The organism is Amycolatopsis anabasis (assembly GCF_009765355.1).
GTDB lineage: Bacteria > Actinomycetota > Actinomycetes > Mycobacteriales > Pseudonocardiaceae > Amycolatopsis > Amycolatopsis anabasis.
Genome location: NZ_VTHK01000022.1, coordinates 56,291 through 112,522, shown reverse-complemented (window position 1 = coordinate 112,522; position 56,232 = coordinate 56,291). Strand labels below are relative to the sequence as shown.

The window sequence follows — 56,232 nt, the reverse complement described above, 5'->3', positions numbered from 1 at the left end:
GCGCTGGTGCTGTCCCACCTGCATCCCGATCACTGCGCGGACGTCAGCGCGCTGACCGTCCTGCGGCGGTACCACCCGTCGCCGCCTTATCCGGAACGTCCCCGGCTCCTGCCGCTGTACGGGCCCGCCGACGTGGCGATCCGGCTGGCGAACGCGTATGCGCCCAATGAGGCTGAACGCGCCGAAACCGATCTTTCGGATGTGTACACATTTCACACGCTGAATGACGGTAACTTCGTCATCGGGCCGTTCGAGGTTGCCGCGTTTCACGTCGACCACCCGACCGAGGCGTTCGGCCTGCGGATCTCCTGCGGTGGCCGGACGCTCGCCTACACCGGCGACACCGGACCGTGCGAGGTCCTCGACGAGCTGGCGGCCGGTGCCGACGTCCTGCTAGCCGAGGCCTCGTGGACCGACGCACCGGAGCGCCCGATCGGGGTGCACCTCTCTGGCAAGAAGGCCGGTGCGCTGGCCGACCGGGCGGGCGCCCGGCGCCTGCTGCTCACCCACATCGCGCCTTGGACCGACCGGACGGAGATCCTGGCCGAGGCCCGCGCCGAGTTCTCCGGGACCGCCGACCTGGTCGAGCAGGGCGCGGTCTACGACGTGTGAACCCCGGTGCAGGAGCAGCCAGGCGAGCAGCCCGACCGGGATGATCAGCCAGCAGGACAGCAGCCGGTAGGCCAGCACCGCCGCCGCGGCCGGTGATTCGCCTGCCCCGGCGGACACCAGGCCGGTGAGCAGGCTGAGTTCGATCACCCCGATGCCGCCCGGGGTCAACGGGATCTGCCGCACGATCTGGACCGTGAGGTAGACCGTCGCGAGTTCCAGCACGCCGATCCCGATCCCGAACGCGCGGGCGGCGGCGAGCAGGCAGATCAGGTCGGTGAGCCAGTTCGCCACGGCGGCGCCGAGCGCGAGCAGCCAGTGCCTCGGCCGGACCGATCGGGACGTGACGACCGCGTCGGCGAGCGGCCGCAGCAGCGCGGCGAACCGGGGGAACCGCGCGGAAAGCCGGTCCAGCCGCACCAGCCGCACCGGGTGCCCGGGATGCCGACCGGCGAGCAGCGAGCGGACCAGGGCGGCCAGGGAGACGATCAGGGCCACCACCGCGAGCCCGGTCGCGGCCGCGTGCGTGTGCCAGGCCGCGGACAGTTCGAGGACGCCCGAGGTGAGTGCGCCGGTCGCGTAGAGCAGGGCGAGCCCGATCATCGAGAGCACACCGGAGAGCACCATGACGGCGGTGGCGGCCGCACGATCGGCGCCCCCGGCGCGGAACTGGCGGAAGGCGTATCCGGCCGACACCGCGGAACCCGCCGGCAGGCTGATCGAGATCGCGGACCTGCTGTAGGAAAGCGCGAGCGCGCGGTGCCGCGGCATGGTGACGCCGAAGGCGAGGAGCAGCCGCCGCTGCTGGCGGGCGAACATCGCCATCGAGACGAATTCGGCGAGCCCGGCGGCGAGCAGCCAGCGGGGGTCGGCGGCGTGCAGCGCGTCCAGGATCGCGGCGGGCGCGGGCACCCGGTCGCGCAGCGTCAGCACCATGATCGCGAGCACGGCGACCGTCCCGAGAACCTTGGCGAGCCGTCGGCCCCATCGCCTGCTGTCCATGGCGCGCTCCTATTTCATCCTACGATGAATTATGCGCCGGGCAGGGGTCGTGTCAACGTGTGTTGAAATACATCGGGCGGCTCAGCGAACCGTGGTTTCGGCTCGGTAGTCGTCGGCGAGTTCGGTGAGGTACGCGGACAGCAGGGCGGCCCCGCTCAGGAAACCTCCCGCCGGATCGAACTCGGCCATGTCGTAGGCGAGTTCGGCGCCGCGGCGGCTCGGGGTCGGGTTGCTGACGTCGGTGAACCAGTCCAGCAGGGTGAGCTGGCGCTGCTGCTCGCCCGGCCGCGGGCCGGGGGAGACGGGGTCGAGCAGGGCGGGCCGGTTGCGCAGGGTCCAGCGGTACAGCTCGGAGAAGCCGAAGAAGCGCTGCTCCACTCCGGACGCCGGGACGCCGTGCTCCCGCTCGGCCAGCGCGACCCCGTGTTCGGTGGAGGCTTGTTCGGCCTCGCTCCACGTCCGGTCGTGCACCGAGCGGTCGGCCAGCCGTCCCCGGCCGAGTTCGGTCAGGTAGGTCGCCCAGCGCAGGGAGCCGGGATTGCCGAACGTGTCCGCGGGCCGCCCGAGCGCGATCGCGATCCCGCGTTCGATCCCTTCCAGGATCCCGGCGTCCACATAGGACACCCAGCTCCCGGGTGCGCCGAGCCCGTGGTCGTGGAAGAAGGTGATGATCCCCTCGATGTTGCGCCAGCGCGGCCGGTGGCCGGGGGCGATCGTTGACGCATGGCCAGCGGACATCGCGCGCAGGAACACGAGGCGCTCCGGCATGGTCATCAGGTTGAGCTCCTCGGCGCCGCAGGTCAGCTCGGCCGCGCACTGCTCGGGGCTGCGGTGCTGGTCGGCGGCCGCGAGGCCGGGAGCGGCGCCGCACAGCAGCACCGAGATCAGCAGGACGGCGAGGACGGAACACCGGTGGGTCATCGTTGGCTCCCCGTGGCGTGAGTGATCTGGATCGCACCCTAGCGCGTTGACCGAATGTCAACAAGCCCTGTGCGCACCGGCACTCGGCCCTCGGCGCGGAGGTTCTAGAGTGCAGCCGTGGTGAGAAAAGACGGCAGGAACGATGACCAGCTCCGCGAAGTGAAAATCACCCGCGGTTTCCAGCGGTGGCCTGCGGGTTCCGTGCTCATCGAGTTCGGCGAGACCAGGGTGCTGTGCGCGGCGAGCGTCAGCGAGGGCGTGCCGCGCTGGCGTGCCGGTTCCGGGCTCGGCTGGGTCACGGCGGAGTACGCGATGCTGCCTTCGGCCACCAACACGCGCGGCGACCGCGAATCGGTCAAGGGGCGGATCGGCGGTCGCACGCACGAGATCTCGCGGTTGATCGGCCGCTCGCTGCGGGCGTGCATCGACCTCGCGGCGCTCGGCGAGAACACCATCGTCATCGACTGCGACGTGATCCAGGCCGACGGCGGCACCCGGACCGCGGCGATCACCGGCGGTTACGTGGCGCTGGCCGACGCGGTCACCTGGCTCGCCGCCGCGAACCGGCTCAGCGATCCGCAGCCGCTGTCCGCCGCGGTGTCCGCGATCAGCGTGGGCGTGGTCGACGGCCGGGTGCGGCTGGACCTGCCGTACGAAGAGGATTCGCGCGCCGAGGTGGACATGAACGTGGTTGCCACCGACGCGGGCACGCTCATCGAGGTGCAGGGCACCGGTGAGGGCGCCACGTTCACAAGGTCCACATTGGACAAGATGCTGGACCTGGCGCAGGCCGGTTGCGCCGAGCTGACCCGCAAGCAGACCGAGGCGCTGGCCCTGCCCTACCCCGGCGAGCTGCCCGAACCCAAGCCGGACAAGAAGTCGAAGGGCGCCAAGTGAACCAGGTTCTGCTCGCCACCCGGAACGCCAAGAAACTCGGCGAACTGCGCCGAATCCTGGCCGCGGAGGGAATCGAGGGCCTCGAGGTGCTCGGGCTCGCCGATGTCGAGGAGTTCGAGGAGGCCCCGGAGACCGGCGCCACCTTCGAGGAGAACGCCCTGATCAAGGCGCGCGAGGCGGCCGCGGCCACCGGCCTGCCGTCGATCGCGGACGATTCGGGCATCGTGGTCGACGCCCTGAACGGCATGCCGGGGGTGCTTTCGGCCCGCTGGTCCGGGCGGCACGGGGACGATCAGGCGAACCTGGACCTGGTGCTGGCGCAACTCGCCGACGTCCCGGACGAGCGCCGGGGCGCGGGCTTCGTGTGCGCGGCGGCCCTGGTCATCCCGGACGGCGGCGAGGTCGTGGTGCACGGCGACTGGGGCGGCACCCTGACCCGGAAACCCCGCGGCGCCAACGGTTTCGGCTACGACCCGATCTTCGTGCCGGAAGGCGGGACCCGGACCTCGGCCGAACTGGACCCGGCGGAGAAGGACGCCGCCTCCCACCGCGGCCAAGCCCTCCGCGAGTTGCTGCCCTACCTCCGCGAACTCACCGCCTGAACCTCCCCAAAGCCACATCGGGGTTTTCTCGGTGCTCGTCCGGTATCGCGTTGGCCGGTGTTCCGAAACGGGGAACTCGGGCTACCGAAACGGGGAACACACGCGACCAGAACGGGGGACTCGCGCGCTGGCGGGGACCCGCTGGCGCGTGTTCCCCGTTTCGGACGTGCGAGTCCCCCATTTCGGCACACCGAGTTCCCCATCTCGGTAGGCGAGCTCCATATCCGGGCACCCCGCCGCGAGTTGCACACTGAGGCACGCGAGTTACACGTTCGAGCACGCGAGTTGCACACTCGGGCAGGCGGGTTGTCCGTGTGGAGCCCCGCGGGCGCTGCGGGTTCCCGATCGCGGTGGGCGCCGGGAAGCCGATCGGTGTCGCGGGGTGGTCCCGAGTGTGTATTTCGGTTGCTTGAGTGTGGAGTTCGGCGACCGGAACGGGGGACTCGCGGCAGGCAGGTCCCCGCTGGCGCGAGTTCCCCGTTTCGGTAGGCGAGAAAACCGAATTGGGGGAGTCGGCTATTCGGCGAGGCCGAGGTCCCGGATCAGCTTGGCGACGTGGCCGGTGGCGCGCACGTTGTACAGCGCCTTGGCGATGGTGCCGTCGGGGTCGATGACGAACGTCGACCGGATGACACCCTGCACCACGCGGCCGTAGTTCTTCTTCTCGCCGAACGCGCCCCACGCGGTGAGCACGGTCTTCTCCGGATCCGACAGCAGCGGGAAGGTGAGCCGCTCGGCCTCGGCGAACTTCGCCAGCTTCTCCGGCTTGTCCGGCGAGATGCCGAGCACCTGGTAACCGGAGCCGTTCAGCTCGGCGAGGTTGTCCCGGAAGTCGCAGGCCTGTTTCGTGCAGCCCGGGGTGCCGGCCGCCGGGTAGAAGTACACGATGACGTGCTTTCCCCGGAAATCGGAGAGCGAGACGTGCTGCCCCGCGCTGTCCGGGAGGGTGAAGCCGGGGGCCTTTTCACCGGCCGAAAGTCGCTGCTGCTCGGTCATGGGCCGAGCGTAGCGGGCGGGTCCGACGGAAACCGATTCAGGCGGAACCGCAGTACATCGCGACATCCGGGCTCGACGCGCTCGGCCGCAGCGACAGCTGGAGCTCGGCCGGTTCGGGCGGTACGGCGAAGGCCAGCGTCACCCGGGTGTTGCGCGCCGGGAGCACGTCCTTGCCCGCGTCCACGATGCCGTTGAATCCCTGGGTCGCGTCGACCACCTGCTTGGCCGGGACCCCGGCGATGCTGGCCGCCACGCTCAGCCCGGACAGCCGGTAGGGCTCGGTGCCGTCGTTGCGGATGCCGATTTCGAAGGCGACCGCGCGGTCGCTCTGCGGGTAGGCGGTCGTGCTCGGCCGGAAGGACTTCGGAATCGACACCGAGATGGTCACTCCTGCCGCGAACCGGTACTCACCGCCGAAGTCCATGTCCACGCGGGCCGGTGCGGCCGAGCCGGGTTCGACGGCACGCTGCGCGATCGGGTTACCGCCGGTGCTCATCGAGCTGCCGCGTTCCTGCGTCGGGGTGCCGCAGGCGGCGACCGTGAGCAGCGCGCACACGGCCAGGATGCGCGTCGGGGTGCGCACTGGCGCCACTCCTTTACTCCAGTCGGCGCGAAGCTTGGACCATTCGGGGTAGGTACTTCTGCCCAAGCCCGACCCACTCTGGCCAAAATGGGACGCTCGTGCGAGTCGTGAACCGGGGTTGAGGCGGAGCTGGTGTACGGCTGTGGCCGATCCGTGATCGGAGCGGCACGTCGAGTGACAGTTGTCACCTCGATGCCACTCAGGTGGCGAGCGCGAAGAACACGATGAAGGCGCTCACGCCGGCCAGCCAGGCGACGATGAGCCAACCGAAGTCACGCCATGGGTCGACCTGCCGGTTGTCCTCGCCGGGCACGTAGACGCCGCGCATTTCGAACCAGTCCGCCCAGTGCAGGAGCCATCGGGCGGGATTGCGCCCCGGCATGACAGCACCTCCCTGCGCACTTCGCGGATGTCGTAGCCACAGTACGGCCACCGGTGCGCTGGTCAAGGTGATTCCGCCGAACGGTGTCGTCGCTGGTCCGCCGGTGACCCGGACCTGCCGCCGGGTGAGAATGATCGGATGACGACGCCGCACTACCAGCCGCCGCAACCCTTCCCTGGCGGCGGCCCCCAGTGGCAGCCGCCGAAACCGGGCGGCGACAAGAAGCTGGTGGGCCTGCTGATCGGTCTTTCGATCGTGCTCGTCCTGGTGCTCGGGGCGCTGGTCTGGGCGGTCATCCCCGGCGACGACCCGGCGCCGCGGGCCGGGCAGCCCGGGCCGGGCAAGAGCGTTCTCGACCAGGACGGTCCGCTGACCGAAGCCGATCTGGCCCAGCTCGACCCGGGCAAACTGCTCGACGAGACCCTGCGCGCGATGATGATCCAGCCCGCCCAGCACACGCGCCAGGAGCGGATCTGGTTCGGGCAGGTCGCGGCGTACCTGACCGGCGCGCAGTACCGCGCCGACATCGTCGAGGGCGCGTTCGACTACCCCGCGAGGAAGTACGCGTACCACGCGGACGACGCGCTGTGCACGGACGGGAAGAAGTTCCGGCTCAGCGGCGGCGCGTGGCAGGACGACGGCTCCTGCGGGAGCCCGCGGCCGCTCGACCTGATCAAGAACGTCGGCAACGGGCTGGTGCCGAGCGGCCTCACCGAGCAGCAGGCGGACGCCTTCCTGGGAAAGATGCGCGGCGACTACGCCGGTTTCCTCAACGCGGGCAAACCGGCGCTCGCCGACCACGACGGCAAGCAGTACGTCCGCCTGCCCGTGGTGTTCCGCTCGCTGGAGATCGGCGGCTCCCGGTACGGCGCGCAGATCTTCATCTTCGGGTTCCGGGCGACCGGGCTGGGCTGGGAGCAGCACCCGTTCACCGTGATCGGCTCGACCGAGGACCAGGTCGAAGGCGTGCTCTACGTCGACCCGAAAACCCGCCTGCCCGCGTATTCCGAACTGCTCTGCTACGACCCGAAGGACGATCCGGCCGGTGGCGACGGGCAGATCCGGCGGGTCGAGTACTTCTGGGACCGCGAACCGCCGCGGTTCGACCAGGCGTCGGTCGAGCCGCCACCGCTGCCCTCCTGGCCCGCCGAGAAGCTCAAACCGGAAGGCAAGTAGGGGGCCTTCACCGCACGAGTTCCGCCCGGACCTCGGCGAGCAACTCGGCGGATTCGCGCCAGCCGGTGGGGCCGCCCAGGTGGAAGGCGAGCTTCTCGGCCCCGGCGGACAGGAACTCCGCGGCGCGTTCGGCGACCTGCTCCGGAGTGCCGGTGACCGTGCGGCGGCGGGCGTCCTCGGGCGACATCCCGTAGGACGCGGCCAGTGCGTCCGAATAGGACTCGTGCAGGTCAGGAGCAGGAGCCGACCGGGAGACCAGAGCACAGTGCAGCACGGTGGCCATCCGGGGCGCCGGGCGTCCCCAGGTCGCCGCGAGTTCGGCGAGCCGGGCGCCGGTCGCGCGGAACTCGTCCGGGGTCTGCAGGGCGCCGAACCAGCCGTCGGCGTGGCGGATCGTGCGGCTCAGCGCGGCGGGTGCGAAACCGCCGATCCAGATCGGCGGCGCCTTGACGGCCGGGCGGAGCGCGATCTCGGGTTCGCCGGGCAGGCCGGGGATCGCGGTCGGCTCGCCGGCCAGCAGCGCGGGCAGGACGCGCAGGAACTCGTCGGTGCGGCGCCCGCGTTCGGCGACCGGGACGCCGGCCGCGAGCCATTCGGCGTCGTAGCCGCCGCCGACCCCGATCCCGAGGTGGAACCGGTCGCCGCCGGTGAGGTGCTGGAGCGTGGCGATCTGTTTCGCGGCCCAGGCGTGCGGGCGCAGCGCGGGGAGGAACACGGAGAAGCCGACCTGGACGCGTTCGGTCACCGCGGCGGCCGTGGCGAGGGCGAGGGTGGCGTCCAGGCTGGGGCGGTCGTGGTTGGCGAGATGGTCGCCGGACCAGAGGGAGTCCAGTCCGACGGCCTCGGCGTGGCGGGCGGAGTCGCGGATGTCCGGCAGCTCGTTTCCGTTGTTGGGCAGGAAGATTCCGATGTCTACGGCCATGCGACCAGCCTTCAACCTCTACTTAGGTCGAAGTCAAGAAGGTTGACTTCTACCTAACTGGAGGTTTTAACGTTGCCGGAGTTCGGTTTGACGAAGAAGGAGTTCGGCCATGTCGGCACAGGGGAAGATTCTGGTCACCGGGGCGACGGGAAAGGTCGGCCGGCAGGTCGTGGCGCAGTTGCTGGAATCCGGCGCCGCGGTGCGCGCGCTGGTCCGGAATCCGGAGACCGCGGGGCTCCCGGCGGGGGTGGAAGTCGTGCGCGGTGATCTCCTCGATCCGTCTACAGTGGACGCGGCATTGCCGGGGGTGGGCGCGGTGTTCCTGGTGTGGCCGGGACTTTCCGCCGAAGTCGCGCGCCCGGTGGTGGACACGATCGCCCGGCGGGCGCGCCGGATCGTCTACCTGTCCTCGATGGGCGTGCGCGAGGAACTCGAACGGCAGGCCGATCCGATCAACCAGTTCCACGCCGATCTCGAGCGCGTGATCGAGCGGTCCGGTCTGGAGTGGACGTTCCTGCGGGCGGGCGGGTTCGCGGGGAACACCCTCGGCTGGGCGCCCCAGGTCCGGGCCGGGGACGTGGTGCGCGATCCCTTCGGCGCCGCGACCCGGTCGCTCATCCACGAGGCGGACATCGCCGCGGTCGGGGTCCGCGCGCTGACCGGGGACGGGCATGCCGGCGCGAAGTACGTCCTGACCGGTCCCGAGGCGGTGAGCACGGCCGACCAGGTGCGGCTCATCGGCGAGGCGATCGGCCGCCCGCTGCGCTTCGAGGCGCTCACGGCCGAGGCCGGGCGGCGGCAACTGCTCGACCAGGGCTGGGATCCCGTACTCGTGGACGCCATCTTCGCCGGTCGGGCCGCGGGCGCCGCGCTGGAGCCGGTCACCTCGGTCGTCGAGGAGATCACCGGCTCCCCGGCGCGTACCTTCCGCCAGTGGGCACTCGATCACGCGGGCGACTTCCGCTGACCGATCCTCCCCCGTGCGGGGGGGCCGAGTTGCGAGATCATTCGAACGTATGTTCCCCTCTGTGGGCCGGTCCCGGCACGGGAGACCGGGGCCGGCACGGACCGAGAGGGGCGAGATGGGCTGGAAGATCACGCAAGGAGAACGACCAGGAACTGCCGTTCCCCACGCGTGCCGCGGCCGAGGGGTATGCCGCCGAGCACGGTGGGCTCGATCGGTGGAACCTGCTGCCCACCCGGGTGGATCCGTCCCTGGTGCGCGGTTTCGTCCCGGTGCCGGTGATCCGCTCCGGCGAACGGGGCACCCGCGGGTAGCGGCCCGCGGTCGCTTCAGGTGGCCGGGTGCTCGTCGGCCAGGGGCGGGCGGCGGGAGAGGCGGGCTCGGAGCGGCTGGATGAGGGACGGGCCACCCGCGAAGCACCATATGGCGATCACCGGGTCGCAGATCGCGCAGCCCAGCGAGGAGTGTTCGGCGAACGGGACGATGGGGTTGCCGTACAAGTGGTGGGCGACATCCCAGGCGGTGTGCAGGAGCCAGCCGATGCCGATGAACGTCCAGGATTTCAGGCCCCGGTAGGCGCAGTAGGTCAGGACGATCCCGAAGGCGAACTCCCAGATGCCGAAGCCGCCACCGCTGAGGTAGGCGGCCCCGGCGCCGCCGACCATGATGGCGTTGAACGGGCGGCGGTGCGGTTCGGGGATGAGGGAATTGAGGAGTGCGTACAGGACGCCGATCAGAATTGGCGCGACGACGGTCATGGTTGGACGCTAACCACCGCCGACCGCCGCCAGAACGGGTTGGCTTGCCACCTTGCGACGGATTCTCGCCAACGAGGTGACCAGTCGAGGCGGACCTGATGGAGCAATCTCGCTCAGATCTCTGCTCCGACCGCGTGGCTTTGCCCACCGGCCCCGCCATTTCCCCGCCGATGGGGGAAAGCTGACCGCGAACGTCGCCGGTGCCTTGCCGCGTCAAGGAGTTCCACGATGCCCGCCCCCACACCGCCCCAGGACCTGCTGTTCGAGACGACCGACTACGACCACGCCGGGGAGTACCTGACCGGCGCCTACGGCACCGACATCCAGCTGAGCGGCAGCAGGGACGGCTGCTTCTTGCGCCACACCCGGATGGTCACCGACACCTTCGCCGTCGACACCAGCTCGCACACCTACGACCTCGTGCTCAGCGTGGAGGCACTCCCGACACTGCTGATCGCCCGTCCCCGCGACACGACTCTGGAGTACCGGCCCCGGGGCGCCGAGCACCAGGTGCGGCCGGGCGAGGTGTACCTCCCCTCCCAGCTCGAGGACGAATTCCGGGTGCGGTGGCACGAGGGCACCATGCAGGTCGTCTCCCTCCCCTTCGCGACCCTGGACCAGGTGGCCGCGACCGCGGAGACCCGCCGGGACACGCCGATCCGGTTCACCGACCCGCGCCCGGTCCGTCCGCAGGCCGCGCGTCACCTGGCCACCACCATCGACTACCTCACCACCGGTCTGCGCGAGCGGCCCCAGGCCATGCGCGAACCGCTCATCACCGGCGCGGCCGGGCGCATGCTGGCCGCGGTGGTGCTGGCCGCCTTCCCCAACACGGCGTTGCTCGAGCCCACCATCGAGGACCGCCACGATGCCCATCCGCGCACCGTCCGGCGCGCGATCGCGTTCATCGACGACCACGCCCGGGAGAACATCGGCGTCGCCGAGATCGCCGCGGCCGCCCACGTCACCGTCCGCGCGCTGCAATACGCGTTCCGGCGCCACCGCGGTACCACCCCGACCGGTTACCTCCGCCAGGTCCGCCTCCAGCAAGTGCACCAGGAATTGCTGGACGCCGACCCCGGTAGCGGTGTCACCGTCACCGAAACCGCCGCCCGCTGGGGCTTCTTCCACCCCGGCCGCTTCGCCCAGTACTACCGCACCGCCTACGGCCACTCGCCCTACCGGACCCTGCGCCGCGATGCCCCCTGACCCGCCTCGGCCCGGACGACTGGAATGATCCGAGCCGTGCCGGAGATCTCGTTCTTCATCGTCCGCGGTGACGAGGAAACGCTACTGTCCGTCCGGGAAGCGTTGCGCGAATCCGGCGGACTCCGCGATGAAGTCGACGTCACGCTGCAGCGCGGGCTCGACGAAGGGCTCGACGACGACTGGGCGCTCGACGAGACGGAACTCGTTCTCAAGGTGGTAGCCGGTTCGCAGCGCGTCGCGGGGAAGTTCGCCAGCTGGTTGATCGCCCGCCTGAAACTGCGGGAACCCGATCCACTGCGGCGGCCCATCGTGTACACGCGCAGCGGCGAGGCGGTTGACCGCTATTCGCTCAGAATCGCCCGAGAACAGGAGCGGCTGCTCGCCGATCTCGGCGAGACGGACCAGTTCTCGCACGTTCCGGCGAGCGCTCTCCCCGCGGTCACCGCCCCTTCCCGCACGGTCTTCGACGAAGAGGAACTCGATGTCCCCGACTTCCTCAAAGTCGATGCCACCAGGCTTTCGCGGAACGTCGGCCGGTCCACGCGGCCGGAGGTGCCGGTCACGATCTACCTGGCCGACGGCGCCGCGCATGACCAGGTCGAGGCGGCGGTCCAGGACGTGTTGGCGGCAGCGGGGCTGGCGATCATTTCGCGCGGCGATCCGGTGCTCGGATCCTGGTTCCGGCGGTTGAAGGCCGGCACACGTGAGGCCGCCCGGTCCCCGCTCGGCAGGGAGGCGCTGGCCGTCGGGACACACGCCGTGGAGTCCCGGCTCGTGCTGGAAAAGGACGCCGAGATCACCGCGACGCTGTTGAGCAACATCGCCCCGGTGATCAATGCCCTGCAAGCGGAACAGAACGCGGTGATCAGGCTCGGCGCGGTACTGGTCGTGAAGGTGGACGGCAACCTGATGGTCCACCAGCTCACACCGGCGCAGCAGCTCACGCTCAACCACACACCCCAACTGCTCAAGTCCCCGCGCGAGATCCTCGCCGCACTGGAACCAGGACCGGCCGACGCACCGCGGCTCGACCCCGAAGGCGAGTGACCCCGAGTGTGACGACGATCGACAGGGCGAGTGCGTTCCGCGAGCACAGCCCGCCCGATCGATCGTGGGCCCGGTGGGACTCGAACCCACACTGGCACGGACCTAAACCGTGTGCCTCTGCCAATTGGGCTACGGGCCCGTCGCTGGAAGCCTAGCGTTCGGCGTGGAGGGTCCTCGGCGTGGCCGGTGGACCGCGGTGCGGGGCGGTGATCTACGGTTGGGGACCTGAGGCGGCATGCTGGTGAGGAGGACCCGTGGCTCGCGACCCGGACACCATCGAGCGTGAGATCGAGAAGGCCCGTGACGCGCTCGCGTCGACGCTGGATCAGCTCAGCGAGCGGGCGAATCCGAAGCGGCTCGCCGATACGGCGAAGACCAGCGTGCTCGCCACGCTCAACGAGCCCAAGGTCAAGTTCCCGCTCATCGGCGCGGGTGCGCTGATCGGGTTGCTCCTGCTGCGCAAGCTCTTCCGCTAGGCCTTGGCCACCGGCGGTTTCGCCGGTTTGGTCACGGTCACCGGTTCGCCCTTGGACTTCGGGTTGCTCAGCGCACCGGCGATGTCGGCCAGCTTGCCCTTCGGGACGTCCTCGAGCCGGGTCGAGCCCTTGATCGCCGGGGGCGCCTCGGTTTCGGCTTTGGGCTCCTCGAACTTGGGCGGGGTCTCGGTGCCGGTCGGCGCGGCCGGTTCGTCCGCGGGCGCGGGTTCGGGCCTGGTCAGCCGGGCCGTCATGTACGCCGAGGTGAACGCCAGGGCGCTCCCGTTGAGCAGGTGCACCACCGTGGTCCCCTTGCCGTCCGGCACCAGCTTCTCGACGAGCTGGTCGGTGCGGTCGCGCGCCGCGATGATCCCGGGCGCTCTGGCGGTCAGCTTCTTGCCGAGCCCGGCGACCGTGATCGTCCAGTCATCGTCTTCCTGCACGTAGCTGGCCGTGATCGGTTCCACCATGAGACTCACCCCTCTCCTGCCTGAACAGTTCGCTCTCCCGTGAGAGCGGGTTGCCGTCGCCTCATGACGCCGATCACGCGTTAACCCGATCGGATGTGCCCGAGCCGCCGTTCACCGAACTTTCCTTCAGAACTATCGATACAGCAAGACGACTCTGTGTCACAAGTGACCGAGCGAAATGTGCTGTGCGTGACGACCGGATGGGCTAATGCACGCGCATTTTCACGGGCGCTATGGGGTATGCTCGGCGACTCGGCTCGCGAGCCCGCCCCACAGCACATCCATCGCATACTCGGTCGCACGTTCGGGGGTCACCTCTTCGTGACGCTCGCACCAGATCGCCAGCCGGTCGCACGCCCCCACCACGAACTCGGCCGACGCCTCGAGCTGGAGCGGTGAGGCCCCGGGGAAGTAGCCGTCCATCACGGCCGCGATCAGATCGGTCTGCTGCCGCCGGGTCGCCTCGATCTCGTCGGCCGCGGGCGTGCCGATCAGCGCCATCTCGTGCCGGAGCAGCGACCACGCCTTCCGGCGCTCCCGGATGAACTCGAAGAACGCGAGCAGTCCCTCGCGCAGCGCGCCCTCCGCGTCCCCGGCCCGCGCCACGGCCTGTTCGGTCACTTCGCGCAGCTCCGCCCGCGACTCCCGGATGCACGCCAGGAGCAGGCCTTCCTTCGAGTTGAAGTACTCGTAGAGCATCGGCTTGGACACACCGACCCGGTCGGCGATCTCGTCCATCGACGCGGCCACGTAGCCCCGTTCGGAGAACACGGCCTCCGCGACCTCGATCATCTGGCGCTCGCGCTCGGCGCGGGGCACGCGCTTGCGGCGGGCTGGTTCGGCGGGTTTCGAGGTGGCGGTCACGAAGTCCACTCTACCGGAGGTAACCTACTCCGAGTAAGATGGACTCGGAGTAACAGTAATCTGTGGTCGGCCGGGTGCCGACGACCAGCGGCAACGGCATGGAGGACGAGCAGATGGGCAAGCGCACCGAGACGGGCGTCGTCATCGTCGGCACCGGGTTTTCCGGGCTCGGCATGGCCATCCAGCTCCGCAAGCAGGGGCGCACCGACTTCGTGATCCTGGAGAAGGCCCATGACGTCGGCGGCACCTGGCGGGACAACACCTACCCGGGCTGTGCCTGCGACATCCAGTCCCACATGTACTCGTTCTCCTTCGAGCAGAACCCGAACTGGAGCCGGGCCTTCTCGCCGCAGCCCGAGATCTGGGACTACATGCGGCGGGTGGCGGAGAAGTACGACCTGTACCGCTACGTCCGCTTCGGCCAGGAGGTGACCGGCGGCCGCTGGGACGCCGAGGAGCAGCGCTGGCACGTGACCACCAAGGGGGGCGACGAGTTCGCCGGGAAGTTCCTGGTCGCCGGGGTCGGCGCGCTGCACCTGCCGATGATCCCCGAACTGCCGGGCATCGAGCGGTTCGAGGGCAAGAGCTTCCACTCGGCCGAATGGGATCACGACTACGACCTGCGGGGTAAGCGGGTCGCGGTGGTGGGCACCGGGGCGAGCGCGATCCAGTTCGTGCCGCGGATCGCCGAGGACGTCGAGCGGCTGCACCTGTTCCAGCGGACCCCGCCGTGGATCATGCCCAAACCCGATCACTCGATGCCCGGCTGGGTGCGGCGGGCGTTCGCCCGGATCCCCGGCGTCCAGCGGGCCTACCGCACCGCGCTGTACTGGATGCTCGAGGCGCGGGCGATCGGCTTCAACGGCCACCCCGGCGTGATGAAGCTCGGGCAGAAGATCGCCAAGTGGAACATCGACCGGAACATCACCGATCCCGGACTGCGCGCGAAGCTGACCCCGGACTACGTGATGGGCTGCAAGCGGGTGCTGATCTCCAACGACTACTACCCGGCCCTGAACCGATCCAATGTGGACGTCAACACCGACGGTGTCGCCGAGGTGCGCGAGCACAGCGTGGTGGACGGCGCCGGGGTCGAGCACGAGGTCGACGCGATCATCTACGGCACCGGCTTCCACGTCACCGACGCCTTCGACAACCTGGAGTTCGTCGGTGAGAACGGCCGCAACCTGGCCAAGGAGTGGTCGTCCGAGGGCATGCGGACCTACCAGGGCATCACCGTGAACGGCTTCCCGAACCTGTTCTTCCTGCTCGGTCCGAACACCGGTCTGGGGCACAACTCGGTGGTGTTCATGATCGAGTCGCAGATCCGGTACGTGGCCGACGCGATCGGGCTGGTCGAGGATTCCGGCGCCGGGGCCATCGAGACGCGGGCCGCGGCGCAGGCGCGGTTCAACGACGAAATCCAGCGCAAGCTGGAGAAGGGCATCTGGACCCAGGGCGGTTGCCAGAGCTGGTACCTCGACGCCAAGGGTGTGAACCGCACCATCTGGCCCGGTTTCACCTGGCGTTACTGGTTGAACACCCGCAAGATCGACACGGCCGACTTCGATCTGATCGGCAAGGCGGACCGTCGCCCCGCGCCCGCGCGTCGCAAGGCGAAGCAGGGCGCCTGAGCCTACGAGGGGCAGGCTCAGGCGCCGGGGCCGCTCCGGCGCGGTGACCGCGTGCCCCCTCGGCGCGCGGTCACCGCTCAGGAACTCTGGGCGGACAGTGCCCGCAGGCGAGCCAGTAGATCTACAGTGGACAGTCCACAAAGCTCGGCCATCCGCTCCACCGCGGCCAGGTCGAAGTGGACCTCGTGCGAGGCCGGTCTTTCGTTCTGCCGCAGCCGATCCTGGGCCCATCTGCGCAGCGGGAGCAGTTCGGGCTGGTTGTCGGCGACGACCCGGTTCAGATCGAGCCGGATGCGGCCGGGCTCGTCCGTGAAGACGCGCCGGTGCACCCGGGCGAGCAGATCCTGTGGCAACTCGTCCATGGCGATGCACAACTCGACCAGGCGCACCACGGAACACTGCCGGGTACCCAGTTCGTAGGTCGCCAGCGTCTGCAGGGAGATCTCGCTCTGCAGGTGCTGATTCAGTTCCTTGCGCGTCCATCCGCGCCGTCTGCGAAGCTTGCGGAGTTCCTCGCCGAGGATCCGCTGATAGGTGTCACCGTCGATCCGCACTCCTCGTCCCCTGCCCAGACCATGCGTCGTTTGGCGCCGGTCAACCGGCGCTTGCAACCCAATGCGAGTGGTCTTCACGGTTATGGCACTTACGGAGACCGCGGCTCTTACGCGACTTCGACGTAGTCTTTCGGGTTAATCCTTTACCTGACCCGAATGGAGTAGCGCGGTGGCGGGCGAACGGGCGACTAGTTGACGCAGGTCACGCCGTCGGCGGTGATGGCCTTGTCCGGTTCGGGAGTCGCCGGTGTGGACGGTTGGGCCGCGGTGAGCTGTTGCGGCGTCCGGGCGGCGGAACCGCTGGAGCCACCCGAGTTGGAGTAGTCCGTACCGATCAGCACGGTGACGTGTCCGGGTGGGACCGACGCGTCCTGCTCGAGGGAGAGCTTGCCGCCGAGTGCCTCGGCCACGCCCTGCGCCGCGGCCTGCGCGCCGGACGGGTACCGCACCACGCTCGTCTTGCGCGAGCTGGCGTTGTCGGTGCTACCCGCGATGAAACCCTTACCGGTCAACGTCTGCGACACGCTCGCCGCCAGCCCGGTCTTACCGGTCGCGTTCCGCACGTCGACGGTCGTCGACGCGTTGCCGTTCGCGGGCGGCGGCGCCGGCGCGCCGGGCGGCGGGCCGGCCAGGCCCTGGACGAAGTCGTGCACCTGGCGCGGATCGACCTGGATCGCCGAACCGTCTTCCGGGGTGCTGTAGTCCATGTTGACCACCGGGATGGTGCGGAACTCGATCTTCCCGCCGGTGAGCCCGGACATCTGCTGGGCGAAGCCGAAGATGTCCCAGCCCTGGTTGAGCACCACGGACTTCTTCACCGCGTCGACCAGACCGTTCAGCTTGCCCGGATCGGTGAGCGTGCCCGCCGAGAGCACCTTCTTCGCCAGCCCGGCCATGAACACCTGCTGGCGGACCACCCGGTCCAGGTCCCCGCGCGGCAGGCCGTGCCGCTGGCGCACGAAGGCGAGCGCGTCCGCGCCGGACAGCGACTGCTGGCCCGCCTTGAAGTTGGCCCCGGAGTACTCGTCGCGGACCGCCCTGTTGAGGCAGACGTCCACGCCGCCGATGGCCTTGGTGATGTCGTTGAACCCGAGCAGGTTGATCGCCGCGTAGTTGTCGATCGTCGAACCGGTGAGCTTCTCCACGGTCGCGATCAGCGTCTTGGCGCCTTCCTGGTTGCTCTTGAGCTCGAGTTCCTTCTCGTCGGTGACGCCCTGGGTCTGGAGTTCCTTGCGCGCGGCGAACTTGGCGCGGGCGTATGCGGAGTTGATCTTGTGCTTGCCGTATCCGCCCGGGATGTCGACATAGGAGTCACGCGGCAACGAGATCGCCACGGCCTTGCCGCCGTCGTTGGGGATGTGCACGAAGATCAGCGTGTCGGTGTTCAGCTCGCCGTCCGAGACGCCCGCGCGCAGCTGGGCGAGGACGTCCTTCGGCAGCGGATTGCCCTGCGCGTCGGTGCGGCTGTCCAGGCCGACCAGCAGGATGTCCCGGGCGCCGTCGGCCGGTTTGTCGCCGCCGCCACCCGAGCCGATCACGTCGGTCATGGTGAAGCCGTTGACCAGGCCCTGCATCGCGGCCCACGCGTAGCCGGTCAGGCCCATCACCAGCACCGAGACCAGGGCCACGGCGATCTTCCCGCCCCGCCGGGGGCGCCGGGGCGGCGGTCCCGGTCGCGGGCGGACGCCGGGCGGCCGCCCTTCGGGCGGGCGGCGGGACGGCGGCGAACCGGGTTCCCGCTGGCCCGCCGGACGCGGGCCGCGAGCGGGCTGAGCTGGGCGAACGGGCCGGCCGCCGACCGGCTGGCCCGGCCTCGGGCGGACGGGACGGCGGTCGCCACGTCCGTTCCGTGGTGGGTAGTCCACGCGGCGACTCCTTTCCTCGTCCCCGCCAGCGGGTTTGTCCTGCAGAGCCCTTCTTAGGACGCGCGTTCGGTCTCCGGGTTGTCGTAGCGTCGCATATCGGTTCCCCGATGTGGTTCACAACACCCGAAGCGCCTCCTCACGCCGGGGCGGTGGAACGCCCCGTCGAACGAGCCTGCCATACGGTGCCCGCCGCCGCGGCGACGGCGAGCGCGGCGGTGACCGCGGGCACCGCCACGGTGAGCGGGCCCGTTTCGCCGTCGGCCGCCGAGAGCAGCGCGGGCACGCAGGCCAGGCCGGTGACCACCCAGGTGCTGGTCGCGCTGCTGGCGCCGATCCGGGCGGCGTGCAGCAGGAACACGCCGAGCAGCAGCAGGACCAGGTTCTGGATCGGGTTGAGCCGCAGGCCGAACAGGAAGGTGTCCACGCCGAACCGGGTCAGCGCGAACCCGAAGACGCCGACCGTCGCGTACCCGATGCCCAGGCCGACCGCGGAATGACCGAGCACGGCGCCGAGGCGGCCGGCCGGGCGGTACTCGCCGGGCTGCGCGGGCGCGTGCCCGTCGGTGTGCCGTTCGAACCACCAGAACACCGCCGCGGCGGGCACCGCGAGCAGGGCGAACGCCATCAGCGAGCGGGGCTGGGTGAGCCACGCCAGGTCGTCGTCGAGCCGGCCCGGCAGGTAGACGATGGTGACCAGGGCCAGCATCGCGGCGAGGAAGCCCAGGTAGAGGCTCATCGGCGCGCGCAGCGCGAACCGCACCGCCCGGGCGACGCGGATGTGGGCCGCCAGCCGTGCCAGGGGCCGCGCGCACAGGCCGAACAGGCAGAGCTGGGCCAGGCCGAGCGCGAGGACCGGCAGCGTCTCGGCCGCGAGCGCGGGCGGCGCACCGGGGGCGCCGAGCAGGTTCGCGGACGCGCCGCCGAGCGTCACCAGCAGGACCAATGCGGTCAGCCCGATCAGGACGCCCAGCACCAGCGACCGGGTACGCGGCCGGGCGTGCCCGAAGGCCGCCTGCTGGGCGAGCAGCGCCAGGCCGAGCGCCCCGGCGTAGCGCGGCAGCTGGGAATCGGTCCAGGACGCCGAAAGTTCGGCGCCGACCACCAGCGCGAGCAGGGCCAGCGGGGTGAGCACGGCGGCCCGCCGGTGCAGTGCGAGCAGGACCGGGGTGGCGACCACGGTGAGCAGGTACACGCCGAGCAGCCACAACGGATGCAATGCGATGCGCATGACGGTCGTGTTGGTGCCGGGCGGGATGCCGAGCAGTTCCAGCGCCATCGGCACCACCAGCGCGACCACCACGAAGATCAGCGCGGGGCGCAGCAGCCAGCTCGCCCGGTGCGCGAGGTACTGCCGGTAGCCGCCACCCGCGGCACGCGCCGCGCGCCAGCCCGCGGCGTTGGCCCGGCCCCCGGCGAAGAAGAACAGCGGGGCGAGCTGCGCGAGCCAGGTCAGCGGCCACAGCCAGGATTCGTCCGCACCCGCCCAGCGGGCCAGCGCGATCGCGGACTCGCCGAGGATCAGCAGCACGACGCTGGCCACGCCGAGGAACGCCCACGGGCGCGCGCGATCGGTGGCGACGGCGCGCGCCTGCACCGCCACGCGTGGTCCCGCGCGGCGGACCCGCAACCAGCCGCGCAGGCGGAACGCCAGCAGGCAGGCGATCACCGCCACCCCGGCCAGCATCGGCCCGATGGGCTCGCCGATCGGCGGGCCCCAGCGCTGGTGCCACGAGTTGACCACCAGGCCCGCGGAGTAGAGGGACGCGACCACGTCGCACGTGCCGGGCGAGTTCATCGGGTTGATGCCGCACGTCGCGTGCATATCGGTGGACAGCCGGTCGTCGAGCGCCTCCCGGACCCAGGGGGCGAGCGGCTGGCCCATCCGGTCGGCGTAGCGCAGCAGGTCGTACCCGAGGTCGTGGGCCTTGCACGGAACCGCGTAGTCCCATTTGGTGTTGTCGTCGCCCCACGGGGTCGAGCAGCCGCCGTCGACGTGCACCGCGCGCACCGTGCCGTCCCGGGCCGGCATCGCCCCCGGCACGATCCCGGTGACCTGGGTGAAATCGGCGGGCAGGCGGGTCAGCGCGTCGGCGGACGGACCGGGCGCGAGCAGGGCCTCGATCGCGTGCTGCGCCGCGGCCGGGCCGCCGGTCGGCGCGCCGTGATCCGGCAGGACCGCCGGGCGGGACGCGACGACGCCGAAGCCGAGGACGGCGAGCGTCAGCAGGAGCAGCCAGGCCGAAGTCCACAGTGGCCGCCGGACGGCTCGGGGCACGGGCGGGAGGGCGTCGGCCGCGGTCGTCATGTGCTCCAGGGTCTCAGCCGCGATTCGGCTTGAACATCGGGATAACCCCCTAAAGGGTAAGCCCTGGTCACCCGGGCGAGTGGGCGGAAGTTGCCGGTGCTCGCCGCGGATCTGCCGGTCGGGAGGTCCGAAGTGTCCTCGTGCGGCACGGGTTTTCCCTGCTCACCGGGTTTGTCCGAAGACGCGGACCGGACCGGGTGAAGTTAGGGGAAAAGTCCAGTGTGTCTGCACCCCCGCGGGGTTAGCGTGGAGAGGTCGGCAAGTACGCGACAAACCTGGGGAGGAGATATGGACCGCTACGTCGAGTGGGCGGCGCCCGCGAACCGCGAGCTGTAAGCGCGGCGAAACCGATCGTTCTGGGGAATCGAGCCATGTCTTCGCACGTGGTGCGCGATGCGGTGGGGGAGCGGCCATGGGCGATGGCCAGGCCACGTTCGGCGCGGCGCTGCGCGCCCATCGCATTCGTGCCCGATTGACCCAGGCGGAGCTGGCCGCGCGAGCCGGGGTCAGCGTGCGGTCGGTGCGCAACATCGAACAGGGAAAGGTCGTCCGGCCGCGGCGTGAGTCCGCCCGGAGGCTGGCGGAGGCCGTCGGGCTTCCGTTCGGCTCCGGGTGGCTGCGGCCGGACGATCGCACCGAGCTCCGGATCGAGGTCCTCGGCCCGCTGGGGGTGAGCCGAGACGGGCACGACATCCGGGTGGGCTCGGGAAAACACCGCTGCCTGCTGGCCCTGCTCGCGCTGCAGCCGGGCGAACTCGTGTCCCGGGACGAGATCGTCGATGTGCTGTGGGGCGACGATCCGCCGGCCAGCAGCCGGAATCTGGTGCACACCTACGCTTCCGGGCTGCGCAAGAGCCTGGGCGCGGTGATCGGTTCGGAACGCGGCGGCTACCGGCTCGACGTGGCCGGCGCCGAACTGGACCTGGTGCGGTTCGACGAACTCGCCGCCCGCGCGCGGCGGCTCCGGCACGGTGATCCGGAGTCCGCACTGGACCTGTTCGAACAGGCCATGGCGCGCCGGCGCGCACCGGTCGTCGCCGATCTCCCGGCGTCCCTGCGGCAGCATCCGGTGGCGGTCGCGGTGGCCGACCGGGTGCTCTCGGTGGCGTTGTCGTACGCCGAAACCGCGCTCGTCCTCGGGCGCGACGCGGACGTCGTCGAGCGGTTGCGGCCGCTCGTCCACGAGGAGCCGCTGCACGAGGGATTGCACGCGCGGCTGATGCTCGCGCTCGCCGGTTCCGGGCAGCAGGCCGCCGCGCTGCGGCTCTTCACCGAGATCCGGAACCGGCTGGTCGACGAGCTGGGCATCGAACCGGGTGGCGAGATCCAGGCCGCGCACATGCGGATCGTGCGGAACAACCTGCCCGCGCCGGTACGACCGGCCGACGTCCGCGCCGAGCCGGGCACACCCGCGCCGGCGCAACTGCCCGCCGACGTCACCGGATTCGTCGGCCGGGCCGACGGGCTCGCCCGGCTGGACGCGGTGCTGCCGAACCGGCGAGCCCAGTCCCCGATGGCGATCGCGGTGATCGAGGGCACCGCGGGCGTCGGCAAGACCGCCCTGGCGGTGCACTGGGCCCATCGCGTGCGGGAACGGTTTCCCGACGGGCAGCTCCAGGCCAACCTGCGCGGTTTCGCGGCGGGACCGCCGGTGCGCCCGCTGGACGTGCTCACCCGCTTCCTGCGCGCGCTGGGAGTGGCCGCCGACCGGGTACCGGCCGACGAGGAGGAGGCGGCGGGCCTCTACCGGACCAAACTGGCCGACCGCGAGGTCCTGATCCTGCTGGACAACGCCGCGGACGCCGGCCAGGTCCGCCCGCTGCTGCCGGGCAGTCCCGGCTGCCTGGTGCTGATCACCAGCCGGGCCCGGCTGACCGGGCTCGCGGCGGCCGAGGGAGCGCACCGGCTCACCCTGGACGTGCTCGACGCCCGGGACGCGCGGGCGCTGCTGGCCGGGATGCTCGGGCGCGAGCGGGTCGACGCCGAACCCGAAGCCGTCACCGCGCTGGTGCGGACCTGCGCCCACCTCCCGCTGGCCCTGCGGATCGCCGCGGCGAACCTGATCTCGGTTCCGCATGCGGGAATCGCGGAATACACCGCGGAACTGCGGGCCCGCGGGCGGCTCGCCGAACTGTCGATCGGCGGGGACTCCGACGCGGTGCGGGCGGCCTTCGACGCGTCCTACACGCGGCTCGACCCCGCCACCCGCCGGTTGTTCCGGTTGCTCGGTCTGGTGCCGGGGCCGGATTTCACGCCCGATGCGGCGGCCGCGCTCGCGGACGATTCGCCCGCGCGGGCCCGGCGGCTGCTCGGCCGGCTCGCGGACGCGCATCTGGTGCACGAGGAAGCGCCCGGGCGGTACCAGTTCCACGATCTGCTCCGCGAATACGCGGCCGCGCTCGCCGTCGCCGAGGACGGTCCGGCCGGAATCCAGCTCACCGTCGAGCGGTTGTTCGCGTTCTACCTGGACGCGGCGGACACCGCGACCCGGCTGCTGTACCCGCACGTCCTGCGGATGCCGGTCACCCTGTCCCGGCGCCCGGCGGTCTTGTCAGGACTATCCACAGAGGACGCCGCGATCGAATGGCTGGACGCCGAGCGGGCCAATCTCTTCGCGGCCGCGACCCGGGCCGCCGAATTCGGGCTGGCGCACTATTCCTGGCGGATTGCCGACGCGCTGCGGGGTTACCTGTGGACGCGGGGTTGCAGCGCCGAGGGGCTCGCGGCGTGCCAGGCCGCGTTGCGCGCCGCGCGGCACCGGCACGACGAACGCGCCGAGGCCTCGATGCACGACCTGCTGGGGCTCATCCACTACAACCTGAGCGACTACCGGCAGGCGATTTCCTGTCACAGCAACGCCCTCACCCTGTCCCGGCGCGCCGGGAACCGGATGGCCGAGGCGAGTTCGCTGCACAACCTCGGCCGGGTGTACTCCCAGACCGGGCTCAGCACGAGAAGGAGGCGTGCCACTACGAGAAAGCCCTGGCGATCAACCGGGAATCCGGGAACCGCTACGGCGAGATCAGTGCGCTGAACTACGTCGGTGTCGCCGCGCTTTCCTTGGGGCAGGTGGAAAAGGCGGTCGTGCACAGTATGCGCGCGCTCACCCTGAGCCGGGAGATCGGCGATCGCGATCTGGAAGCCCGTTCGCTGCACAGCCTCGGGCTGACGCACTGGGCGCGCGGGCGGCTGACCGAAGCCCTGCGGCACTATTCGGAATGCCTGGCGATCGTCCGGCAGCTCGGCAACCGGCACGGCGAGGTGCCGACGATCGTGTGCCTGGCCGAAACGAACTGCGATGCCGGCCGGTACCAGGAGGCCGACGCCCTGGCGCGCAGTGCCGTCGCGCAGAGCCGGGTGGTGGGCGAGCGGCGGCACGAGGTCGGCGGGCTGGAAGTGCTCGCGATGATCGACCATCGGCTCGGGCACCACGCCGCCGCGATCCGCGACTTCACCGACGCGCTCCGGCTCGCGCGGGAAATCGGCTTCGGCTACGGGGAGCTGTCCATCCTCATCGGACTGTGCGGCGCGCATCGCGGCGCCGGGCGGTTACCGGAGGCGCTCGCGTGCGGCCGGGAGGCCAGCGCCGGGATGCAGGTCTCGGGCACCCATCTGCTGCAACCGCGGGCGCTGACCGAACTCGCCCGCGCCTACCTCGATTCCGGCGACCGGGACCAGGCCGCGCGGCACGCGTCCGAGGCCCTGGAGCTGGCGCGCGAGCGCGGTCAACTGCTCGCCGAGGCCCGCGCGCTGCACGTCCAAGGCCTGCTCCGGCAGGCCGAAGGCGACGCGGCCGCCGCGCGGCACCGCTGGCGCGCGGCGCTGGAGCTCTTCGTGGAGATCGGCGCTCCGGAAGCCGAGGACCTCCGCCCGCTGTTCACCGCCTCCTGACCCCGGTATCCAGTGCCCTCCCGTGTGCACGGGGACCCGCCGTGCGGGGAAGTACCGCCGCGATGCAGCCCCGAAAGTGCGCGCGCTTTCGACGCGACCCGCACCGGATGGGGTGGATCAGGCGGGGCGGATGGCGGAGCGGACCTGGTTGCGGCCGCCTTCCTTGGCCTCGTAGACGGCGGCGTCGGCGGCCTGCATCAGGTTCTCCAGGGTGTCCCCGTGGTCGGGGAACACCGCGACCCCGATCGACGTGGTCCGGTCGGCGATGGTGGTCTGCGCGCCGCGCTTGTCGGTGGTCACGATCCGCAGTTCGGCGATCGCGCCGCGGATCCGTTCGGCGGCGACACCGGCGGCCACCCCGCCGATGTCGGGCATCAGCACCAGGAACTCCTCGCCGCCGAACCGGCCGACGACATCGCTGGGGCGGGTGACCTCGTCCAGCACCTGCGCGACCGTTCGCAGTACGTCGTCACCCGCCGGATGGCCGAAATTGTCGTTGATCCATTTGAAGTGGTCGAGGTCGATCATCAGCACCGCGACGTTCCGGCCCGCGCGCTCCGCCCGGCCGAGCGCGCGTTCGGCGGATTCGGTCCAGCCGCGCATGTTGAACACCCCGGTCTTGGGGTCGGTGCGCGCGTCTGCCTGCAGCTGGTCGAGTTCGGCGAGGCGGTTGAACACGACGGTCACCACCGCCATGATCGCGACCGTCGGCGGCATGACGACCAGCAGGATCCCGGTGACCGCGCCGAGCCCGATCGTGACGGCCTCCAGCAGGTTGTCCGCCTTGTTGCCGAGCACGTTGCGCACGGTCGGCGTGGAGGAGGCGCCGAGTGCCAGAATCCCGCCCACGTAAGCGATCTGGACGAACTCGTAAACGAGTCCGGCGACGACCAGAACCGCGAATTCCTTCAGCGAACCGAGCACGCTGAGCGAACCCCAGTTGTGCGGTCCGAGCGCTTCGAAAGTGAGATGGGTCAGGGTTGCCGCGAGTGAGTGGGTGATCGAGGAGAAGAGGAAGTTGTGCGCCGGTCGGCGTGCGACGAACCAGTGCTGTGCGCGGATCAAGCCCACGAGCAATACGCTCAGTGACACCGGAAGAATGATCGCAGCAGGAAAGACCCAAACGGCGGTGAGGTCGATAAGCACCGTTCGGGTTCGGCTGCGGCGGCGCTCTTCCTGTCGCTGGGTTAACTGGATATGGACTGTCGCGCCAACCGCGAGGATGGCGAGCTGAATCCAATCACGACCGGTGGGCGTTGTCGATCCCTGAAATGCCGCGGTGAAGATCGCGATCGCCAGCAGTTCCATCAGCAGGAGTGACACGATTACCCGCTTTGGACGTTGCCAAAGGGCCCAGTGTCGTGGGTGGATCAGCCGCCTGCCGCTCGACCCTTCGTCACTCGGTGGTTCCGAGTGCCCGCCCTCGGTCACGGCTTCCATCGGGGCCGGGCTGACCTGCGCGTCCCGTTCCCCGCCATCTCCTTCCGCGGAAGACGCCTCGGGACGCGCCGGCGGTGGCCGGTCGCGAGGTGCGAGTGGCACTCGCCCTCCTCCTCTCTGCGCGCTGCCCCGGGGCTGAGTAATCCCACCGGTACCCGCTCGGGCACCGTTCGTTTTCTCCGACAGGTATCATCCCACCGCATCAGATGTGTCGTGCGAGCGAGGACGTTGGCGGCACACTTGGACCGTCTCTTCACAAGCACGCGCACCGATCGGAGGTGTTCCCCGTGTCTAACCGTGACTTCTGAACTCAGATAGCAGGAACTCGTTCGCGTCTGTATGTCCAGGAGGTGACTGTTCGTGTCGAACCGCGACTTCTGATTTGCTTCCGCCGTCAATCCGATTATTCCAAAACTCCGGAGGTGGGCACTCGTGTCGAACCGTGACTTCTGATCTCGCCGGGCCCTGAACCCGTTCTTTCCCCGCTGTCCCCAGGAGGTGACCGATCGTGTCCAACCGCGACTTCTGACCACCGGCCGACTCGGACCCATCCGCTTCGAGTCCTTCATCAGCATCCCGGGGGAAAATCATGAGCAACATTCAATGCGCTCATGCCAAGCTGGCCGGATCTCGGTTCGCCTTGCGCACTTGCGCCCAGGTGAACGCGACGGGCAGGCCGAGCACCACGCCCGCGATGCCCGCGAGCGCGATGGCCAGCGTCGCGCTGCCGACCCATTCCGCCACCGCGCCGCCGATGGCCACCCCCAATCCTTGTGCCACGCGCAGCCCGGTCCGGTACAACCCACCCGCACCACCGCGCAGTTCGTTCGGAACCCAGGTGATGAACGTGGCGCCGACCGTGACGATGTACGCGCCCGCCGCGCCCGCCAGTGCCAGCGCCACCAGCGCCAGGACGAGATTCGGCTTCGCGGCGAACGCGATCAGGATCGCGGCCGGGGCGACGGCGAGCGGCCCGAGCACCCGTTTGCGTGTTTCCGCGGACACATAGTGTGAAAGCAGGAAGACGCCGACGATGAAGCCGAGCGGATCCGCCGCGAGCAGCCAGCCGATCGACTCGTCCGGTGCGCCGATCTGGTCGGCGAGGGGAGCGACCAACCCTTCGGGGATGACCGCGAGCCCGACCAACCAGGAAAGGCCCAGCAGCACGCGGAGCCGGCGCTGGCCGGCGACCCAGCGAATCGCGCTGAACCAGGTGTCCTGGCCGTTGCCGGCCGCGGGACGCCAGGCGACCCAGCGCCGCACCAGCACGGCGCTCACCACGAACGTCACCGCGTCGACGGCCAGCGCCCAGGACGGCCCGGCCCAGGTGACCAGCACGCCGCCGCCGGCCAGGCCGAGCAGCATGGCGGTGTTCGTGGTCATCCCGCGGACGTCCTGGCTGCGCAGGTAGAGCTCGTCGTCGGTGAAGACTTCCCGGGTGAGCGCGTTCTGCGCGGCATTGGCCGGCGCGCCCGCCAGCCGGGCGACCACGACCAGCGCGCACAGGGCGAACAGCGGCATGCCGGGGATCGCCATGATCCCGACCAGCACGGCCTGCGCCACCGCGGTGGCGACCAGGACCGCCCGCCGCGGGTAGCGGTCGGCGAGCTGGGCGAGGCCGAGCCCGCCGGCGAGGGCGGGGAGGAAGGTCAGGGCGTAGGTCACCGCGGCCCAGAGCGCGGAGTTGGTGCGGCTGTACACGGTGATCGTCAGCGCGACGGTGGTCAGCTGGTCACCCACCACCGATTGGGCTTCGGCGAACCACAGTGCGCGGAACTCGCGGTTCCGGAGCGCCGAGCTCATTCGTGGCCGGGTGTTGGTCTTCACCGTCTGTCCACTTCCCCCCGATCGGGTGAACGTGTCATGTCACCGCATTGTGTCCGCTGTAACGGTTTGCCCGGTGGAGCATTCGCCAACCAACACGAGAGACAACGGTAAGTATGCCGTCGACTACGCGGAGACGAACAGTCAACCTCAACCGGATTGGCGTAACTTCAGCGGACGGTCGTCGCGTGCTCACCACCGGCTACCGAATCGACGCGCACCAGCGGCTTCGGTGGTGACCTGTGCGCCGGTATCTCTGCGCCGATCAGCGCTCACTCGTTCAGCGCATCGGAGTAACCGTTCGCCGCGATCTTTTCGACCGGCCGCCCGGGGTACCCGAGACTGGTTCCGGAGCCAGTGGCAGCGGGTCAAACGTGGGCGCTGTGTCGGGGCTGGCGGTGGGAGATGAATGGCGATGAACATGCTGCTCGAAGGCAAAGCGGTGGCGGTGACCGGCGCCGGTCGGGGGCTCGGTGAGGCCTTCGCGACGCATCTGGCGCAGGCCGGGGCCTCGGTGGTGGTCAACGACGTCGAGGCCGAACTCGCGGAGCGGACCGCGGTGAACATCCGGGCGCACGGTGGCCGGGCGATCGCCAACGGGTATTCGGTGACCGATCCGGACCAGGCGCAGGCGATCGTCGACCAGTGCGTGGCGGAGTTCGGCAAGATCGACGGGCTGGTCAGCAACGCGGGCCTGAACTACGAGGCGCTGCCGTGGCAGGAGGAGCCCGAACAGGTCCGGGAACTCATCGAGGTGAACGTCCTCGGGGTGATCTACACCGGGATGGCGGCGGCCCGGGCGATGGTCGGCGGCGGCGCCGGCGGGTCGATCGTGAACATCTCCTCGGGCGCGTCGCTCGGGCAGCGCAAGCTCGGCGTCTACGCCGCGAGCAAGGGCGCGGTCGCCTCGCTCACCTATTCCTGGGCACTCGATCTGGAGGAGGCCGGGATCCGGGTGAACGCGGTGTGCCCGCTCGCGCACACCCGGATGGTGTGGAAATCGGAGCGCTCCCTGCGCAACTGCCCGCCGGACCGCACGCCGTCCCGGATCGCGCCGCTGGTGCTGTACCTGCTCGGCGACGGTTCGCGCGACATCACCGGGCAGATGATCCGGTGCAACGGGCCGCAGTTGCACATCGTCGGCCAGCCGCATCTGAAGGCGCCCATCCTGGAACGCGACGTGTGGGACACCGAGAGCGTCCAGCGCGCGTTCGACGAGGTGTTCAGCGCGCACCTGGAGCCTTACGGCCTGGAGAAGCGGGTGCCCGCCCGCCTGCGCAAGTGGACCGAAGGCACCTCTCCCCAACCCCTGCGCAGCGCCTGACCACGTCCGGCGCGGTGTCATGAGGGGACCCCTCCAGACAAGATTTGTTAGGAGGGGTCCCCTCATGACAGCAGCGGTCAAGCCGGGGCGGGGGCCTCGGTTTCGTAGAGGGTGGTGATGTCCGGGGCGTAGCGCTCGTTGATCACCCGGCGCTTGAGCTTGAGCGTCGGGGTGAGCTCCCCGCTTTCCGGGGTCCACGACTTGGGCAGCAGGTGGTAGCGCTTGATCTGCTCGATCCGGGCGAGTCTGCCGTTCGCGGCCTCGACCGCCCGGTCGATCTCCGCCCGCACGGCCGGATGCTCGGCGAGCTTGGCCGGGTCGGTCTCGTCGATGCCCTGCGACGCGGCCCAGGCGGGGGCGATCTCGTCGTCGAGCACGATCAGCGCGGTGATGTACGGCCGCCGGTCACCGATCGCGACCGCCTGGCCGATCAGCGGGTGCTCCTTGAGCAGTCCCTCGATCCGGGTCGGCGCGATGTTCTTGCCGCTGGAGGTGATGATCAGTTCCTTCTTGCGGTCGGTGATCGTGACGTACCCGTCCTCGTCGACCGTGCCGATGTCCCCGGTGGGCAGCCAGCCGTCGGCGTCGGTCGCGGACTTGATCGAACCGTCCTCCTGCAGGTACCCCAGGAACACGATCGGCCCGCGCACCAGGAGCTCCCCGTCCTCGGCGGCGCGGACCTCGACGTCCGGGACCGGCCGCCCGACGGTTCCGGCCTTGAACGCGCTCGCGGTGTTCGCGGTGACCGCGCCGGTGGTCTCGGACAGGCCCCACACCTCGTGGATTTCCACGCCGAGCCCGGCGATGAAGTACAGCACCTCCAGCGGCAGGGCGGCCGCGCCGCTGGAGGCGAGGATCAGCTTGTCCAGGCCGAGCAGCTGGCGGACCGGGGCGAGCACGGTCCGGTCCGCTTCGGCGATCCGCTCGGCCAGTTCGGCCGGGACCTCCTTGCCCGCGCTGCGGAGTTTGTACCCCTCCTGCAGCAGCTCGTTGGCCTTGGTCAGCACCTCGCGGCGCTCCTCGGGCGCCCCGGCGAGCATGTTCTTCAGCCCGGCGGCCATCTTCTCCCAGACGCGCGGGACGCCGAAGAAGCCCTGCGGGCGCACCCGGCCGAGCGCGCCGACCACCGCGGTCGGATCGGCGAGCGTGTGCACGTGCCCGGCCCACACGATCGGCATGTAGATCGACAGCTCGCGTTCGGCGATGTGCGCGAGCGGCAGGTAGGCGATGTTGGTGCTGTGCAGCGGGGTGCCGTGCAGCGTGTGCACCGCGAGCGCCTCGTGGATGGCGTTGCGGTGCGACAGCACGACGCCCTTGGGATCCCCGGTGGTGCCCGAGGTGTAGATCATCGACAGCGGGTCGTCCGGCTGGATCCCCGCCCAGCTCCGCTCGAAGACGTCCGGATCGGCCTCGTGCAGCGCGGCGCCCTTCGCGCGCAGATCCGCGTAGCTGACGAACCGCTCGTCACCGGCGGGGATGGCGTCGGCTTCGATCATCACGATCCGCCGCAGCGCGGGCAGCTGGTCCAGCACCGGCTGCCAGCGGGCCAGTTCCGCGGCGCCTTCCAGGACGACGATCGGCGCGGCGCTGTGCCGGGCGACGAAGCCGACCTGTTCCGGGCTCAGGGTGAGGTAGGCGGTGCACGAGATGGCCCCGAGATGGGCCGCGGCCAGGTCGGCGACGAAGTGCTCGGGCCGGCTGGCGCTCATGATCAGCATGCGCTGCCCGGACCCCAGACCCAGGTCGGCGAGGCCGCGGGACACGGCGGCGATCTCGGCGCGGAACCCCGCCCAGGTCAGGGTCGGCTGGCCTTCGGCGTCGAGCGAGGTGATGGCGGGATGGTCGCCGTAGGAATGCGCGTTGCGGTGCAGCAGCTTCGGAATGGTCAGGCCTTCGGTTTGCGCGGCGACGGACTGGGTGGTCAACGCTGGCCTCCTGAGTACTCGCTGATTCGGACACCATAAGGGCCGATCAGCAGTCCGGATAGAGATTCCCGGCCAGTTCGGCTGGCCGGGAAACCCGCACCGGAACGCAAGGTCGGCCGGTGATCATTTCCCGTCGGCTTTCCGGTTGATCTGGAGATCAGCTTGAGGGTTTCCGGTGTGGGCGTTTTGCCCTGAAAGGATGCGTGGAGCTGCGGCTTGCGCGCTTTTCCATACCCCCAATTAACCCCGTCGGGTGACCTCGATAGAGTCCGCGCGCACTCAGTGCGTAACGCGGAGTATCTCGAAGCCTCGATGCCTCACACCAAAGAAGGAGAGTCATGGCTGGTCGGGTAAACCTTGCGAAGGCCGGTGCGGTTGTCGGCGCATCGGCGATGTTGATGCTGTCGGCGGCGATGCCCGCCAGCGCGGACGACCCGGTCACCGCGAAGGTTACCGGTAAGGACACCGGCGGCCTGATGATCAAGTTCGAGGGGATGGGCGCCCAGCGTCCGGTGCTGTTCGAACTGGAACTGTCGGACCAGACCAAACTGCGGTCGTACTGCGTCGAACTGGGCACCCTGGTGGTGCCGGGCCACCCCGAGATGATCGAGGTGCCCTGGGACAAGTACCCGAAGCCGGAGTCCCCGTTCCACAAGAACCGCGGCAAGATCAAGTGGGTGCTGCAGCACGGCTACCCGTCGGTGGACACCAAGGCGCTCGCCGGCGCGCTGCCCAAGGACGTCCAGCTGAAGGACGGCATCAGCGAGCCGGAGGCCATCGCCGCCACCCAGGCCGTCGTGTGGACGCTCAGCGACGACGTGAAGCTGGACCGGAACGTGGTGACCCCGGACGACGCGGACTCCAAGGGCGACGTGCTGGCGGTCTACGACTACCTGCTGAAGAACGCCAAGGACACCCCCGAGGAAGCCCCGGCCCTGAAGATCACCCCGGCGCAGGCGTCCGGTGAGGTCGGCAAGAAGGTCGGGCCGTTCAAGGTGAGCACCACCGCCGAGGCGCTCGAGCTGACCTCGAAGCTGCCCGAGGGCGTCAAGCTGGTGGACGGCAAGGGCAACGCCGTCGCGGCGAAGGACCTCAAGAACGGCAGCGAGTTCTACCTCGACGTGCCCGCCTCGGCGAAGCCCGGCGACGGCACGGTCACGCTGAACGGCACCGCGGACCTGAGCCTCGGCCGCCTGTTCATCGGCAAGAACTACGCGCAGAAGCCGACCCAGTCGATGATCCTGGCCAAGGCCGAGAAGACCAAGCTCGAGGCCACCGCCAAGGCGAGTTGGAAGGCGGCGCCCGCGCCCGGTGCGACCCCGACCGTGCCGGTGAAGATCCCGGCCGGTGACCAGCCGCAGGCGGCCGCGGCCGAATCCACCAGTGCCACGCCGTTCGTGCTCGGCGGCGGCGCGCTGGTGCTGGCCGCCGGTGGCGGTCTGCTGGCGGCCTCGCGCCGTCGTCGCGCGACTCAGGCTTCCACCGAGGACTGAGCCGTAGAACCTGCCGTCAGGGCCACCTTGCGCACGTAAGGTGGCCCTGACGTCTTTTCGGCGAGCGTGAAGGGGAGCGGTTTTCGATGACCGAATCGGCACGGGAGTTGCTCGCGGCGGTGCAGCGGGAACTGGCGCCGCACGACGACGAGAACCGGTTGGTCCACCTGATCGCCGGAGGAACCGCGCCGCGTTCGGTCTTCCGGCTCATCGCCGCCGAGGAACACCACATCGTCGCCAGCGACTGGCGCAGTTTCCTGCACCTGGCGGCGCGTTCGACGGAACGCAACGCGCGCGAGTTCTTCGCCGGGCTCGCCCAGGGCGAAGGGGTGGCGCTGGAGAAGCTGGCCGCGCTCAACGCCGCGACGGGCCTGGACGACGAGGCCCTGCGCGAGTACGAACCGCTCGCCGGCTGCCAGGCCTATCCGGCGTACCTGGCGTGGCTGGCGCTGAACGGGGACCCGGCCGACGTGGTCGTCGCGATCACCGCGAACTTCGCGGCCTGGGGGAGCTACTGCGCCACGATCGCCGAGGCGATGCGCGAGCACTACGGATTCGACGACGACGCCTGCGGTTTCTTCGACCTCTTCGCGTCGCCGCCCGAACCGGGCGCCGACGCGTTGCCGGTCGCCGCGGTGCGGGCGGGCATCGAGGCGGGCCGGGGATCGCGCGAAGCCCGCCGGTACGCCCGGCTCTTCCAGAGCTACGAACTCCAGTTCTGGAACACCCTCGCCGACCAGCCGGGGTAGCCGCTCACGACGGATCGGCCGCGGGGAGCCGGGGGTCGCGCAGCGGCGGCGGGCCGAGGAGGCGCCGGTCGCGCAGATCCAGGAACGCCGCCACCACCTCCGGATCGAACTGACCGCCCCGCCCGCTCAGCAGCTCGCGTACGGCCCGTTCCTCATCCACCGGTTCCCGGTAGGGGCGGTCGGCCAGCAGGGCGGCCCAGGTGTCGCAGACGGCGAGGATCCGCGCCTCCACCAGGATCCGCCGCCCGGCCAGCCCGTCCGGATAGCCGCTGCCGTCGAACCGTTCGTGGTGCTGGCGGATGATCTCCGCGACCTCGCCCAGCCCGGGCACCGCGGCGGCCAGGTGGCAGCCGAGTTCGGGATGCCGCCGGACCAGTTCCCATTCCGGTTCGGACAACGGTTCCGGTTTGGTCCAGACCTCGCACGGTAGGAGCGCTTTGCCGATGTCGTGCAGCCGCCCGGCGAGTTCGGTGCGGTGCACGGCCTCGGGCGGCAGGCCGAGCCGGGTGGCCACCAGCGCGCCCCAGCGGGCGACCGCCCGGCTGTGCTCGTGGACCGACAGCCGGGCGTCCACCTCGTCGGCGATCCGTTCGAGATCGACCGTCAGCGCCCCGCGGACCGGCCCGTCGGCCGGGCTCGCCGGGACGATCCGGTTGCGGCCCTGCGCCTTGGCGGCGTACAGCGCGCGGTCCGCGGCGGTGACGAGGGCGACGGGGGTGTCGCCGTGCAGCGGAAACCCCGCCGTGCCAACGGAGATCGTGACGTCGAGCCAGAGGTCGCCGGACACCACGACCGGGCGGTCGGCGACCTCCCGCCGCAGGCGTTCGGCGATCACCGCCGGATCGTCCGCGCCGGAATCCCGGATGAGCATCGCGAACTCCTCGCCGCCGTACCGCGCGACGAGATCGCCTTCCCGGGTGGCTGCCCGCAACCGCTGCCCGATCTCGACCAGGACCCGGTCGCCGGCGGGGTGGCCGTACCGGTCGTTCACCGATTTGAAGTGGTCGACGTCGGCGATCAGCACCGCCACCGAACCGCCCGTCCGCGCCGCGCGGGCGATCTCCAGCGCGAGCCGCGCCTCGAAGAAACGCCGGGTGCGCAGCCCGGTCAGCGCGTCGGTGATCGCCAACCGGCGCTGCTCGGCCACCAGCCCGGCGAGCCGCGCGATGGTCAGCATGAACAGGACCGCGCACGCGCACGCGGCGACCGGGATGCCGGAGTACGCCCCGCCGGCGTATTGGACGAGCACGGCCGCCGGGGCCACCAGGGCCGCGGCGCACAGCGCGACGATGCGCAGCGGACCCGGCGCGGGACCGGAATCGCGCGCGGGCTCGCCGATCCGGCCCATGGTCGGGTGCAGCGCGGCGGCGCCCAGCGCGAGATTGCCGGAAAGCCACAGGGCGTCCAGGAAGTTCCCGGCGCCGTAGGTTCCGTTCAGCTGCTGCAGCACGTACACGCTGTCCGCGGCCAGGAAGGCGAGCAGGTTGGTGGAGAGCAGGAAGAACGGGACCGGGCGGGGGCCGGGGCCGAGGATGAGCCGCAGCGCGACGGCGAACATCGCCAGATCCATCATCGGATAGCCGACCGAGACGATCTTGACCACGAGGGCCGCGTCGCTCCGCGTCTGCGGGGCGATCAGGTACAGCCAGGACAGCATCCCGGCGACCACCGCGAGCAGCGCCGCGTCCAGCAGGCCGGGCAGGTCGCGGCCGGGGGTGCGCAGCCGGATCAGGGCCACCAGGCCGGCCACCAGCAACGGGTAGTGCCCGAGGTAGAGCACATCGGCGAGGGCGGGGAAGTTCGTCCGGTGCAGGACCAGGTGGGAAACGTAGAAGTTGCCGTCGGCGACCGCGTACACGACCTGGCTCAGCCCGATCAGCACCCAGGGCAGCGGCGCGGCCGGGCGGTTGCGCAGGCAGCCGAGCCACACCGCGACCGCGGCCGAGGCGCTCACCAGGCAGTACAGGATGACCCGCAGCAACGGCGGCGCGTCCAGGGCCACCGTGACGTAGTAGGCGGCGACCGCGATCGCGCCGGTGGCGAGATAACCGGTCCAGGCCGAGCGGCCCACGGTGCTCCTCGATGACTTCGTCACGACGGTGTGAACTGACCTGTGAACGGGCAGGGATACTACACCTCATCTCATTCGACCAGGTGATGTCGAGCATCGGCTGGTTCGGGGTGAGCGGAGTCGAATGGAGAACGATGTCGCTGTCCGAACTCGCGGCCGAACTGGACGCGCGCGATCCCTTGGCCCGCAAGCGCGCGGAGTTCGATGTGGACCCGGAACTGTCCTATTTGGACGGCAATTCGCTGGGCGCTCCGCCGCGTGCGGTGGCGCCCCGGCTGGCCGAGGTGGTCGGGCGAGCGTGGGCGCGGCGCCTGATCCGGTCCTGGGACGAGGGCTGGTGGGAGGCGCCCGAGCGGGTGGGCGGCCGCATCGCGCCACTGGTCGGCGCGGCGCCGGGGCAGGTCGTGGTCGGCGATTCCACCAGCGTGAACCTGTTCAAGGCCCTGGTCGCGGCGGTCCGGCTGCGTCCCGGGCGGCACGAGATCCTGCTCGACGGCGGGACCTTCCCGACCGACGGCTACATCGCGGACGGGGCCGCGGGCCTGACCGGGCACACCGTGCGGCGGGTGCCGGTGGACGAACTGGCGGCGGCGGTGAGCGAACGGACCGCCGCCGTGGTGGTGAACCACGTGGACTTCGTGTCCGGCCGGTTGCACGACATGGCGGCGGTGACCGCGGCCGCGCACGCGAGCGGCGCGCTCGCGGTGTGGGACCTCTGCCACAGCGTCGGCGCGTTGCCGGTGCGTCTGGACGAACTCGGCGCCGACTTCGCCGTCGGCTGCACCTACAAGTTCCTCAACGGCGGCCCGGGATCACCGGCTTTCCTTTACGTGGCAAGCAAATGGCTGGAGTCGTTCGACCAGCCGCTGGCCGGCTGGGCCGGGCACCGCGACCCGTTCGCGATGAGCGCGGACTACGCGGGCGGCCGGGGAATCCGCAAGGCGCGCACCGGGACGCCGGACATCCTGTCGATGCTGGCGCTGGACGCCGCCCTGGACGTGTGGGACGACGTGACGATCGACGAGGTGCGCGCGAAAGGACTCGCGCTGGGCGATTTCTTCCTGCGCTGCCTGGACGAACTGCTCCCGGACGCGCGGGTGCTGACCCCGCGGGAGCACCGGCGCGGCAACCAGATCGCGCTGTCCTGGCCCGACGCGGGAACGGTCATGGCGGGCCTGATCGATCGCGGAGTCATCGGGGACTTCCGGCCACCCGACACACTCCGCTTCGGCCTGGCGCCGCTCTACACCCGCTACCACGACGTCCTGCGCGCCGCCACCGAACTCCGCACGCTCACCTGATCGCGCGGTCGTGAGTGTTTGGACCGGGTAGAACCGGTCCAAACACTCACGACCCCAGCACCCGGCCGCCCTCATGTGCACAAGGCGACCAGCGCGAGGAAGCGCCACCCCGCCCCGAAAGCGCACGCACTTTCGGCGCAACCCAGGAGAGGCGACTCACCTGAAACTTCCCCGCGACAGGCGCGCCCGACCGGCCAGGTGCAAAGACAGGTCCTAAGGGGACCCCTCGTGACAGTGCGGCTTGGGGCGGGCGACGGCGAACCATTCGCGCGCGGCTTCCACGCGTTCGGCCTCGAGGAGTGCCTGCGCGGTCGCCAGCACCAGTTCGGGCGCCAGTGAACCGGCGGCGATTCCGGCCGGGGACGCGGGTTGGGCCACCATGCCGACCACGCCGAGCTGATCGGCGGTGACCAGCGCGTCGCGGAACCGCCGGTCGTCCTCCCGCCGATCGGACAGGGTCGTGCCGACCTCGGTCAGCAGCGGCGCGAGATCGACGTCGTGCCCGGCGAACTCGCAGGCGACGCACATCCGGTCGTCGACGCAGGTGCGCGCCAGTTCCAGCAGCTTCTCGCCGTCCGGGCCGCCGTCGCCGCGACGCAGCCGCCAGGCGATCATCGGGTGCCCGGCCCGCCCGGCCAGCGACATGCAGGTCAGGTAGTGCGGATCGTCGACCGGGAGCTCCTCGGCCAGCAGGTGCCACAGGTCCGCGGGGATGTCCCGGGAATGCTCCGGCGCGTCTTCGAGGAGGTGGTCGGCGGCGAGGTAGGCGCCGTCGCCGCGCTCGACCAGGCACGGGTAGGCGCCCCTGGCCGCCCAGGCGAGCGCGGCCGGGTAGTCGGCCGCGCCTTCGTCGCGCGGGTCGAGGTATTCCGGGGCGACCGCTTTGAGCCACGCGAACGGCACCGGGGCGGTGTAGCGGGCCCGCCGGAAGTCGACCGCCGCGGAGACCAGCGCCGCGCCGAGCGGATGCGTGGCCCGGCGCCAGTTCCGCAGGGCGGCCGGTGCGCCCGCGAGGATCGCCGCGAAGCCCGGGCCGTTCGGTGCCGCGGGCAGCCGGACGACTGCGGCCCGATCCAGCAGTTTCGTTGGCAGCGAAGGGTTTTCCCGCTCGCCGGAGCGGAGCGTGCCGAGTACGAGGACGTCCTTCGCCGAGTCCAGGACGTTCCGCAGCGACTCCTCCGCCGCGGCGAACCGTTCCAGCCGGTCGAGCCAGATCACCTTGCGGCGGAACGGATATCCGCGGTCGACGGCGCGGCGCAGCGCCGGTCCGTCGGCGGGAACCACGACGGATCGGCGGGTGCGCGCCGCGATCCGGCGCAGGGCTTCGTAGGCGCTCCGGGTCTTACCGGATACCGACGGGCCTTCGACCACGACCAGACCACCGTGGCGAATCACCCGATCGAGTTCTTTATCGGCGTCGCGCGACAGATAAGCGGGCAGACCGCGATTCGGCGTGACGGCCGGGCGAACGCCCAGGTCGCCGATCGGGTCGAGCTTCCCAATCGGTTTGTCGACAAGGTTTCCGGGCCGCCGCGACGGCAAAAACATGAGCCACTTCCAGATTCTTTTCCGCTTTTGACCACGACTCATCGACCGGCGGCGCCAGTGTGTTACGCCGACGCCGAAAATCCGGGCGCCACCGGCGATCCCCGGTTTTTGTCGGTGCCTCGTGGCATACCGGTATCACCCCCGACGACCGCCGACCGGCCCCCGAAACTCCCGCCGGTCGGCACGACGCAAGGATGTGCACCATGCCCGACCACGACGCCCTGCTCGCCCGGGTCCGCAAGCTGCTGGCGAAAGCGGAGGATCCGGCCGTCACCGAGGCCGAAGCCGAGCTGTACAACACAAAAGCGGCCGAGCTGATCGCCCGCTACGGGATCGACCGGGCGATGCTCGCCGCGGACGACCACACGTCCGACGAGGTGGCCACCGTACGGGTGCGGCTGGACAATCCGTACAGCCGCGACAAGGCGGAACTGATGTCCAGCATCGCCCAGCCGTTGCGCTGCCGGACGGTTTTCCACCAGCTGGGCAAATCCGTTTCCGCGGTCACGGTATTCGGCTACCGCTCCGACCTCGAACGCGCCGAACTCCTGTTCACCAGCCTGTTGTTGCAGGCGGGCACCCAGCTCACCCGGGTGCGCCCGGATTCCTGGTGGGGCTACGAATCGGTGTCGGCGTACCGGCGCACCTGGCTGCACGGATTCTCCGTCGCCGTGCACCGCCGGCTCGCCGAAGCGGAACGGCGTGCCGTCGCGGACCACACCGCGACCACCGCCGCCGGCCGGCCCACGGACCTGGTCCTGCGCGACCGCAAGGCCGTGGTCGACCAGGCCTACGCCGAGCAGTTCGGCGGGCTGCGCACGATGGGCCGCCGGAAACTGTCCGGCAGCGGGTACAGCGACGGGCATCACGCCGGTCAGCGAGCCAGCCTGGACACCACCGGCCTGCGCGAACGAGCGAGTCCTAGGCTGGGCCCATGAGTTCCGTAAACGCCAGGTTCGCCGCGGGAGCGCGGGAATGCGAGCAACTCGCCGAGGAGCACCCCGAGGAACGCGCGGACTACCTGTGCGAGGCGGCGGAGCACTGGTACGAGGCCGGTGACAACGCCCGGGCGGACATGCTGTTCCAGCAGGCCATCGCGGCCGGCGGGGCGACCGGGGGCATCGATCCCCAGGTTTCCTACGCGGCGTTCCTGGTGGCGGTCGGCGAGTCGGAGCGTGCCCGCGAACTCCTGGACGAAGTGTGGCGGAAGGGCGGCGACAACCCGTCCGCCTACGAGATGGGCGGGGAGATCTTCGAGGTCGATTTCGAGGAGCCCGAGGTGGCCTTGCGCTGGTACACCGGCGGAATCGCCCGGGTGATCGATCCGGCCGACCCGCCGGAGGCGGCGGACCTGCTCGACGATTCCGCGCTGGGGATGTTGTTCTCGGCGCGCAGTCGCGTCCGGAAGCAGCTGGGTCAGCCCGAGGATCAGTGGGACGAATTGTGGAACTCGGCCTACGCGATCAGGTACCAGGGCCGCAGCCCGGAAGACGTGGAACGCGAACTCTTCCGCGCCGCGGAAGAGATGCGGCGGCCACGGCGTGCCGTCCAGGGCACCTTGTTGTACTGGCCGCGGGAGCAACTCGCGGAGTACCTGCGCCGCTGGCCGGGGGCGTACCCCGGTTTCGAAGACGAGGCCGATCCGCACGAAAGGCACCGCCGGGAGGTCGAATCGACGTTGCGGGGCAGCGACGACGGTATGCCGCTCGCCGTGGCCATCGCGGAGGTCGCGGGCTTCGTGGAGTACGTGGACGAGCACGCGGATCTTCGCCCGGACGAACCCGAGGCGCGAGCGTCCTACGCCGCGGAACTCGGCCGGCTGGGCAAGGGCAGCCCGTGGCCGCCCGGCCGCAACGATCCGTGCTGGTGCGGTTCCGGGCGCAAGTACAAGAAGTGCTGCGGCGCCCCGGGCTTCGCCGATCCCGGCTGAGCGGCGGGGTCAGATCCGGAGCACCAGCCCGTCGTCGGCCAGCTCGAAGGCGGCCTCGTCCCGGTGGGCCAGCATGTCGGCCGACGGGTGGGTCAGCACGACGCGCTCGCTGGTGAGCCGGTCGCGGTGCGCGAGCAGGTCCGCGTGGCGGAGGTGGTACGGGATTTCCTTGTCCCAGGAGTAGGACTCGGCGATGAACAGGTCGGCGCGGTCGGCGATCTCGAGCAGCGCGTCGGTCCACGCGGTGTCGCCGGTGTAGCCGACGACCGTGCCGCCGAAGTCGAGGCGCAGCCCGAGGGCGGGCGCGATCCGCGCCCCGTGCTCGACGGCCCAGGCGCGGGCGGCCACCCCGGCCACGGTGACCGGGGCGGCCCCCGGCGTCAGCTCCACCACCTCGACCGGGAACCGGCGGCGCACCTCGGAGGAGCCGGGAAACGCCAGCTCCAGGGCCTCGGTGAGGCGGCGCGCGGTGCCCGGTGGGCCGGCGACGGTCAGCGGCGCGGTCCGCCGGCTGAACTGTCCGTCGAGGATCAGCGGGGGCAGGCCGCCGAAGTGGTCCACGTGCAGGTGCGAGACGAAGACCGCGGCGATCTCGCCGGGGTCCAGGTTCTGCCGTTTCAGGGCGACCAGGGAGGTGGCGCCGCAGTCCAGCAACACCGGATCGCCCGCGGGCGGGCGCAGGTGGATACAGGCCTGGAACCGGCCGCCGCTGCCGAAAGCGTCCCCCGAGCCCGCGAAGGTCACCGTGGTTGGTTCGGGCGTGCTCATTCTGATCACTATTCTCTCGTGGCCCGAGGTTGGCTAGCGTGAGGAGATGGCTCGGCTCCCGCGTGTCGTGGTGACCCACTGGACGCACCCGGAAGCACTGGCCTACCTGGCCGGGTTCTGCGAACCGGTCGCGCCCGGCCCGGCGCCGGGCGTGTGGAGCCGGGCGGAGGTGCTGGACCGGGCCGCCACCGCCGAGGGCCTGCTGGTCTGCATGGCCGACAGCGTGGACGACGAGTTCCTCGCGGCCTGTCCTCGCCTGCGGGTGATCAGCGCGGCGCTGAAGGGATATGACAACTTCGACGCCGAGGCGTGCGCGCGCCGGGGTGTGTGGCTGACGATCCTGCCGGACCTGCTCACCGAGCCGACCGCCGAACTGGCGATCGGGCTGACCATCGCGGTGATGCGCCAGGTGCCGGCGGCGGACCGGGCCGTGCGCGGTGGTGACTTCGCCGGCTGGCGGCCGCGGTTCTACGGCGCCGGGCTGGCCGGGGCGACCGTCGGCATCCTGGGCATGGGGCGCCTGGGCCAGGCGCTCGCCGAGCGGCTCGCCGGGTTCTCGGTCACCGTGCGCTACGCCGACCCCCGGCCGCTCGACCCCGAGCGGGAGCGTGCGCTCGGGGTGCACCGGAGTTCGACGACCGAACTGCTCCGCCGGAGCGACGTGGTGCTCCCCCTGCTGCCGCTGACCCGGCAGACCCGGGGACTGATCGACGCCCGGGCGCTGCGCGAGTTCAAGCCCGGGGCCTACCTGGTGAACATCGGCCGCGGTTCGGTGGTCGACGAGGAAGCGGTCGCCGACGCGCTCGAGGCGGGCACGCTTGCCGGATACGCCGCCGACGTGTTCGCCATGGAGGACTGGCTCCTGCCCGGCCGGCCGGACCGGATCCCCGCGCGCCTGCTGGAAAACCCGCGAACTGTGTTCACCCCGCACCTCGGGTCCGCTGTGGACGGTGTGCGCCGGGAGATGTCCCTCGCCGCCGCCCGCCAGTTGCGCCAGGCCCTCTCCGGGCAACGCCCCGACCACGCGGTGAACGATCCGGCCCGCTGACTCCCAGTCAGTCCTAAGTGGACCATCGCCCGCTTCGGGCAATCCGCCATCCGGTGCACCTTTTGCCCGAAAAGCAAGCCGCCAACCAGCCCAAGTTGACCGTCGGTGACTGTGAAACTGCTCTCCGTCGATACAGATCGTCTTTCGGTCGTCGTCGCAGTAGACTCGCTGCGCTGGTTGGCGGTAACAGGTCACGACATGGTGCGGAAGCGAGTATGAGGAGGCGTACCTAGAGTGGCATCGACCATGCAGGCGTCTGCCGAGAACGGCACGGAGCAGCCGAACTTCGCTCGGACAAATGACTACTGGCTCGGCGGGTCGCACTTCACCGAGGTGGATCGGAAGTTCGCGGAGCACGTCATGGTTGTCGCGCCGCACATCCCCTACCTGGTTCGCTCGCATCGGGCCATGTTGGGCCGCATGGTGCGCTATCTGATGAGTCAGGGGATTCGCCAGTTCCTCGACATCGGATCCGGGCTGCCCACGTTGGGCAACGTGCACGAGGTGGCGCAGAGCGTCGACCCCGAGGCGCGCGTGGTGTACGTCGATCTCGATCAGGGTCTTGCCGCCGACGGTCAGCGCCTGCTGGCGGGCAACGACCGGGCGGCGTACCTCTGCGCCGATCTGCGCGAGCCCGAGCAGGTCTTCGACGCGCCCGAGACGCGGAAGCTGCTGGACCCGCGCGAACCCTACGCCGTGTTGATGCTGGCGACACTGATCCACTTCGCGGACGACGAGAACCCCGAGGGCTTGGTGGCGCCCTACATCGACCGCTTGCCCTCGGGCGGGTACCTCGCGATCTCGCACTACAGCGAGAACGAAGAGCTGCTGAACGCGTTCAACATCTTCGAGCAGATGTTGCTCGGTTCTCGGCCGGTGGTGAATCTCCGGGATGCGGAACGGCTTCGTTCCTTCTTCACCGGGCTTGAGTTCGTGGAGCCGGGCGTGGTTCCCGTACCGCAATGGCGCCCGGATTCTCCGGACGAAGCGGACCGCAATCCGGACCAGGTCATCGTGCACGCGGGACTTGCCCGCAAGCCGTGATCCTCAGACGATCAACGGAATGATCACCAGCGCCACGTCGCCGACCGACACCATCGGCATGGCGCGTTTCAACATTCGTGCCGAACTCGGTGTGGCGCCTTCGGCCGTCCTGCGCAACAGCAGGAGCGAATTGCCGAGGAACGCGGCGTGTGCGGTCACGCCGAGCAAGGCCCAGACCGGTCCGTACAGCCACCACAGGCCCCAGCCGATTCCGGCCAGCCCGGCCAGCATGATGAGGCAGGACATCGCCAGCGCTCGAACAGCGCCGTAGCGCACGGGCGGGGTACGCATGCCGGTCGCGGCGTCAGCGCTGCGGTCGGGAACCGACCACCACACGGTGCGCCCGCTCGCGAGGATCCAGATGCCCGCGAAGATCAGGTATACCGGCGCGTCGAACAGTGGTCCGGCCGCGGTGAAGGACAGCAGGCACGGCAGGACGTGCACCGCCGCGCAGAAGGCGAACGGCCCGGGAAAACCCCGACGTTTCAACCGAACCGGTTCGAGATCGTAGAGCATGTGCAGTCCGATGGCCCCGGCCGCGAATGCCGTGCCGAGCAGGTGGCCCGTCCACTGTGAAATCGCCGTGGCCAAGACCAGGGCGCAGCACATCTCGATTGCCGCCCAACGAAAAACCCGTTCCCGGCCGATCCGCAGCGCGGCGTTGGCAAGCTGCTCCCGGTCCGCCTGCCGTTCGTCGGTTCGAATGTCCGCGGCCGTGTTGAGGGCGAGTCCGGAAAGGATGATCAGCAGATTCGCCATCGCCGCCAGGAGCACGGGCGGGTCCAGCAGATGCCGGTAGTCGCCGGTCGCGAAGCAAGCGCCGCAGAACGAGTAGCACAGATAGTTGACCGGAAGCGGGAAGTGGAGACGGTGAACGACGACGACATCGTGCCAGCGCATGCGAAGGCCCGGACCGCTAGTCATCGAGGTTTCGCATGACCTTCATGCGCAGCTTCGAATCCGGTGCCATGGCGTGCCCTCGCAACCGCGGGACTCCGGCGGCGGGATTGACGCAGCGCAGCTCCCGGCGACGCAGGAGCGCGACGGTGATCATCCGCGCTTCCAGTTGGCTGAGTTGACTGCCCAGGCAGTGCCGCGCGCCACCACCGAACGGGAAGAAGTGTTGCGGCCCAACGCGCCGGCCGAGGAAGCGGTACGGGTCGAACCTTCTCGGTCTGGGGAAGTACTCCGCACGACGGTGGGCGAGGTAGATGCTGGGGGTGAGGATGGTGCCCGCGGGCAGTTCCCGGCCGAGCAGTTCGCCGCCGCGGTCCAGCATGCGGTTGCCCGCCGCCGGAACCGGTGGGGTCAGCCGCAAAGCCTCCTGGATCACCGCTTGCAGGAGGGGGACTCGCGTCACGTCCGAGCCGTCATCGGAGGTGGCTTCGAGTTCGGTGAGCACGTCGTCCCGCACCCGCTCGTCGCGGTCCAGCCAATACAGCGTCCACGCGGTCGCGGACGCGGTGGTTTCGTGTCCCGCGAACAGGAGCGAGACGATCTGGTCGCGCAGCTCCGTGCGGTCGATTTCCCCGAGCGGCCCGTTTTCGGTCAGGAGCAGCGCCGCGAGGGCGGGCGGGTTCGCACTCGCGGAAGCTCTCGCGGCGCGGATCAGGAGCCGGTCGAGCTGCTCGCCGGATCCGGGCAGGCCGCCGCTGAGATAGCGGTAGTACAGGGTGCGGGAACGTGAGCCGAGCGCCTTGTCGATCCAGGCGATGAAGGGCGCCAGCAGTTCGTCGTCGGCCCGACCGAGGACGATCTTGGCGATGACGCGAAGTGCGACCTGGCGGGTCCACTCGGCCAGCGGGATGACCCGGCCCGTGGGGAGTTCGTCGATCGAGCTGTGCACGGTATCGGCGATGGCGTCGCGATAGCTTGCCAGCCCGCGGTTGCGCAGCGGCGGGCCGAGCGTGCCGCGGTAGGCCGGATGCCGGGGACCGTCCGCCCACAGCAGTGAGCTTCGGCCGAGCAAAGGCATCAGGCTGCGGCTGCCGGGGTGGTGGAATTGCCGGTCGGTGCGGAAGATCTGTTCGATCGCGTCGGGGTGCCAGACGAGGAGGCGGGGGGTGGGGCGGGCGCGGAGTTGCAGGAGGCCGTGCGGGGAGTGGGCGTGCGCGTCGAGGAACGGCAGGGTGCGCAGGGTCATGCGGAACTCGGTGAGGTTCACGACGCCTCGCATTCGGCGGGTTCGGTTTCCCAGCGGGCGATCAGGGCGGCGACTTCGGCGTCGGTGCGGGCGAGGTGCAGGGCGGCCAGGCCTTCCGCGCGCACGATCCGGGTCGGCGTGTACAGATCCTTGTCGTGCCACAGCGGCGGGTGCTCGGCGTCCGCGGAGCGCAGCAGGAACTCCGCACCGCGCGCGGCGGCCCGGGTGACCGCTTCGCGGCGGTGGCACGGCGGTGTCTGCAGCAGAACGCGCACCGCGTAGGCGGTTTCCTCGTAGGTGCCGTCCCAGCGCCCCCACGAGCCGTCGGTGCGCTGGCTCAGCAGCACCCATTCGACCGCCCGGCGCACCGCGGCCCGGGCCGCCGGGCCGCCGAAGTCGGCCAGGGCGACCGCGCAGCAGGCGGTCGCGTAGTACGGCGACGCGTGCCATTTGTCCCACCAGCAACCATCGGTCTCCTGCCGGTCGCACAGCCAGCCGGTGAGCCTGCCGACCGCGTCGAGGTACCGGGCGGATCCGGGCAGGTCCGGCGTCAGGCAGGCGCCCAGTGCCTGCAGGACGTGCGCGTTCGCGCTGGTCGACGGGGTGCGTTCGTCCGGGAAGCAGCTGAAATGCGCGCCCGCGTGGTAGTTCCACAGGCTTTCCGGGGAGCGCGGGCTGCCCAGCAGCGCCAGCGCGTACAGGGCGGTGGACGTGTCGTCGGCGTCGGGTGGCAGCCCGGGCCCGCCGGCCGTGCCGGTTTCGCCGAACGCCGCGTGCACGCTGCGCACCAGCGGATCCCTTGCCACCAGGCGAAAACCCGCTCCGGCCAGGGTGGCGAGCACCCAGGCGCGCTCGAACAGGCCCAGCGGCGCGGCCACCGGGACCGCGCCGCCGCCGGGCCCCTGCACGGCTTCCAGGTAGCGCACCGACGGATGGTTCGCGCGGATGGCCGCGTCGCCCAGCCAGGTCGCGGTCGCGGCGGGCGAACAACCCACCCCGCCGGCGGCCGGTTCGATGAACGGCGCGCCGCGGGCGGCGGGGCCGATCACCTCGAGCGAGTGCAGCAGCTTGCTGGGCAGCGCATGGCCCGCGCGCACCGCGTTCCGCAACCGGGCCAGCAGTTCCGCGTTGGTGTCGACCGGCGGGGTGAGGCGGCGGCCGCCGCGCCAGGCGTCCAGTCCGGGCAGCGGTTCCCGCTCCAGCCGGTCGAGGTGGGCGTTGATGTCGGCGACCAGTCCGGGCACGATGATCTCCACGGCCACCGTGTCCGGAAGGGAGCTTCGTCCCACGCCGTTCAGGCGGCTGAACAGCACCCGCAGCCCGCGATCGGCGGCGCGCACGGCCTTCGCGTGCAACGGTGGCCGCCGGTCGCCGTGCACGGGCGACTCGCGCAGGAAGCTCAGCAGCGCCTCGGTGGCGCTCAGCGTCGGGGCGAGCCCGTAGGAGCCGGGGCCGCCCCAGCCGCCGTCCTGGTGCTGGCGGCCGACCAGGAACCGCACGCGTTCGTCCTGTCCGGACAGCGACGGGGCCAGCGTGACCAGGCGCGCCGTCTCGTACACCGAGGAGGAGAACCGCCCGTACGGATCCCCGGCCATTTCGGACAGCAGCCGCTCGGCGAGACGATTCGCTTGCACGGTCCAGGATTCGCGCGTGTCCATACCAGCCCCCCGACAGCCGAGACCCGTCGTCGGCCGCAGGGACGAGTATTGCGCGCCGATGACCTCCGTAACCGGACTGATACCCAGAGTAGCATCGTGCGACAAGTAGGCGGAAGAATTTGGTCCATTTGGAGCAGTCGAAAAGCAAACGATTGTCGTAATTAGATCACCGGAAGGTCGTCATGATCATGGTCCGAATGGACGTGGATCTCGCGGATCGGGTGCGCGATCCGGCCGTTTCGCACGCGGCGACCCGTTGCGGGTGCTACGGTCGCCCCGTGCTTCTTGGTCCACATGCGACTGTTTCCTCAACGATCCACAATGGACACACTGGAAAAGGTCGATGCTTGGACAATCGGGGCTCCGAGAATTTCACAAGCAATTCTTTCCTTTGAAATTAAAGGCGGCACCCGACTCGATCGATAAAGTCGACGGGTGACGGTGGTCACGTCCGGTGACCACGCCCTCGGCTTGTCGAGGGAATGCGACAAAGGTCACCGTCTCGGGTTGGCCTATTTCCAAGTTGTTCTTCCGATGGTCAAATGGTCACGACACTGTTGGGCTGTACGGAGCAACCGATTTGACTCCTCCTGCCGCGCTGCTTAACGTCTTCGCGGGCGAAGCGGACTACAGTGTGTTGATCCGGCTAGCAGAACTCGGGTGCGGGGACCCAGATATACCGGGTACGAAGAACAGCCGGAAGGACATCGAGCCGCGGTGAAGCAGATTTCCATTCGACGAAGCCGTGTTTCGTCAATTCGATCGCGAGTGCTGGCGATCGCCCTCATTCCGAGTGTCGCGCTGCTGGCGGTCGGGGTCGCGCTCGCCGGTTATTTGATCTACGACGCGGTGCAGGTGCGTGACTTCGCGACCAAGATCCGCGGGGCGGCCGCGCCCGCGATCCAGTTCTTCACCGCGGCGCAGGAGGAGCGGCGGCTGACCCTGCAGGAACTGGCGGCCAACGGCCGGGATCGGGTCGCGCTGGTCGAGCAGCGCGCCAAGACCGACGCCGCGGCGGCGCAGATCGCCGCGACCCTCGCCGGGCTCGCCGACGAGGCGCCGGAGAACGTGCAACGCAACATCACCACGGTGCGCGGGCTGCTCGCCAAGCTGCCCCAGTTCCGCCAGCAGGTCGACGCCGGTCAGCCCGCGCTGCAGGAGGCCTACGGCTTCTACAACCAGATCATCGACCAGTTCGTCGAGGGGGTGAACGGGCTCGCCCAGGGGGCTCCGGACGCCGAGAACGCGTACCTGCGCGTCACCGCCGTGCCCCTGTTCACCAGCGCGGACGGGATGCAGCGCGGTGACGCGCTCGCCGCGGCCGGGGTCGCCGGTGGCGGGCTCACCGAAGCCGAGTTCCGGACCTACCTCGAGCAGATCGGCGCCTACCACGCGCAGCTCGAAGGCTCGGTCACCCTGATGACCCCCGAGGTGAAGGCGCGCTACGACAAGCTCATCGCGAGTGACGCGTGGAAACGCCTGGAGATCGTGGAAAACGCCTTCCTGCGGGGCAACCAGACCGCGCTCCCGATCCCGGCGGGCGACTGGCGCACCGCCGCCCGCGAGGTCGGCGACACCCTGATGAGCCTGTACATCCAGCAGAGCGGGCACGCCACCGAGCTCGCGATCGACCAGGGCGAGCGCACGCTGATCACCTCGATCATCGCGGGCGCGGCCGCCATTCTCGTGGCGATCGGGGTGTTCGTCGTCGCGCTGCGGCTGTCCAACCGGCTCATCGGCCGGCTCGCGCGGCTGCGCGAGGAGACGCTGCACCTGTCCGACTCCCGGTTGCCCGAACTGGTGCGACGGGTGCGCAAGGGCGAACCGGTGGACCTCGACGGCGAGGCGGCCCTGCTCGACCACGGCACGGACGAGATCGGCCAGGTGGCCGACGCGTTCAACAAGGCGCAGCAGACCGCGATCGCGGCCGCCGTGGAGGAGGCGAAGACCCGGGAGGGCACCAAGACGGTCTTCCTGAACATCGCCCACCGCAGCCAGGTGATCGTGCACCGCCAGCTCAAGGTGCTCGACCAGGCCGAGCGCAAGCAGGAGGACCCGGACCAGCTGGACACGCTGTTCAAGCTCGACCACCTGTCCACCCGGGCCCGGCGCAACGCGGAGAACCTGATCATCCTCGGTGGCGGCCAGCCCGGCCGGCAGTGGCGGAATCCGGTCAACCTGGCCGAACTCGTCCGCGGCGCGTCGGCCGAGACCGAGGACTTCACCCGCGTCGGCGTGGCGAAGCTGCCGGAGATCGCGGTCAACGGCCCGGTGGTCGGCGACCTCGTGCACCTGCTCGCCGAGCTGATCGACAACGCCACCTCGTTCTCCCCGCCGGAATCCCGGGTGGAGATCCGCGGCAACGTGGTCGGCCGCGGCGTGGTGATCGAGGTCGAGGACCAGGGCCTGGGCATCGAACCGGAACGCTGCGAGGAACTCAACGCGATGCTGGCCGATCCGCCCGACTTCGGCATCATGGCGCTCTCCGAGGAACCGCGGCTCGGCCTGTTCGTGGTCGCGCGGCTCGCGGCGCGCCACGGCATCTCGGTGACCCTGCGCGAATCGGCGTACGGCGGAACCCGCGCGATCGTGCTGGTCCGCTCGGAACTGCTCAGCCCGGTGAGCGAACCCGAGGAAGAACCGCCCGCCGAGAACCCCGTTCCCGTGCAGCAGGCGCGGTTGCCGCGCCGCAAACCGGAAACCAAGCCCGAACCCCCGGCGCCCCGGCAGCCGGCGGCCGAACAACAGTCCGCGATCGACGCCCCGACGCGCCAGGACCTGTTCCGGCCCGCGAACCAACTCCGGCCCCAGCACGAGGTCCGCCCGCAGCACGAAGCCCGCCCGCCCGCGCCCCAGCAGCCGCGCCGTCCGGAGGCGCCCGGCCGCCCGCCGCTGCCGCAGCGGCGCAGGCAGCAGAACCTGGTTCCGCAACTGCGCGAGGACGGGCCCGTGACCACCCCGGATCCGGTCCGGGAAGACTCCCCGGAACAGGCCAGGAGCAGGCTGGCGGCGTTCCAGCAGGGCACGCGGCGAGCCCGGGAGCAGGGGCCGAATGACACGTCTGGAGAGCGAACCTAATGGTCAACACGGGAATCAGTGAGATCGACTGGCTGCTGGACGATCTGATCAAGCGGGTCGCCGGGGCCGAACGGGCCGTCGTGCTCTCGGCGGACGGCCTGCTCATCGGCCGGTCCGGCAATCTGTCCGAAGCCGACGCCGAGCACCTTTCCGCGGTGGCCTCGGCGTTCCAGAGCCTCGCGCGCGGAACCGGCCGGCACTTCGGCGGCGGCAACGTGCGCCAGACCATGGTCGAGATGGACCACGCGTTCCTGTTCGTCACCGCCGCCGGGCGCGGCGCGTGCCTGGCCCTGCTCGCGAGCGAGGACGCGGATATGGGCATGGTCGCGTACGAGATGAACCTGATGGTCAAGCGCGTCGGCGCCGTGCTCACCTCGGCGCCCCGCGGCGGCGCGGCGGTCCAGCACAGTTCGCCATGAACGAGCCGGACGCCTGGTTCGACGATCCGCTGGTCCGGCCGTACGCGGTGACCGGCGGCCGGACCAGGTCGGAGACCCTGAAACTCGATCTGATCACGCTCGTGGTCGCCGTGCCCTCGGCCGCCGAGGCCGCCGGAATGGACCGGGAGTACGCGCGGATCGTGCGGCTGTGCCAGCGTCCGATGTCGGTGGCCGAGGTGGCCGCGCGGATCGACCTGCCCCTGCCCGTGGTCAAGGTGCTGCTCAGTGATCTCATCGAGCAGAACGTCGTGCTGTTCCGCACCGCGGCGCCGATGACCGAAGCCCCCAGCCAACACGTACTCCAGGCGGTTCTCGATGGCATCCGGAAGCTCTGAGCCCAGGCGATCCCTGACCGCGGCCGCGGTCAAGATCCTCATCGCCGGGGGCTTCGGGGTCGGCAAGACCACGATGGTCGGTTCGGTGAGCGAGGTGCCGCCGCTGCGGACCGAGGAACTGATCACCGAGGCGTCCGCGGGCGTGGACGATCTCACCGGCGTCGAGCGGAAGACGACCACCACGGTCGCGCTGGACTTTGGCCGGATCACCATCAACCCCGAGCTGATCCTCTACCTGTTCGGCACCCCGGGGCAGGACCGGTTCTGGTTCATGTGGGACGAACTGGCCTACGGCGCGATCGGGGCCGTGGTGCTCGCGGACACCCGCAGGCTGGACAGCTGCTTCCCGGCGGTGGACTTCTTCGAACGGCGCAGGCTGCCCTTCGTCGTCGGCGTGAACTGCTTCGACGGCGCGTACCGCTACGGCACCGAGGAGGTGCGGGCCGCTCTCGACGTCGGGCCGCACGTGCCGCTGCTGCTGTGCGACGCGCGGGACCGGGAGTCCACGAAACAGGTGCTCGCCGCGCTGGTGCAGCACGTGATGGCGGGCAATTCGCTGGCCGCCGCGGATCGCTGAGACGTTCGCGGCCCGTCAGTCGAGGCAGAACTCGTTGCCCTCGATGTCCTGCATGACCAGGCAAGACTCGTCGTAGTCATCGGCGGGCAGTAGTCGCACGCGTACCGCGCCGAGCGCGATCAGCCGTGCGCACTCGGCCTCGAGCGCGGCGAGGCGCTCTTCGCCCACGAGCCCGGTGCCGACCCGCACGTCGAGATGCAGCCGATTCTTGACGACCTTGCCTTCGGGAACGCGCTGGAAGAACAGTCGCGGGCCCACCCCTGAGGGATCAACGCAGACGAACGCCGAACCCTGGCGCTCAGGCGGCAGGGAGCGATCGAAATCTTCCCAAGTGGCAAACCCTTCCGGTGGCGGCGGTACGACGTACCCCAGCACCTCGCACCAGAAACGAGCGACGCGCTCGGGTTCCGCGCAGTCGAAGGTGACTTGGAACTGCTTGATCGACCCCATCGGTCCACCATAGCCGCACGTGGCCGGGCGCCGGGAAACCCCGGATGTAGAGAACCCGGCGCCCGCTCCGACCTCCGGTCGAGACGCCCGCGAGGGGCGTCCGCACGACCGATCGGAGGACCGATGACCATGCCGGAGATCGTTTCGCGGGAAGAGTGGCTCGCCACGCGCCGGGAGTTCCTGGTCAGGGAGAAGGAGTTCACCCGCGCCCGCGACGCGCTGAACGCCGAACGCCGGGCGTTGCCGATGGTGCGGGTCGAGCAGGACTACGTGTTCGAACGGCCCGGCGAGCGGGCGAGCCTGCTGGACCTGTTCGACGGGCGGCGGCAACTGATCGTGCACCACGTCATGTGGCTCGGCGACCGCGGTGAGGCCTGCCCGAGCTGCACGTACCACATGAACGAGCTGCCCGCGCTGGACCACCTGCACCGCAACGACACCACGCTCGTCCTGGTCTCCCGCGGGCCGGTCGAGCAGATCGAGGCCTACCGGCGGCGGATGGGCTGGCCCTTCCCGTGGTACTCGTCGCTGGGCAGCGACTTCAACTACGACTACCACGTCACCCTGGACGAGCGGGTCACGCCGATGTTGATCAACTACCGGACCCGGGAGGAGTACGAAGCCGCGGTCGGGCCGCAGGCGGACCTGGGGAGCGAACTGCCCGGGGTGAGCGTGTTCCTGCGGGACGGGGACGCGGTGTTCCACACCTATTCGGCGTACGCGCGCGGGATCGAGACCCTCATGTTCAGCCTCAACTACCTGGACCTGACCCCGCTCGGCCGAAACCCGGTATGACGTGCCTCAAGTTCGGCAGGAATCCGGCGGCCGGGCTGGAAAAATCGCCCGGTGATGGAGCATCACCGGGGATCCTCCGGCCGGGCCGCGCTGGAGCACTTCGAACGCACCGCGGCGCGACGAGGATTCGTGCTGGACCCCGCGCAACGCGCGGCGGCGGTCCGGCTCGCCGGGCTCGCGGCGGACCTGCGGCAGCCGGTCCGCCGCCACCTGCGGGGCCAGTACCTGTACGGACCGGTCGGCCGGGGCAAGAGTTTCCTGCTCGACGCCTTCTTCGGCGCGGTGCCGATTCCCGGGAAGATCCGGGTCCACTTCCCCGGTTTCTTCGACCGGCTGCGGCGCACGCAGGCGGTGGGGGAGCTGATCGGGGACGCGAGGCTGGTCTGCTTCGACGAGTTCCACCTGCACGATCCGGATGACGCGGCGCTGCTCACGCGACTCCTGCGGGTGTTGCGGGAGCGGCGCGTCACCTGCGTGACCACGTCGAACTACCACCCGGACGGGCTGCTGCCGAATCCGCTGCACCACCACCTCGCCCGCCCCGCGATCGACCTCATCGGGGAGCGGTTCGATCTGGTCCCGGTCGCCGGGCCTACGGACTACCGCACCGTCAACCGGCGCGGGCGGTTCGCCGAGGGCGCCTACTTCTCCCCGGCGCGGTCGCGGGGGCGCGGACTGGAAACGCCGGGACCCGGTGAACGCACGACCGTCTGCGCGGGTGACCGGCGGTTGCGCGCCCGGACGGTGCGGGACCGGCTGGTGTGGTTCGACTTCGCCGAACTGTGCGAACGGCCGACGTCCGCACGGGACTACCTGGCGCTCGCCGACCGGTTCGACACCTGGGTCCTCGGTGACGTGCCCCGGCTCGCCGCGTGCACACCGGACGCGCGGCAGCGGTTCGCCAACCTGGTGGACATCCTGTGCGATCAGGACATCACCCTGTTCCTGGTCGGTGCGCACGAACCGGAAGAGGTGCTCGCCGGGGCCCGGGACACGATCGACGGCGCCCGCACGGCGAGCCGGTTGGCGTTGCTCGCCGGATTCACCGAACCCGGCGAGCAACCGTCTACTGTGGAATACCAGTCCGCCAGTAGCCGTACTGGTGCCGTTCGGTGAACGATTCCGGCCGGACGCCGTCCGGCGCGAGCACCTGGGCCAGGCCGGGGTTCTGGTCGGCCCGCGGCCAGAACGGGGAGCCGGGGCCGTTCGGGTTCCCGGTGTGCGCGAACCGCGCCCAGTAGCGGATCAGCTGTTCGGCCAACCGTTTCTGGGCGGCAGTGCCCGGTCCGTCGAAGCCCGTCACCGCGAACAGGTACTGCAGCTCCGCCAGGTGGTAGGCGCCCGGCGGGAAGCTGGGTTTGGCCATCCCGCTCAGCCAGGGCGCCTGCTCGTCGGCGAATTCGTAGGCGTAGGCCGGAACCTGGCGGGCGAGGGCGTGGTTCATTTCCGTCGCCGCACGCGCGAACGTGGCGTCCGTGACGACCGCGCTCCAGGCTTCGCTCGCGGAACGGCCCGCTGTCACCGGGTAGCGCGCGAGCACCTCGTCAACCCGATCGCCCGCGAAATTCCGCGCCAGGGAACGGTATTCGTCCGGGGTGATCGGCTTCTTGCCGGCCAGCACCTCGTCGAAGGCCGGCCCGATGCGGAATTCGTCGCGGTTGATCCCGTGCAGGACCGGCACCTTGGCGAACCGGCCCGTGGCCACCGCTTCGGCCGGGTCGAGCGGCAGGACGCCCCCGCCGCCGAACACCGGGGCGTACCAGTAGCTCGCCTGCTTCAGCACCGCGGCGGTGTCCTTGCCGCGCAGGCAAACCGCCGCGGTGGCCGGGTCCGGGCACCCGAGTGCGGTGGCGACCGCCTGCCCCTGCTGCTCCGCGCTCGCCCGCGGTTTGGGGAAGCCGGGCGGATCGGTGCTCGGTTTTCCGTCCGCTTCCGGCCAGTTCAGCATCGTGCACGGTTCACTTTGGACGATCGCGCGCTGGAACAGGCCCGCCGCGGCCGGTGCGGCCAGCTGCGCGCACACGCTCCGGCCGCCCGAGGATTCGCCGAAGATCGTCACGTTTCCCGCGTCACCGCCGAACGCCGCCGCGTTGCGCCGCACCCAGCGCAGCGCGGCCTGCTGGTCCTCGAGGCCGAAGTTGCCGGACAACCCCTGCCCGGCGTCGAACGCGGGATGGGCGAGGAAACCGAAGATGCCGAGCCGGTAGTTGACCGTCACCACGACGACGTCACCCCGGGTCGCCAGTTCGGTGGCGCGGTATTCGGCTCCCGCGCCGTTCTGGAAACCGCCGCCGTGGAACCACACCATCACCGGCCGGTTCCGCGCCCGCCGGGGCGCGGTGACGTTCACGAAGAGGCAGTCCTCGGCCAGGCTCTCCCCGCTGAAACCGGCGTTCTGCGCGCAGTTCGCGCCGGGCTTGGTCGCATCGCGCGGCGCGGTCCACGGCCGCGCGGGCCGCGGTGCTCGCCAGCGCAGATCGCCGACCGGCGGGGCCGCGTACGGAATCCCGTTGAATTCCCGGTAATCGCGGGTGACCGTGCCCCGCACCGGACCGCTGCCGGTCAGGACGAGCGCCGGATCCGCGGCGGCGGGTGGCGCGAGACCCGCGAGCAGCCCGACGCTCAGGGCCAGGGCGAACCCGGCTCTTCTCCCCAGGGAACGCACGGACCTACGCCTCCTGCGCCGCGGCGGGGTCCATCCACATGTACTCCCAGTGGTGGCCGTCGAGGTCGTAGAAGCTGCGCCCGTACATGAACCCGTGGTCCTGCGGGTCGTTCGCGGGCCGTGCCCCGGCCGCCAGCGCGGCGTCGACCAGTTCGTCGACCTGCTCGCGGCTTTCCGCGCTCAGGCACACGATCGCCTCGGTCGCCTTGTCCGCGTCGACGATCTCCTTCTTCGTGAAGGTCTGGAAGAACGGCTGGACCAGCAGCATCGCGTGGATGTGCTCGCTGATCACCAGGGACGCCGCGTTCTCGTCGCTGAACTGCTCGTTGAAGGTGTACCCGAGCTTGGTGAAGAACTCCCTCGACTTGGCCAGATCGGCGACCGGAAGGTTGACAAAGATTTTCGTGGACATCGCTCTCTCCCTCGGTAAGTATCCGGCAGATACGGATGCGTCTACCGGACGCTAAGTGTCCGGCGGATACAAGTGTGTACACTAGACACAAGCACGCTGGATCGGCAAGAGGGAGATGTGCATGAGCAGCTCGGACGGCGAGGCCGCCGGAGAGCGGGCCACCAGCGCCGAGCTGTTGTGGGGCCTGCGCGATCGGCCCGCCCGCAAACCGCGGCCCGCGCTCACCGTGGAACGCATCGCCCGGGCCGCGATCGCGCTCGCCGACGCGGAGGGCATGGGCGCGGTGTCCATGCAGCAGGTCGCGAGCAAGCTCGACGTCACCAAGATGGCCCTCTACCGCCACGTGTCCAGCAAGGCCGAACTGGTCGCCGTGATGATCGAGACCGCGGTCGGCGAACCACCCGATCTGGCCGGGTCGTCCGGGGATTGGCGCGCCAAACTCGAAGAATGGGCCGCCGGAATGCGGTCGACCTGGCAGCGCCACCCGTGGCTGCCGGTGGCCACGGTGGGGCAGCGGGCCATGGGGCCGCGGGAGATCGGCTGGACCGAATGCGCGGTCGGCGCGCTCGCCGGGACCGGCCTCGACGGCGCCGAGCGGATGGACGCGGTGTTCCTGCTGAGCGGCCACATCCGCAACACCCAGTCGGCGGGCACCGCGGGCACGCAACCCTGGACCAGCGAACGGCGGCTGAGCCCGATCATCACCGAGCTCATGCGGCGGCACGGTGACCGGTTTCCCGAACTCGTCGCGGCCGCCGACTCCACCGGCGATGCCCCGCACGACAACGGCTGGGAGTTCGGCCTGCGCCGGATCCTCGACGGCATCGCCGTGCTCATCGCGGAACGGTCGGGCTGAAAACCGGGCGTGTCAGGCGAGATCGTCGGTCATGCGGAATACTTCGCCGGGTCCTGCGCCCAGGCGAACATGCGGTCCGCGGTCACCCTCAGGAAGACGCCGCCTCCTCGGGCGCGGACTTCCGTCCACCACCGAGCGGGGTAGAGCCGGTCGAGTTCGCCGGAATCCGCGTGGTCGATGTCCAGTGCGGAGGCGGTGCCGTGCACGATGATCGCGATGTCGTCCACGACC

The 56,232-nt window shown here is 70.3% G+C and carries 51 protein-coding genes, 1 tRNA gene and 1 pseudogene (2 of these 53 only partly in view); 26 read left to right on the top strand and 27 right to left on the bottom strand.

Features of this window, described 5'->3' with window-relative positions; translation table 11 throughout:
* On the top strand, positions 1–612 hold the 3' portion of the coding sequence (locus FXO23_RS27135; RefSeq protein ID WP_158888273.1) for an MBL fold metallo-hydrolase. 159 nt of this gene lie to the left of the window's left edge; the window shows 612 of its 771 coding nt (coding positions 160–771); its start codon lies beyond the left edge, outside the window; the stop codon is at positions 610–612.
* 21 nt (positions 613–633) lie between these two features.
* Here FXO23_RS27135 and FXO23_RS51755 read toward each other — a convergent pair.
* Both FXO23_RS51755 and FXO23_RS27125 read right to left on the bottom strand, forming a co-directional pair.
* A pseudogene (locus FXO23_RS51755) lies at positions 634–1,611 on the bottom strand (lysylphosphatidylglycerol synthase transmembrane domain-containing protein); the annotation flags it as partial.
* Between the two features lie 81 nt (positions 1,612–1,692).
* Positions 1,693–2,532 carry a hypothetical protein gene (locus FXO23_RS27125; protein ID WP_158888272.1) on the bottom strand — a complete coding sequence of 280 codons (840 nt, stop codon included), beginning with the start codon at positions 2,530–2,532 and terminating at the stop codon, positions 1,693–1,695.
* A 117-nt stretch (positions 2,533–2,649) separates the two neighbouring features.
* Between FXO23_RS27125 and rph the strand changes: the two genes are divergently transcribed.
* On the top strand, positions 2,650–3,429 hold the full coding sequence (gene rph / locus FXO23_RS27120) for a ribonuclease PH (RefSeq protein WP_158888271.1): 780 nt from the start codon (positions 2,650–2,652) through the stop codon (positions 3,427–3,429).
* A complete protein-coding gene (gene rdgB / locus FXO23_RS27115; RefSeq protein ID WP_158888270.1) occupies positions 3,426–4,031 on the top strand; it encodes an RdgB/HAM1 family non-canonical purine NTP pyrophosphatase in 606 nt (201 codons plus the stop codon). Before rph ends, rdgB begins: the two co-directional genes overlap by 4 nt.
* 516 nt (positions 4,032–4,547) lie before the next feature.
* On the opposite strand, the gene bcp is transcribed toward rdgB, so the two are convergent.
* The 3 genes from bcp to FXO23_RS27100 all read right to left on the bottom strand — a co-directional run bounded on the left by bcp (position 4,548) and on the right by FXO23_RS27100 (position 5,992).
* A complete protein-coding gene (bcp, locus tag FXO23_RS27110) occupies positions 4,548–5,027 on the bottom strand; it encodes a thioredoxin-dependent thiol peroxidase (RefSeq protein ID WP_158888269.1) in 480 nt (159 codons plus the stop codon).
* Between the two features lie 37 nt (positions 5,028–5,064).
* Entirely contained in the window at positions 5,065–5,619 is a 555-nt protein-coding gene (locus FXO23_RS27105) for a hypothetical protein (protein WP_179956882.1), read from the bottom strand.
* A gap of 190 nt (positions 5,620–5,809) precedes the next feature.
* The gene (locus FXO23_RS27100) at positions 5,810–5,992 is read right to left on the bottom strand and encodes a hypothetical protein (RefSeq protein WP_158888267.1); all 183 of its coding nucleotides are present in this window, start codon (positions 5,990–5,992) and stop codon (positions 5,810–5,812) included.
* Between the two features lie 138 nt (positions 5,993–6,130).
* On the opposite strand from FXO23_RS27100, the gene FXO23_RS27095 reads away from it, so the two are divergent.
* Positions 6,131–7,168 carry a hypothetical protein gene (locus FXO23_RS27095; RefSeq protein WP_158888266.1) on the top strand — a complete coding sequence of 346 codons (1,038 nt, stop codon included), beginning with the start codon at positions 6,131–6,133 and terminating at the stop codon, positions 7,166–7,168.
* A 7-nt stretch (positions 7,169–7,175) separates the two neighbouring features.
* Here FXO23_RS27095 and FXO23_RS27090 read toward each other — a convergent pair whose 3' ends face one another.
* Positions 7,176–8,090: an LLM class flavin-dependent oxidoreductase gene (locus FXO23_RS27090; protein WP_158888264.1), complete on the bottom strand. Its 915-nt coding sequence runs from the start codon at positions 8,088–8,090 to the stop codon at positions 7,176–7,178.
* A 109-nt stretch (positions 8,091–8,199) separates the two neighbouring features.
* Here FXO23_RS27090 and FXO23_RS27085 point away from each other — a divergent pair, with 109 nt between their 5' ends.
* Positions 8,200–9,057, top strand: coding sequence for an NAD(P)H-binding protein (locus FXO23_RS27085; RefSeq protein ID WP_158888263.1), 858 nt, complete (start codon positions 8,200–8,202; stop codon positions 9,055–9,057).
* A 326-nt stretch (positions 9,058–9,383) separates the two neighbouring features.
* Here the strand turns inward: FXO23_RS27085 and FXO23_RS27080 are convergent, their stop codons facing one another.
* A complete protein-coding gene (locus FXO23_RS27080; protein WP_158888261.1) occupies positions 9,384–9,812 on the bottom strand; it encodes a DUF6010 family protein in 429 nt (142 codons plus the stop codon).
* Between the two features lie 228 nt (positions 9,813–10,040).
* On the opposite strand from FXO23_RS27080, the gene FXO23_RS51120 reads away from it, so the two are divergent.
* Both FXO23_RS51120 and FXO23_RS27070 read left to right on the top strand, forming a co-directional pair.
* Positions 10,041–11,021, top strand: coding sequence for an AraC family transcriptional regulator (locus tag FXO23_RS51120; RefSeq protein WP_218952171.1), 981 nt, complete (start codon positions 10,041–10,043; stop codon positions 11,019–11,021).
* 36 nt (positions 11,022–11,057) lie between these two features.
* Positions 11,058–12,068 (top strand): hypothetical protein, encoded by a 1,011-nt coding sequence (locus tag FXO23_RS27070; RefSeq protein ID WP_158888260.1) that lies wholly within the window; start codon positions 11,058–11,060, stop codon positions 12,066–12,068.
* 65 nt (positions 12,069–12,133) lie between these two features.
* On the opposite strand, the gene FXO23_RS27065 is transcribed toward FXO23_RS27070, so the two are convergent.
* Positions 12,134–12,207, bottom strand: a tRNA-Leu gene (locus tag FXO23_RS27065).
* Between the two features lie 115 nt (positions 12,208–12,322).
* Here FXO23_RS27065 and FXO23_RS27060 point away from each other — a divergent pair.
* Entirely contained in the window at positions 12,323–12,544 is a 222-nt protein-coding gene (locus FXO23_RS27060; RefSeq protein WP_158888258.1) for a DUF3618 domain-containing protein, read from the top strand.
* Here FXO23_RS27060 and FXO23_RS27055 read toward each other — a convergent pair.
* Both FXO23_RS27055 and FXO23_RS27050 read right to left on the bottom strand, forming a co-directional pair.
* Entirely contained in the window at positions 12,541–13,014 is a 474-nt protein-coding gene (locus tag FXO23_RS27055; protein ID WP_158888257.1) for a hypothetical protein, read from the bottom strand. The genes FXO23_RS27060 and FXO23_RS27055 overlap by 4 nt on opposite strands.
* 231 nt (positions 13,015–13,245) lie before the next feature.
* The gene (locus tag FXO23_RS27050) at positions 13,246–13,806 is read right to left on the bottom strand and encodes a TetR/AcrR family transcriptional regulator (protein WP_158888331.1); all 561 of its coding nucleotides are present in this window, start codon (positions 13,804–13,806) and stop codon (positions 13,246–13,248) included.
* A gap of 185 nt (positions 13,807–13,991) precedes the next feature.
* On the opposite strand from FXO23_RS27050, the gene FXO23_RS27045 reads away from it, so the two are divergent.
* Positions 13,992–15,512: a flavin-containing monooxygenase gene (locus tag FXO23_RS27045; protein WP_158888330.1), complete on the top strand. Its 1,521-nt coding sequence runs from the start codon at positions 13,992–13,994 to the stop codon at positions 15,510–15,512.
* A 77-nt stretch (positions 15,513–15,589) separates the two neighbouring features.
* Here the strand turns inward: FXO23_RS27045 and FXO23_RS27040 are convergent, their stop codons facing one another.
* The 4 genes from FXO23_RS27040 to FXO23_RS27030 form a co-directional block, all read right to left on the bottom strand.
* Positions 15,590–16,066: a helix-turn-helix domain-containing protein gene (locus tag FXO23_RS27040; RefSeq protein ID WP_158888255.1), complete on the bottom strand. Its 477-nt coding sequence runs from the start codon at positions 16,064–16,066 to the stop codon at positions 15,590–15,592.
* Positions 16,067–16,254: 188 nt separating this feature from the next.
* Positions 16,255–17,694, bottom strand: a complete 1,440-nt coding sequence (locus FXO23_RS27035; RefSeq protein ID WP_484476995.1) for an LCP family protein — start codon at positions 17,692–17,694, stop codon at positions 16,255–16,257.
* The gene (locus tag FXO23_RS51115; protein WP_218952170.1) at positions 17,670–17,906 is read right to left on the bottom strand and encodes a hypothetical protein; all 237 of its coding nucleotides are present in this window, start codon (positions 17,904–17,906) and stop codon (positions 17,670–17,672) included. Before FXO23_RS51115 ends, FXO23_RS27035 begins: the two co-directional genes overlap by 25 nt.
* 161 nt (positions 17,907–18,067) lie before the next feature.
* Positions 18,068–20,236: a phospholipase gene (locus FXO23_RS27030; protein WP_158888253.1), complete on the bottom strand. Its 2,169-nt coding sequence runs from the start codon at positions 20,234–20,236 to the stop codon at positions 18,068–18,070.
* 412 nt (positions 20,237–20,648) lie between these two features.
* On the opposite strand from FXO23_RS27030, the gene FXO23_RS27025 reads away from it, so the two are divergent.
* Together FXO23_RS27025 and FXO23_RS27020 are read left to right on the top strand one after the other, a co-directional pair.
* Positions 20,649–23,270 (top strand): BTAD domain-containing putative transcriptional regulator, encoded by a 2,622-nt coding sequence (locus FXO23_RS27025; RefSeq protein ID WP_158888252.1) that lies wholly within the window; start codon positions 20,649–20,651, stop codon positions 23,268–23,270.
* 35 nt (positions 23,271–23,305) lie between these two features.
* Complete coding sequence (locus tag FXO23_RS27020) at positions 23,306–24,127, top strand: tetratricopeptide repeat protein (protein ID WP_158888250.1); 822 nt, start codon at positions 23,306–23,308, stop codon at positions 24,125–24,127.
* A 117-nt stretch (positions 24,128–24,244) separates the two neighbouring features.
* Here the strand turns inward: FXO23_RS27020 and FXO23_RS27015 are convergent, their stop codons facing one another.
* Both FXO23_RS27015 and FXO23_RS27010 read right to left on the bottom strand, forming a co-directional pair.
* Positions 24,245–25,435 (bottom strand): GGDEF domain-containing protein, encoded by a 1,191-nt coding sequence (locus FXO23_RS27015; RefSeq protein WP_425484910.1) that lies wholly within the window; start codon positions 25,433–25,435, stop codon positions 24,245–24,247.
* A gap of 741 nt (positions 25,436–26,176) precedes the next feature.
* The gene (locus FXO23_RS27010) at positions 26,177–27,370 is read right to left on the bottom strand and encodes an MFS transporter (RefSeq protein WP_158888249.1); all 1,194 of its coding nucleotides are present in this window, start codon (positions 27,368–27,370) and stop codon (positions 26,177–26,179) included.
* A 436-nt stretch (positions 27,371–27,806) separates the two neighbouring features.
* Between FXO23_RS27010 and FXO23_RS27005 the strand changes: the two genes are divergently transcribed.
* Complete coding sequence (locus tag FXO23_RS27005) at positions 27,807–28,715, top strand: SDR family NAD(P)-dependent oxidoreductase (protein WP_158888328.1); 909 nt, start codon at positions 27,807–27,809, stop codon at positions 28,713–28,715.
* Positions 28,716–28,792: 77 nt separating this feature from the next.
* Here FXO23_RS27005 and FXO23_RS27000 read toward each other — a convergent pair whose 3' ends face one another.
* Positions 28,793–30,640 carry an AMP-dependent synthetase/ligase gene (locus tag FXO23_RS27000; protein ID WP_158888247.1) on the bottom strand — a complete coding sequence of 616 codons (1,848 nt, stop codon included), beginning with the start codon at positions 30,638–30,640 and terminating at the stop codon, positions 28,793–28,795.
* Between the two features lie 338 nt (positions 30,641–30,978).
* On the opposite strand from FXO23_RS27000, the gene FXO23_RS26995 reads away from it, so the two are divergent.
* Positions 30,979–32,133, top strand: coding sequence for a thioester domain-containing protein (locus FXO23_RS26995; RefSeq protein ID WP_158888246.1), 1,155 nt, complete (start codon positions 30,979–30,981; stop codon positions 32,131–32,133).
* Positions 32,134–32,219: 86 nt separating this feature from the next.
* Positions 32,220–32,882, top strand: coding sequence for a thiaminase II/PqqC family protein (locus FXO23_RS26990; RefSeq protein WP_158888245.1), 663 nt, complete (start codon positions 32,220–32,222; stop codon positions 32,880–32,882).
* A gap of 4 nt (positions 32,883–32,886) precedes the next feature.
* On the opposite strand, the gene FXO23_RS26985 is transcribed toward FXO23_RS26990, so the two are convergent.
* Positions 32,887–34,953 carry a diguanylate cyclase gene (locus tag FXO23_RS26985; RefSeq protein WP_246257866.1) on the bottom strand — a complete coding sequence of 689 codons (2,067 nt, stop codon included), beginning with the start codon at positions 34,951–34,953 and terminating at the stop codon, positions 32,887–32,889.
* 134 nt (positions 34,954–35,087) lie between these two features.
* On the opposite strand from FXO23_RS26985, the gene kynU reads away from it, so the two are divergent.
* Entirely contained in the window at positions 35,088–36,254 is a 1,167-nt protein-coding gene (kynU, locus tag FXO23_RS26980; protein ID WP_158888242.1) for a kynureninase, read from the top strand.
* 213 nt (positions 36,255–36,467) lie between these two features.
* Here the strand turns inward: kynU and FXO23_RS26975 are convergent, their stop codons facing one another.
* Positions 36,468–37,802, bottom strand: coding sequence for a P-loop NTPase family protein (locus FXO23_RS26975; protein WP_158888240.1), 1,335 nt, complete (start codon positions 37,800–37,802; stop codon positions 36,468–36,470).
* 203 nt (positions 37,803–38,005) lie between these two features.
* On the opposite strand from FXO23_RS26975, the gene FXO23_RS26970 reads away from it, so the two are divergent.
* Complete coding sequence (locus FXO23_RS26970; RefSeq protein WP_158888239.1) at positions 38,006–38,740, top strand: DUF2786 domain-containing protein; 735 nt, start codon at positions 38,006–38,008, stop codon at positions 38,738–38,740.
* Positions 38,737–39,732, top strand: a complete 996-nt coding sequence (locus FXO23_RS26965) for an SEC-C domain-containing protein (RefSeq protein ID WP_158888238.1) — start codon at positions 38,737–38,739, stop codon at positions 39,730–39,732. Before FXO23_RS26970 ends, FXO23_RS26965 begins: the two co-directional genes overlap by 4 nt.
* Positions 39,733–39,741: 9 nt before the next feature.
* Here the strand turns inward: FXO23_RS26965 and FXO23_RS26960 are convergent, their stop codons facing one another.
* Positions 39,742–40,500 (bottom strand): MBL fold metallo-hydrolase, encoded by a 759-nt coding sequence (locus FXO23_RS26960; protein ID WP_158888236.1) that lies wholly within the window; start codon positions 40,498–40,500, stop codon positions 39,742–39,744.
* Between the two features lie 46 nt (positions 40,501–40,546).
* Between FXO23_RS26960 and FXO23_RS26955 the strand changes: the two genes are divergently transcribed.
* Positions 40,547–41,548, top strand: a complete 1,002-nt coding sequence (locus FXO23_RS26955) for an NAD(P)-dependent oxidoreductase (protein WP_158888235.1) — start codon at positions 40,547–40,549, stop codon at positions 41,546–41,548.
* 234 nt (positions 41,549–41,782) lie between these two features.
* The gene (locus tag FXO23_RS26950; protein WP_246257864.1) at positions 41,783–42,592 is read left to right on the top strand and encodes an SAM-dependent methyltransferase; all 810 of its coding nucleotides are present in this window, start codon (positions 41,783–41,785) and stop codon (positions 42,590–42,592) included.
* Positions 42,593–42,595: 3 nt separating this feature from the next.
* On the opposite strand, the gene FXO23_RS26945 is transcribed toward FXO23_RS26950, so the two are convergent.
* Genes FXO23_RS26945 through FXO23_RS26935 form a run of 3 tightly spaced genes read right to left on the bottom strand, consistent with a single transcriptional unit; the run spans position 42,596 to position 46,393 of the window.
* Positions 42,596–43,492 carry a UbiA prenyltransferase family protein gene (locus FXO23_RS26945; RefSeq protein ID WP_246257859.1) on the bottom strand — a complete coding sequence of 299 codons (897 nt, stop codon included), beginning with the start codon at positions 43,490–43,492 and terminating at the stop codon, positions 42,596–42,598.
* Positions 43,493–43,508: 16 nt separating this feature from the next.
* Positions 43,509–44,756: a cytochrome P450 gene (locus FXO23_RS26940; protein WP_158888232.1), complete on the bottom strand. Its 1,248-nt coding sequence runs from the start codon at positions 44,754–44,756 to the stop codon at positions 43,509–43,511.
* A complete protein-coding gene (locus tag FXO23_RS26935) occupies positions 44,753–46,393 on the bottom strand; it encodes a prenyltransferase/squalene oxidase repeat-containing protein (protein ID WP_158888231.1) in 1,641 nt (546 codons plus the stop codon). The genes FXO23_RS26940 and FXO23_RS26935 overlap by 4 nt, the downstream gene beginning before the upstream one ends.
* 768 nt (positions 46,394–47,161) lie before the next feature.
* On the opposite strand from FXO23_RS26935, the gene FXO23_RS26930 reads away from it, so the two are divergent.
* The 4 genes from FXO23_RS26930 to FXO23_RS26915 are packed head-to-tail and all read left to right on the top strand — an operon-like array spanning position 47,162 to position 50,823.
* Positions 47,162–49,471 (top strand): sensor histidine kinase, encoded by a 2,310-nt coding sequence (locus FXO23_RS26930; protein WP_158888230.1) that lies wholly within the window; start codon positions 47,162–47,164, stop codon positions 49,469–49,471.
* On the top strand, positions 49,471–49,890 hold the full coding sequence (locus FXO23_RS26925) for a roadblock/LC7 domain-containing protein (protein WP_158888229.1): 420 nt from the start codon (positions 49,471–49,473) through the stop codon (positions 49,888–49,890). The genes FXO23_RS26930 and FXO23_RS26925 overlap by 1 nt, the downstream gene beginning before the upstream one ends.
* Positions 49,887–50,246 (top strand): DUF742 domain-containing protein, encoded by a 360-nt coding sequence (locus tag FXO23_RS26920; protein WP_158888228.1) that lies wholly within the window; start codon positions 49,887–49,889, stop codon positions 50,244–50,246. The genes FXO23_RS26925 and FXO23_RS26920 overlap by 4 nt, the downstream gene beginning before the upstream one ends.
* Positions 50,227–50,823 (top strand): GTP-binding protein, encoded by a 597-nt coding sequence (locus tag FXO23_RS26915; protein WP_158888227.1) that lies wholly within the window; start codon positions 50,227–50,229, stop codon positions 50,821–50,823. The genes FXO23_RS26920 and FXO23_RS26915 overlap by 20 nt, the downstream gene beginning before the upstream one ends.
* A gap of 15 nt (positions 50,824–50,838) precedes the next feature.
* Here FXO23_RS26915 and FXO23_RS26910 read toward each other — a convergent pair whose 3' ends face one another.
* Positions 50,839–51,273, bottom strand: a complete 435-nt coding sequence (locus FXO23_RS26910; RefSeq protein ID WP_158888226.1) for a VOC family protein — start codon at positions 51,271–51,273, stop codon at positions 50,839–50,841.
* A gap of 123 nt (positions 51,274–51,396) precedes the next feature.
* On the opposite strand from FXO23_RS26910, the gene FXO23_RS26905 reads away from it, so the two are divergent.
* Together FXO23_RS26905 and zapE are read left to right on the top strand one after the other, a co-directional pair.
* Positions 51,397–52,068: a DUF899 domain-containing protein gene (locus tag FXO23_RS26905; RefSeq protein ID WP_158888225.1), complete on the top strand. Its 672-nt coding sequence runs from the start codon at positions 51,397–51,399 to the stop codon at positions 52,066–52,068.
* 54 nt (positions 52,069–52,122) lie between these two features.
* Complete coding sequence (gene zapE / locus FXO23_RS26900; protein ID WP_158888326.1) at positions 52,123–53,184, top strand: cell division protein ZapE; 1,062 nt, start codon at positions 52,123–52,125, stop codon at positions 53,182–53,184.
* On the opposite strand, the gene FXO23_RS26895 is transcribed toward zapE, so the two are convergent.
* Both FXO23_RS26895 and FXO23_RS26890 read right to left on the bottom strand, forming a co-directional pair.
* Positions 53,135–54,733 carry a carboxylesterase/lipase family protein gene (locus FXO23_RS26895; protein ID WP_158888224.1) on the bottom strand — a complete coding sequence of 533 codons (1,599 nt, stop codon included), beginning with the start codon at positions 54,731–54,733 and terminating at the stop codon, positions 53,135–53,137. The two genes, zapE and FXO23_RS26895, sit on opposite strands and share 50 nt — an antisense overlap.
* Positions 54,734–54,737: 4 nt before the next feature.
* Positions 54,738–55,145, bottom strand: a complete 408-nt coding sequence (locus tag FXO23_RS26890; protein WP_158888223.1) for a VOC family protein — start codon at positions 55,143–55,145, stop codon at positions 54,738–54,740.
* A 121-nt stretch (positions 55,146–55,266) separates the two neighbouring features.
* Here FXO23_RS26890 and FXO23_RS26885 point away from each other — a divergent pair, with 121 nt between their 5' ends.
* Complete coding sequence (locus FXO23_RS26885) at positions 55,267–56,001, top strand: TetR/AcrR family transcriptional regulator (protein ID WP_158888222.1); 735 nt, start codon at positions 55,267–55,269, stop codon at positions 55,999–56,001.
* A gap of 29 nt (positions 56,002–56,030) precedes the next feature.
* Here the strand turns inward: FXO23_RS26885 and FXO23_RS26880 are convergent, their stop codons facing one another.
* Positions 56,031–56,232: the 3' end of a pyridoxamine 5'-phosphate oxidase family protein gene (locus FXO23_RS26880; RefSeq protein ID WP_158888221.1), read on the bottom strand. The gene runs 299 nt beyond the window's last position; the window shows 202 of its 501 coding nt (coding positions 300–501); its start codon lies off the right edge, out of view; the stop codon is at positions 56,031–56,033.

What these genes read in the sequence shown, in the direction of transcription:
- FXO23_RS27125 (WP_158888272.1), bottom strand. Translation starts at nt 2,532, where the DNA reads ATGACCCACCGGTGTTCCGTCCTCGCCGTCCTGCTGATCTCGGTGCTG.
- bcp (WP_158888269.1), bottom strand. Translation starts at nt 5,027, where the DNA reads ATGACCGAGCAGCAGCGACTTTCGGCCGGTGAAAAGGCCCCCGGCTTC.
- FXO23_RS27100 (WP_158888267.1), bottom strand. Translation starts at nt 5,992, where the DNA reads ATGCCGGGGCGCAATCCCGCCCGATGGCTCCTGCACTGGGCGGACTGG.
- FXO23_RS27095 (WP_158888266.1), top strand. Translation starts at nt 6,131, where the DNA reads ATGACGACGCCGCACTACCAGCCGCCGCAACCCTTCCCTGGCGGCGGC.
- FXO23_RS27090 (WP_158888264.1), bottom strand. Translation starts at nt 8,090, where the DNA reads ATGGCCGTAGACATCGGAATCTTCCTGCCCAACAACGGAAACGAGCTG.
- FXO23_RS27085 (WP_158888263.1), top strand. Translation starts at nt 8,200, where the DNA reads ATGTCGGCACAGGGGAAGATTCTGGTCACCGGGGCGACGGGAAAGGTC.
- FXO23_RS27080 (WP_158888261.1), bottom strand. Translation starts at nt 9,812, where the DNA reads ATGACCGTCGTCGCGCCAATTCTGATCGGCGTCCTGTACGCACTCCTC.
- FXO23_RS51120 (WP_218952171.1), top strand. Translation starts at nt 10,041, where the DNA reads ATGCCCGCCCCCACACCGCCCCAGGACCTGCTGTTCGAGACGACCGAC.
- FXO23_RS27055 (WP_158888257.1), bottom strand. Translation starts at nt 13,014, where the DNA reads ATGGTGGAACCGATCACGGCCAGCTACGTGCAGGAAGACGATGACTGG.
- FXO23_RS27050 (WP_158888331.1), bottom strand. Translation starts at nt 13,806, where the DNA reads ATGATCGAGGTCGCGGAGGCCGTGTTCTCCGAACGGGGCTACGTGGCC.
- FXO23_RS27045 (WP_158888330.1), top strand. Translation starts at nt 13,992, where the DNA reads ATGGGCAAGCGCACCGAGACGGGCGTCGTCATCGTCGGCACCGGGTTT.
- FXO23_RS27030 (WP_158888253.1), bottom strand. Translation starts at nt 20,236, where the DNA reads ATGACGACCGCGGCCGACGCCCTCCCGCCCGTGCCCCGAGCCGTCCGG.
- FXO23_RS27025 (WP_158888252.1), top strand. Translation starts at nt 20,649, where the DNA reads ATGGGCGATGGCCAGGCCACGTTCGGCGCGGCGCTGCGCGCCCATCGC.
- FXO23_RS27015 (WP_425484910.1), bottom strand. Translation starts at nt 25,435, where the DNA reads ATGGAACTGCTGGCGATCGCGATCTTCACCGCGGCATTTCAGGGATCG.
- FXO23_RS27010 (WP_158888249.1), bottom strand. Translation starts at nt 27,370, where the DNA reads ATGAGCTCGGCGCTCCGGAACCGCGAGTTCCGCGCACTGTGGTTCGCC.
- FXO23_RS27005 (WP_158888328.1), top strand. Translation starts at nt 27,807, where the DNA reads ATGAACATGCTGCTCGAAGGCAAAGCGGTGGCGGTGACCGGCGCCGGT.
- FXO23_RS26995 (WP_158888246.1), top strand. Translation starts at nt 30,979, where the DNA reads ATGGCTGGTCGGGTAAACCTTGCGAAGGCCGGTGCGGTTGTCGGCGCA.
- FXO23_RS26990 (WP_158888245.1), top strand. Translation starts at nt 32,220, where the DNA reads ATGACCGAATCGGCACGGGAGTTGCTCGCGGCGGTGCAGCGGGAACTG.
- kynU (WP_158888242.1), top strand. Translation starts at nt 35,088, where the DNA reads ATGTCGCTGTCCGAACTCGCGGCCGAACTGGACGCGCGCGATCCCTTG.
- FXO23_RS26975 (WP_158888240.1), bottom strand. Translation starts at nt 37,802, where the DNA reads ATGTTTTTGCCGTCGCGGCGGCCCGGAAACCTTGTCGACAAACCGATT.
- FXO23_RS26970 (WP_158888239.1), top strand. Translation starts at nt 38,006, where the DNA reads ATGCCCGACCACGACGCCCTGCTCGCCCGGGTCCGCAAGCTGCTGGCG.
- FXO23_RS26965 (WP_158888238.1), top strand. Translation starts at nt 38,737, where the DNA reads ATGAGTTCCGTAAACGCCAGGTTCGCCGCGGGAGCGCGGGAATGCGAG.
- FXO23_RS26960 (WP_158888236.1), bottom strand. Translation starts at nt 40,500, where the DNA reads ATGAGCACGCCCGAACCAACCACGGTGACCTTCGCGGGCTCGGGGGAC.
- FXO23_RS26955 (WP_158888235.1), top strand. Translation starts at nt 40,547, where the DNA reads ATGGCTCGGCTCCCGCGTGTCGTGGTGACCCACTGGACGCACCCGGAA.
- FXO23_RS26945 (WP_246257859.1), bottom strand. Translation starts at nt 43,492, where the DNA reads ATGCGCTGGCACGATGTCGTCGTCGTTCACCGTCTCCACTTCCCGCTT.
- FXO23_RS26935 (WP_158888231.1), bottom strand. Translation starts at nt 46,393, where the DNA reads ATGGACACGCGCGAATCCTGGACCGTGCAAGCGAATCGTCTCGCCGAG.
- FXO23_RS26925 (WP_158888229.1), top strand. Translation starts at nt 49,471, where the DNA reads ATGGTCAACACGGGAATCAGTGAGATCGACTGGCTGCTGGACGATCTG.
- FXO23_RS26920 (WP_158888228.1), top strand. Translation starts at nt 49,887, where the DNA reads ATGAACGAGCCGGACGCCTGGTTCGACGATCCGCTGGTCCGGCCGTAC.
- FXO23_RS26915 (WP_158888227.1), top strand. Translation starts at nt 50,227, where the DNA reads ATGGCATCCGGAAGCTCTGAGCCCAGGCGATCCCTGACCGCGGCCGCG.
- FXO23_RS26910 (WP_158888226.1), bottom strand. Translation starts at nt 51,273, where the DNA reads ATGGGGTCGATCAAGCAGTTCCAAGTCACCTTCGACTGCGCGGAACCC.
- FXO23_RS26905 (WP_158888225.1), top strand. Translation starts at nt 51,397, where the DNA reads ATGACCATGCCGGAGATCGTTTCGCGGGAAGAGTGGCTCGCCACGCGC.
- zapE (WP_158888326.1), top strand. Translation starts at nt 52,123, where the DNA reads ATGGAGCATCACCGGGGATCCTCCGGCCGGGCCGCGCTGGAGCACTTC.
- FXO23_RS26890 (WP_158888223.1), bottom strand. Translation starts at nt 55,145, where the DNA reads ATGTCCACGAAAATCTTTGTCAACCTTCCGGTCGCCGATCTGGCCAAG.
- FXO23_RS26885 (WP_158888222.1), top strand. Translation starts at nt 55,267, where the DNA reads ATGAGCAGCTCGGACGGCGAGGCCGCCGGAGAGCGGGCCACCAGCGCC.